Here is a 57,671-nt window from a genome sequence, read left to right on the forward strand (position 1 = left end):
TGCTACATCATAAAGCTTATTTCTTAAGTTCAACCTGGTGTTCCCTTTTATTTATATTTTACAAATCATATTCCTTAGCTTTATTTTTAAATTCTTCCTCTACTCAAACTCAATCTCTTCCTCTGCCTTACTATAAACATCAATCCTATTCTGTACATCAATTCTGTTAACTACCCAGTTTTTCATCATACATAGTTTTATAAACTCATCAATACGATTTACACCATTCATCTCTTTTAGTGTAACAACTACACCAAATTTTAATCCTCTGCCTGCCTTAGGAGCAAGTCGTTCCTTTGTCTTAATGCTCAAGCCCCACATTCCTGCCTCATAAACTTTGCGTGGTTTAGCTTTTTCCTTAATTTCCTCACTGATATGCTTTATATTATCCCATTTACGATAAAATTTTCTCGCATTTTCTTCATAAATGCTTTGAATCCCTTCATCTGCCTGCTTATTGTAATCTATGGCTTTAATTACGGCTTTTCCACCTTTTTCCATTATTCTGCCAAAATGTAAATCCATTTCCGTACCGGTGTAATCCACACCCTGATTCCTATCACCGGTTGGAAAATATGCCAAGGTTGCCTTTGCAAAAAAAGGGTGTGCTTTCATATTTTGCGGAACCGGAATATTATAAGTATATGTTTCATATTCATCTATAGTTCCATTCATTATAAATCTTATTTCATCATCTTTTGAATGTATAATATCCTCAATATTCTTTGGCACAATACCATAGCCCATTGAAAAATACCTGTTATCCTGGCGGTTCCAGCCTGCTGCCGAATCTATTATCAAAGCTTTTGCAACTTCTCTGCTTAATCCTACAATATGGATTAAATATGCCATTTTTCTTGTAATCCATGGTGCTGCAAAAGAAGTACCGCATACACTAGCCTGCCCTAAAGGTCCACAGGCTGTAATCATTTCATTCTTATCCCCACCATAGTAGCATATATCCGGCTTGTAAAAGAAAGATAATACCGGGCCTACTCTTGTATATGAAGCCGGTTTCCCCTGAAAATCAACAGCATTTACAATCAATGAGTTAAGCGAATCTGCCGGTGCACCTATTTTTACTGCCTCTGATATTTTCTTAGACTTATTTGTTCCGGCAACAATAAATATAACATCATATTCACACTGAATCTTATCTAATTCTGCCGCTTCCGGAGATATAAAATTAGGATCGATTTCAAATGCAGAACCTAAAGAAAAATTCCACACTTTAATATCTCTGTTATTTGCGACAATTTCCCTAATCAATTTCAATATTGTAAATGAACTAAATTTTCCTGCAGTCGCCACCCCAAAATGTCTGACTCTGAATCTACCGCAACCATCCTCCAGTTTAGGATTAAAACTCGGACCATCTACAATAATTGACGTTACTGCTGTTCCATGAAAACGATCTTCTGTGGTAACTGTTATATTCGGATCAAGCTTATTTTCTGAAACAACCCAGTCATGAAAATATACCCTATCATCAAATTGCGTATCGATAACACCAACGACAGGCTCATCCTTAGGCTTTGGAATTGATATTATTCCATTTGACATTTCACTTTTTACTTCTTCATCCCAAACAACCTCTCCCAAATCTCTCACTTGCATAGCAATTAAATATGGTGCATTGTTCTGTAAAATTTCTATTTCTCCGCCATCAAGTCTCAGAGTAGTATCATCAATCATTTTTGCTTTAATCATTTCTATGCCAAACTTGCTTAGCAGCTCTACTGTATCTATTCCCGTTTTATAAATTGTTATGATTGATCTGTCTTTTATGCTTTCATCCGCACAGTTTAACTTAAAATCCTCTACATAGTTTGCATCTACAATTACTCGTAAAAACTTGGACTTAGACATTATACTATCGTTATATTTACCATTATTTATTATTTCAGTTTCTTTATCTGTTATTTCTCCGTTATAATATTTTATTAAAACCGTTTCGCAGTCTTCTAAATGCCTTATAGATTTTTGTAATGCTTCAAGGGAAATAAAATAAGTAAAAATATGTTTCTTTGTTCTACTATGACCATCTGTAAATTTTGCTCCCCTAATTGACATATTGGGATGTGAATTCTTCTCTCCAAGTAAAACCTGTAGCCTATTGCTTTTTGCAACAATACACTTATAATACACGCTTATTAATGCTCCACCTATTGTTACTTCGCCTTGCCAATAATTCTCCAAGTTCTCTAACTGTCCCCTTATCTTTCTAATGTGTTCCGATGTGACTTTTGAACCTTTAGGAAGATTGACCGGCCCAAAACTGTTCTGATTTTTCCGTTGGTAAAACTGCCCTCTAAGTTGTAATATACTATTCATCAGCCTTCTCCTTAAGTTCTCTTGCTACTGTACTTTTAGGAATTTTTGATAAAATCTCTATTTCTCTTATTGTAAATTTTTGGTATTGTAACTCTTTTAAGTCATTAGGCTGTTTATTATTTACTGCATAATATAAACGCCTGAAATAATCCATCCCATCATCAGGATCGCTAAATGCAATGGCTGTTCGTATAAGGTTTTTTAAATCTCCGGGATATGGCATAGGTTCTAAAAGTCCTATAATTTTACGAAATAAACGAATATCCTTATTTGCCAATTTAAATTTCAGTAAGAATTTATTAAAAAATTCTTCTGCAATCGAAACTAAATCCTCCTTTGTATATCTGTTAAAATCTATTACAGAATCAAATCTTCTAATTAATGCTTTATCAAAATGTTCATATAGATTAGTTGTTGCAACCAAAATTACTCTTTCATCCATATAATCCAGACCTTTGAGCATAGACGATGTCACCCTTCCCATTTCCCTTAGGTCATTTGCATTAGTCCTATCAAGAGCAATTGCGTCTATCTCGTCAAACAGTATTATAAGCTTCTCCAAATGAGTAAAGTTATTAATTTCCTTAAATAGTGAGGATATATTCTTCTGTGTCTGCCCCAATTTACTATCAATGATAGCAGTAAAATCAACCATATAAATATCTCTGTTTAATATACGTGCCAGCTGCTTTACTGCCTCTGTTTTTCCTGTTCCGGGTGCTCCCTGAAACAAAAATTTATTTATACCCACCTTATGTGAAGTCGCATGTACTATCCCAAGAATATCCTGCATAACCGGTTCCGGAAGCCATAAACTATCTGCCGATAATTCTAGTTTTTCAAATAAAGCAGAATCACTTTCATTCATTTGCGGCACAAATACATTTGCATTAGACATTAAAGCAATAATGTACTCAGCCAGTTGATGGTCACCTGATTTATCAAATTCATTTGCAATTTCATATGCTTCATTTCTAAAACCTATATCATTTTCTTCTGAATAATACTTTATTAAATTAATAACACTTTTCTTTTTCATGGTATATCACTCCTATTCTTACTTAAGTATAGCTTCTTGGGACATTTTAGTCAATATTGGGACAATGTTTTATTTTTATTTAATTAACATCTTTATCTTGTCTAAGCATATTTATTTTAAACTAAAAAAATCCAAGAACCAAAAAATTATTCCGGTTCTCGGATTTTCTCTATTTTTAACATTCCACCTCCCCTACATAAGCCATACTCCCACAGGCTTCCGGTTCTAAATCAGGGAAATCGTCCACCGATACACCCCATATTACATTTCCCTCTAAAATCCCTTTCTCTTTACATTTTCTCTCAAATTCATCTAAGTCTGCAATATAATCTTTTGCCAGCTCTCGCGTATTACATAAAGAAGTCCTTACAGAAAACCAAAAATCTTTTTTATCAAATTCTTCTAAGCCCATTTCCTTGCAAAATCCACATTTTAAGTCCTCGCCCGGTTTAGCTCTCTGTCCCTTCTTCCATAGTTCCGTTTCATTTTCATAAGTCTCATTATCCCAGTATTCTTCAAAATCACACTCTTCAAACGTTCCAATCCATACATAATAAGTTTTCATATTGTCCCCTTCATTTTAATCCGCATCCACCCAAAGATGATATTTTCCACAATGCAGGCAACGAAACAAATAACCGCAAAGCGAACCGTCTTTTACAAGATATTCTCTAACATCTTCAAATTCATTTCTTGCAGCATACTCCTCAAATACCTCATCTGCAATATCCATAGCCTTTAGTTCTCTAGTACCAACCGTTCCTAAATATGCACAATAATCGTCACAGCAGGAGAGCCAGTATTCGCCCTGCCAGCTTATATACCCCGGTGTACGGCAGAAAAGCTCTTCATCCTTTTCTTTATCAGGTTCACCATTCCACTCCGCATCCTGAACAAAGGTAGCATCATATTTTTTTGCAGCTTCACCGTTTGATATACAAAGAGGGCAGAGATTTTCCACATTTTCAACGCAATATGGCATAGTAGAATAATAGACAGTACTCTTCTTACCGCAACAAGGGCAGGTCTTTGCCTCACCCTCTTCAAACGCACCCGTACCTACCGGATCCGGATAATAGCGAAACTGCGGTAAATCCTTCAGACGCTCTCTCCTTGCAGCTTCTTCTTTCTCAGTCAGAGGACGTGACAGAGCAAAATTATCAGCATGACTTTTGCTTAACTCTTGTAAGGTAGCTAATTTTTTTATTTGTTTCCTATCCTCTTTATTAACAATGGTTGAAAACAGAAGATATGCACTCTCCATCATTCCCAATAACCAGTAAACATCCACCAATACCTCTTTTGCCTCTTTTTCACCTGTTACAGCCAGCCTGTCCGCAAATTGATACAGAGCCAATACACTTGATTTGTTTCCATCTTGAAGTTTGTAATTCTCTTTTAGGCTTATAAATTCTTTTAGATATTCGTTCATTGCAACCTCCTGTTTTATTTCAAACATTTAATAGGTTTCATAAATAAGTTTTTTATCAACTCGTAACTGCTTATCAAATTTTACCAGTATATACAGTCTGCCTGCCGGAGATTCTCCCACATCATATCCTAAGGCAAACTCTCCATAACAACCGCTTTTATCAAATATAATCTCCGTTAAGTTTAATTCCGAAACATCTTCATTCGGATGGGCATCTTGTATAACCTGATGGGCTTCGTCATCTAGCTTCTCCAATTCTCTGAACAATCTTTGCATAAAATCATCTGACAGTAGAGACATATCCTTCTCACTATATCCGGTGAAGTTGAAATTTACTTCTTTCTCAAAATATTTACCGGTAAAATATATTCCTGCATTACTGTTCTCCCAGTCTTTTCCATTCCATAACGTGAGCAAATCTTCTTTATAAGTATTGGGGTTACTGTTATTTTCTTCATTTTCATTCATGGCTTTTGTTTTCCTTTAGTAGATTTATTAAATTAAACAGCTTATTTTTTTCCTTTTAGCCACATATTTCTGTAATCTGCTTTGCGGCTTTTCCGGTATAGTGTATTCAAGCTTCCCCATCTCTAACAATGGTTTAATGAAAGTTCTCGTCATATAAGTTAAGTTTTTGTACCCTATATACTCTGAAATTTCTTTTTTAGTTCTTGCTATTTCACAGAAACCAAGTATTTTTGTCATAACATCATTATTTCTGACTTGGTCACTGATACTTTGTCCCCCTACCTTCTTTGTAGCAATCCTTTTTAGTGGAATAATTGTTTTGAAAATATCTCCTTCTTCAAAAGCCGGATTTTTCCCGGAATAAAGTTTTGTGTATTTATAGGTATTACGCATACCCGAACCAAGCTCATCAGCAAGTCCAATTTATCCATCAATTGATACATCAAACTCTTCATACATCCCTATTACTTCAACATCAATAATATGATCTTCATCTAGTTCATGCTGGGCATAAGTAATAATTGTGTTTATGGGCAAAAATCTAAAAATTGGTCGTCCAAGCTTGCTTACAATACTTTCAACAGTTTCACCTTGAAACCAGTCGTTAAACCATTCCAGTCTTATACAGGCCTTAGCAATTTCTCTTACCTTAACAGTATAAAGTTCTACAAATTTATTCATAAACTCAATGACATTATCATCAAAATATTCCTCAGAAATTTCCACCTTGAATTCTTCTGTATTATATTCATAGCTTGATGAATATTTTGACTTTTTTAATATAAAATCTAAACGGCTTATCATATTACCCTTCCTCTCATCACTCACAATATGTTCTATCCCATTATGCTCTCTACTTAGATAATCTTTCATAAAGCTTGGAAATGCCCTATATTTATCCAAGTCTTTTATCGGCAGCCAATACATATTTTCTTTTACTCCCCTAGTTGTACTATTGCTATGAAGTTCCATAGTACCTCTTGGTTTCATCAAGAAATACAAACAAATCTCATGACATTTTAATCCTGCCGAAGTACCATTATTTTCATTAAAAAAATTCTCATGGATTACTGCCAGATGATCAATTTCATACGAAACACCCGTTTCCTCGTAAACCTCTCTTTTTACTGCATCCTCGGCAGTTTCTCCAATGTGAACTGCACCACCTATTGAATAATAATAGTCATCAAGTTCATTGCCGGCAAACAAAACGTGCTTATCTTCTACAATAATCGCTGCTGCACGATATCTAAAACGGTTATTTTCTCTTGTAAATCCACAATCAAAGTTTTTCATTATCACCTCTGTTTAATCTGCGTAAAAATCTCTCAGTCCTGGGATTTCTTGGAGGGCTTTTTATTTTAGCATTTTCTATGACCTCAGGTACACCGTTTAACCTCCGTCCTCTATTGCAGGACAGCGCATTAATCGGACACTGCCAGCCACAGCCCTTACAGACTTCGTTTGAGGTATTGGTTTTATTGTTATTTTCTTCATTTGCATTCATTATTTATTTTCCTTTAGTAGATTTAGTAACTCCCAATGTGGATTACTTTCTTTTATAATTCCAAGCTGTTTTCATCCAGCAGAAAATCATAAATGCTCATTGTGAGGATTCCATCATCATCATGCAATGGCTTTACAACATCCTTTACTATAACAATCTTCTTAAATGAATCACCCACATTTATAAGAGAAGCTTTTTCTTGTGCTCTCTTCTCATCATCAGGCAAACTAAAAGCTGACTGAATATAATACCTCTTACTTCCCAAGTTGGCAACAAAGTCTATTTCCAGTTGTTTCTTTTCCTGCACACCTTTTTCTATCCTGCAACGCTTTACAACTACACCTACATCGACTTGGTATCCTCTCACACGAAGTTCATTATATATAATATTTTCCATCAAATGTGTTTCCTCCACTTGTCGAAATCCCAGTCTGGCATTCCGCAAACCCACATCTTCAAAATAATATTTGAGTGGCGTCCCAATATATTTTCTACCTTTTACATCATATCTGTTTACTTCATTAATTATAAATGCATCCTTTAGATGCTCAATATATGCCCTTATGGTATTAAGACTTATATCCGACTTGATAATACTCTTAAATGTTGCTTCTATTTTCGAAGCATTAGTAAGCGAACCAATGCCGGACGCCAGAACATTTATCAAATCATTCATTTCCTGGATCTTTTCAATATGGTTGTGTTCAATAATATCTTTGACGTATGTTTCTTCAAATAGCCTTGTAAGATATTCCATTCTTTGTTCATCCGTAGCCATCGTAATAGTTAATGGCAAGCCTCCAAAACTAACATAAGAGCTCCATCCCTCATATTTATCCCCTCCAAATACTTCCATGTATTCGCTAAAACTAACCGGATAAACATGAACTTCATCACCACGTCCTCTAAATTCTGTAATAACATCTTTTGACAGGAACTTTGAATTGCTACCAGTCACATAAACATCCACATTACGCATATGAAGAAATGAATTTAACACTGATTCAAAGGACGGCAGCAGCTGTACTTCATCTAGAAAAATATAGTAGTCTCCTTCATCTGTCATCCGGCTTTTGGTATACTCTAATAACGTGTGTGGATCCCTATACTTCTCATTTTCAAACATATCTAACTCTATTGCGATAATATTGTCATCTGCCACGCCTTGTGACTTAAGGTAATTCCTAAAAATAGTAAACAGAAGATATGATTTCCCAGAACGTCTAATTCCTGTAATAACCTTTATCATCCCGTTATGCATACGGTTTATTAATTTCTGTAGGTATATGTCTCTTTTTATTTCCATAATTCCTCCAAATTGATAATTTAGGGATATTGTGCACCTATTTTTCAATATTATACTTTATTCTAGAATAATTCTCAAGCAAAACTTGACAATTTAGGGGTAATGCGCCCCTACTTTTCAATAGATATTCATTTTCAACATCTAAAATAGGTTTCATCAACTTTTTTGCGCAAATAATAAAATCAGGCTAAATTCGATTAAATTCAGTCTGATTTTATTGATATAATTTGATTATCTTATCTGGTAATAGTATTGTTTTTATCGTTTTTACAATATATGCTCTCACCATGAAAATCTATCCGATAAATTGTTCAGCATTCCACATGGCAGTATATTTACCTCCCAGAGCCAGAAGTTTTTCATGGGTTCCGGACTCCACTACTTTTCCATCAGCCACCACGAGAATCTGATTGGCATTTTTTATAATAGACAATGTGTGGGCAATCATCACAACGGTTTTGTTTTCTTGCAGAAGATTTGAAATTGCCTGTTTTACAGCGAATTCATTTTCAATATCCAAAGAGGATGTCGCCTCATCAAGAAGCAGAATCGGACTGTCTTTCAAGATAGCACGTGCTATAGAAAGACGCTGCCGTTCACCACCTGAAAGCAAATTTCCATTCTCGCCAATGTGAGTATCATAGCCTTTTTCCATTTTGCGGATAAAAGCATCACAGTTTGCCTTCTTGCAGGCGTTCTCTATTTCTTCATCTGTAGATGAAGGTTTTGCATAGCGTATGTTTTCCCGTACTGTGTCATTAAACAGGAAGGTATCCTGATCTACCATTGAGATTAGAGCCAGCACATCTTCTGCATTGACATAACGGATAGATTGCCCTCCGATGTCAATTTCTCCGCGCTTAGGTTCATAATACTTCGCAATCAGATTCAGAATTGTTGATTTGCCCGAACCTGAGTCCCCAACGATTGCTGTTAGCCCGCAATCCGGTATCGAAAAACTAATATTATTCAGAACAGGCTCCCCCTGCACATATGAGAACGACACATCGTGAAACGAGATGTCATACTCTTTTGGAGAAAAAACATCTGTACTTTTCGATTCTTCATTTTCTGTCAACACATTTTGAATGTTCGTCTTTGATATCAGAAGATTCCTGTAACTGAACATATCAACCGAAATCGAAGCGGTCAGCTTTGCTAAGACCATAGGCAGCATACATAGAAACAGGAAAGTGATTGTACTAATGCTTCCGGATTGCCATGGAATGTATCCAATCCACATAATTAGCGGAACTGTAAGCCAATTTACAATATTAAAAGCAAAATTAACAGGTATACCATGTGCCTCATATTGATAACTGACTGTGCTGAATTTTCGCAATGTTTCTGTTGTATTCCTGTTTTTAGCACCACCCATTCCATAGGAACGTAAGGTCTGGATTCCGTCAATGTACTCGACAATTTGTCCTACGGCTTCCGCTGTAACGGAATTCTTCTCCATACCGTACTTTTTCACAATTCTAAACGACAGCCACATTTCAGGTATTAGTAGAAAAAGTGAAACCATAAGAATGACTGCAGCCGGGAAATATAGTACACAGACAAAAGCAATCACTATAACGGACAGAACCCCGTTTTTTATAAGTGAAGCAAGCTTGTGCGTCAGAATCTGCTCATAACTGTTCACATCTGCCGTCATAATATTTATATATTGCCCTTCGCGTTTTTTGGTAAAGCCGGATAATGGAATCCTCCTTAGCTTATCTCCAAGTCCCAGACGAATATTTTTAGATACCTCAGCACCGCCTATCTGGCTCTGTGTAAACCCGATACTGTAAATGACAAGACGTATAACAAAAATTATTCCAACGATGCAGGATATACTGAAGATGCTCTTCATATCAGTAACTCTCTCATACAGCATTTTAAGCACCAGGTAAATGACAATATAGTTGCTTCCGGAAAGTACTCCTTCCAAAATGGTCAATATTATACCACTGTAAAACCGAGGGTTCTTATGGAAAAGTTTTTTGTCTGTCATCTTTTACTTCCTCTCATAGGTGATATTTCTTGATAATTCATAACTTTTCCAGCTTTTTTGATAATATCTGTTCCGTGAAAGCAGTTCGTCATGTGTACCAATATCTGAAATCGTATGATTCTCTACCACCAGGATCCTGTCGCACATTCTGACCACACTAAGCCGGTGTGCAATAATGATGGCGGTTTTTCCTTTGCAGAGGTTCTTGATTGCCTTGTCAATCTCCATCTGATTTTCCGGATCAGCGGCACTCGTTGCTTCGTCCAAAATAAGAATCGGCGCATTTTTTAATATTGCCCTTGCAATGGCAATCCGCTGCTTTTCTCCTCCCGAAAATCGGGAACCATAACTTCCGACCTTTGTATCATATCCATCAGGAAGTGACATAATAAAATCGTCAATCTGCGCTTCTCTTGCAGCCTCCCGCACCTGCGTGAGGGAAGCATTCATCCCCATGCAGATATTGTCAAAGACAGAGTCTTTAGTAAGAAAAGTCTTCTGAAAGACAATAGATATATTCTGAAGGAGAGTTTCATATCGGATGTTTTTGACATTTTTCCCTCCAATCAGAACCTCTCCCCGGTCCACGTCATAGAAGCGTGCAATAAGTGCTGCAATCGTGCTTTTACCAGCTCCGGATGGTCCCACAACAGCAATCTTTTCACCATCCCTGATGCATAGGTAGCAATTTTCAAGCACGTTTGTTTTCCCATCATAGGAAAAGCACACGCCTTTTAGCGCAATATCGTGGTTTTCAGGTAAAGTATCCCCACCTTCAAAGGTCGGAAGTTCCAATATCTCTTTTGCTTTTGTGATTCCGCCAAACGCCTGTGCAAAATTGCCTGAAAGCTGCTGAAGTGGAAGCAATTCTGTCAAATACAATGAACCAATATAGGCAAACAGGAGAAATGCGCCGGCTGTGATAGAACCCTGCATAAAAAGCCTCCCTCCAATGGGAACAATTAGCAAAAGCCCGGACTCTAGCAACAGGATGAATACAGCATACAAAGGGGCAGTCTTTTTCGAAATCTTGTTCCATGCCCTGTTGCCGTCAAGAATAGCTTCTCTGAATTTTTTAAATGATTTGCTGCCCATCCGGTATGCCTTAATCAGACGCATTCCGCGGACATATTCGACCATGACGGAATTGAAGTCTGCAAGCGATACGTTAGCCTCTGGCAACATATCAGACATTTTCTTAAACACTGCCATCATCACCGGAATATCCAAAAGAAGAGGAAGCAGAGAAATAATTGCCAATGTGGCATTCACCGTCATAAGATAAGCAAAAATTACGACAGGGCCGGTGAGATAGCTGACAAGCTCAGGAATGTTATGTGCAAGACATAACTCTAACTTCTCAATATTCTCATTCAATACGGTTTTGATTTCGCCGGTACTCCGCTCATTGACGTATCCAAGCGGAACCTTCGCCAGGTGTTCTATAATCATACAGCGCACCTTGAACAGGGTGTTATAAGCACCTTTATGCGAGAGTACACCTGACAGGCCAAGCAGTATCATGCGAAGAATTGTTGTGACTGTTACCAAAATAATACAGTCCGTCAATACTTTCTTTGTCAGCGTTCCAAAGAGTACTGCGTCCATCAGACGATAAATACCGACATATGCTCCGATTACAAACAATCCGCTAAAGAATGCACACAAGACAGAGGCTAACAAGTACCATTTATCATTGCCTGCCCATTTAAGAAGTAATTTCACCGGTTTTTCCTGACCTTTATTCAAAAAAATCACCTCCAATATTTTCACCCGTGGCACGAAAAAACAACTGCCTAACCTCCTCCTTATTATCTTCACGACATTTTAAATCTATGCTTATTTTACCTTCAGAAAAAACAAGCATACGGCTGCATGTCCTGCAAAAAAATTCATAATCATGTGTAACAACAAATATAATTTTCCCCTGTTCGGAGAGGCCACGTACAATTTTAGCTACCTTTGCCATGCTTTCATAATCCAGTCCACTGGTAGGCTCGTCAAAGATGATTAGTTCTTTTTTACAGACCTGACTCACAGCGACAGCCAGTCTTTGCTTTTGTCCTCCTGAAAGAGTGCCGGGATGCCTTTTAGCAAAATGTATCAGCTCCAGCACATCCATCGTATCTGCAACTACATCTAAATCCGGGTTCTTTATCCCGAAGGAACATTCTGCTTGTACACTCTCTGCAAAGAGCTCATAATTCACATCTTGCATGACCATATAGGAGATCTTCTGTCGTTTTTTCTTCGAGATGACTTTGCCATCCCAGTAAAAATCTCCTTTTGTCTCTCTATGCAATCCGCAAAGAGCCCGTGAAAATGTTGTTTTCCCTGTGCCATTTTTCCCAACAAGCGCTATCACCTCTCCCCGTGAAATTTTTACACTAATATTTTCTACCACGGATTTTTTCCTGTAGAACAGGGAGACATCTTTTAGTTCAAGTCTTGCTTCCGGTTCTTCCTCTGAGATTATCTCCGGAACCTCTTTTCGTAAGTCAGTCGTTCGAAGACCCATAAGGTTTCGTTCTTCATCTGTCAAAGTCAGGAATTCTTTGGCAGAGTAAACCTTTTTTATCTGACCCTCATCAAATACAACGATGCGGTCAGCGATGCCCATCAGATAGTATAGCCGATGTTCGACAATCAGAACTGTCTTTCCCTGAGCCTTAAGCCTTTTTAGATGTGTCCTTAACGCAGCTACTGTTTCCATGTCCAGATTGGATGATGGTTCATCCAACAGATAGACAGAAGGGTTCATGGCATATACGGAGGCAAAAGCAATCTTCTGCTTTTCTCCTCCTGAAAGAGAGAAAATATTTCTTCCGCGTAGATTTTCAATCTCCAAATCCTTTGTGGCAGCCTCAACTTTCTCTCCAATCTGTTCCCTTGGTAGCGCTTGATTTTCCACTCCAAAAGCAATCTCACTGTCTGTGTCTACATTAAAGAACTGTGTCCTTGGATTCTGAAATACCGAGCCGACAAAAGATGCAGTTTCATACATTGGCATTTTCGATATGTCTCTTCCGTCAAACAGAACTTCTCCTGTCAGCTTACCGGGATAAAAATGCGGGGCAAGCCCATTTACAAGGCGTGTCAACGTGGATTTTCCACATCCGCTTTTCCCACAAAGAAGGACGCATTCCCCGTCATTTACTGTCAAATTGATGCCGTGCAAATCATCCGTTTCCTTTGTATCTTCCTGCTCACTGTTTAAGTCATACGAGAAAGATACATGCTTAAACTCAATCATACACTATACTATCCTTTCCCAGACAAAACCCAAAACAAGTACACATATCGCAAGAGCTGTGGCGGCCACGTCTCTTCCCCGAAACCGTATCCGGAGAAGACAGGTGCGTGGTCTTGGATTCTCTATCCCTCGTGTGAGTGCTGCAGCAGAGAGTTCATCTGCTGTATTTGAAGCCGTCATCAGCAATGGAACATAAAGACATTCAACCGTCATTGCCGGTTTTTTAAGGAATCCAAGCAAGGAAGGAGTTATATCTCTAAGTCGCATAGCGTCTTTGATATATTCCCAGTCTTCACGGACCGTAGGAATATATCTAAGCATAACTGCCAAAGGAATAACCACCTTATTAGGAATATGTGCCTTATTCATGGCAGTCAGGAACTCACCCACCTTAGTTGTGGAAAGAATAATGCCTGCTAAGAAAGCACAGGGGTAAACTGTATAAAACAAGCCAAGCCAGGATGTAAAGACAGTGTAAAGCCCCCCTTTTTCAAGTGACATAATAAATAGCGTCAGCATATAAAAGACACCATAAAACGCCGCACATAAAAGTGACCTGAGAACTTTCCCACTTGCACATCCGAATACTGCAACCACAAAAATAAGCACACTCTCGTACAGAAGCGACGGAGCAATTGTTGCTGAAATTACGCATAGAATCAGCAAAATGATTTTTGTACGTGGGTCAAACTGCATCCCGGTACTGTTTCCCGTGTATTCTCTTAAAATCATGCCGTTATTCCCGCTTTTTCAAATTGTTTCTTCAATAGTTTACTTCCGACAAAACCGCTGAAAAGAGCCACTATAACCGTACCTGTAAACATAGTTATCAAAATAAAATTGTTAACTGAAGCCGCCATTGTATCCAGATATTCATGCGGCGTTCCTTTCTCCAACATTCGACTCACCCAAGCCCTTGGATTGATGAAATATGCAATATATGACCCGGTTCCGCCGAGGCAGAAAACAATGTAGGAAAGAATGTTGATTTTTATGCTCTTATAGCGCCTTGTCCATGCCACAAATTCCGCCAGTACGCTTCCGGCAAGATATCCGATAGTCATGCCGATATGCATACCGGTCACATAGCAGAAAATTGCCATCAACAGTCCTGCGGTAAAGATTGGTCCGGATTTTGGCACTTTCGCAATCAGTAAAAGATACACCGGTCCTGCAAGAAGTGCCCCTCCTACCGGATAATAAAAGGTTAATGCCGGGAACATTGCAAATGGCCCTCCACTCAAAGAGATGCATATAAAAATAATTGCAGAAAAAATACCGATTGTAATAAGTTCCTTGATCGTAAGTTTCTGTTTCTTGATGTTTGCTTCACTTGTCATAACTAATAACCTCCTTATGCGTATGTATTGAATTCCAATAGATGCTGTGTTAATATTCTGTTAGATGCAACTAATAGCAAAAATAGTATAGAATAACAAGGAAAGCAAAACAATACGACCGAGAGTTGTTTGACTGATATGTATGAAATAATGTCCGATATGTATGATTTTGAGGTGATTATATGGAAATAAACGAATTTTACAGAGAATGGCTTACCCGCAGCGGATTTGTTGAAGTAGAGTCATCCCCGGACTTTAGCCCTGCCGGAAAATTGTATCTTGCTCCAACGGGAGTTGGCTGTGGATATTACTGGGTCTATGGAGAAAAAGATTTGTTTGATATTAAAATCCATGATTTCTATTTTTTTGAAGATAGCTTTATATCTCTTAATACACCGGAGTGTTTAAGCATTACCTACTATGATTCTGTGTCCGGTGAGGAGTTAACTCCTTATCGCCGCTTAACTGCAGGATGTGTAAAAACCTTTTACGGAGGGCATGATGAATATAAATCCATTATGCATAAGAATATCCCGATTCGTTCCGTGGGGATAGAAGTATTTCCTGCATATTATGAAAAATATCTGAAAGAAAGCTACCCTGATGACTACCTGCCTCCGCATGAGGCTTTTATCCGCGTTGGACAGACACTCGACTTCCCGGAGATGTCACATCTTTTGCGTCAGGTTTGGGATTATAAGGGAGAAGGCATACCGGCCAAGTTGTTCTATGAGGCCAAGGTCGCAGAAGCTGTCTCTCTTGTTTATGAACACGGAAGGAGAAGCAAAGATAATCTTTGTGCACGAATTTCCAAGCAGGACATTGATGCCTTGAACAACGTTACCTCATATATAAATGACCATTTCAACTCGGAACTTCCACTTGATATGCTTGCACGAATAGCCTGTATGGGTACAACAAAGTTAAAGAACTCTTTTAAGCACATATATCGCTGCACAATTTCTGAATACATCAGGCAGCGTCGTATGAGCCACGCGGAAATGCTCTTAACATCTACAGACCTTGCAATTGATCAGGTTGCTTTGGCTGTTGGATATTCCAATGCAGGAAGATTTGCAGCAAATTTTAAAAACAATACAGGACTGTTTCCATCTGAATATCGTAAAATGGCACATAGGAAATAAAAAGTTGTAAAGTGGTGTTTCATACTCATAACAATGTTTTATACGAGGTGTTGCAACCGATTGTATTAAAAATCGGCCATCGTATTAAAGAAAAATTCTTAATACAACAGCCTCTTTTCTCTTAGTGTTCTATATAAGGAATGGCAGGAATACTTACGGTAACTGTAGTGCCTTTATTTTCTCTACTCTCAAAAATCAAACCATAATCAGCACCATAGTATAATTTAATTCTCTCATTAATATTTTTAACTCCGTAGCCTGAGCCTCTGTGTCTAACCTCATTTGTTTCTTTCAGTAAATTTTCTATCTGATTTAGAGACATTCCTACCCCATCATCCTCGATAGTTATATAAATTCTGTTATCTTTAAGTTCAGAACTTATTTTTATCTCACCTCTGCTATCTTCTTTTTCTAAAATCCCATGCATTATGCTGTTTTCCACTAACGGTTGTAGAATTATCTTTAGAATGGCATACTTCTTCATCCATGGCTCTTCTATTATTTCAAGTCTGATCTTCTTCTCAAATCGCATATTTTGTATACGTACATAAGTCTGTACATGGCGCAGTTCATCATACAAAGATAAAATTTCTTGCCCCCTATTCAAGCTCAGCTTATAAAATTCAACCAGGCTATTAATCATATCCGCAATTTCGGGAACATTATGTTGAATAGCCAAACAATTTACCAAATCAAGTGAGTTATAAAGAAAGTGAGGATTTATCTGTGCCTGTAGGGCTTTTAATTCGGCATTCTTTACTTCCTTACCCATTCTGTATTTTTCATCAATCATTTCTTCCATGCGAAGCGTCATTGCCTGAAAGCTACTCATCAGTTCTCCAATTTCATCTGAACCTTCCGGTTTGATTTTATGGCTTAAATCCCCGGACTCTACCCTCTTCATTTCTTTATTTAAAATAAATATTCGTTTCAGACTTGATTTGATAGTTGAATACGCAAGTCCATAGGAAATGAGTGCAATTCCAAAAAGTGTTATCAAAAGTGTAAGATAAAGAATCTGTTGTTTCTGTAATATTGATGATTGAGGTACAAGGGAAGTCAAATACCAATCATTAGCATTCAGCATTTCAGTCCTAAAAATATATTTTAAGCTATTGTACTTAACAAACGTCCAATTACTTTCATCCTGTTCTTCCTGTAGTTTACTTAATTCATCTACCGAGATTTTTTCTCCATTTCCACTGAAGCCGTAAACAATATTTTCTCCACCTGTTAATAATACCGATGTTTCTGAATTAAATTTAATTCTTTGCAAAAGTTCCTCAATTTTTTCTTTATCTATATCAATTCTTAACACAGCCAAAGGTTCACTTAAAGCATCCGGTCTGTAAATAACTCCCAAATAAGAAAAAAATCTTGAGCCCTCTCCATCCGGTTCTTTTATATAATTGGGAATTATCCAATGTCTGCTATTCTTTTCAGTTCTTAAATTTTTGTACCAATCAGAGTTTTCGACAGCGTTCAATGAAAAAATTTCCTCATCATTTATTATATATGGTCTGTCACTTTTTACATACAGCCTTATACCATCAATGGGTGATGACTGACGTATATACCCTATTCTTTTTATAAATGAGTTGTAATAGGCTTTTTGCCTGAATACAGTATCCCCCTCAACACTTCCTACCGCTACCTTATAAACTTCTTCATTGGACAGAATATTTCTCATAGCGGCTTCCATTGAATCAAAATATCTGTCAAGCATTGATATTGCTTCGTTATAAGTATATGACATTGTATTTGTTGTCTGTGTTATAATAAGCTGATTCGTCAGAAAATATGAAACTGCCGTAAAAAGCAAGAGGGGAAGTACCAGAAAGAATACAAAAACCAGATTAATTTTAGTGCTCAAAGCCGTATGAGCCAACAGCCCCGTCCACTTTCTTCTAATGGAATTCATCCTTCTCACCTTTCCAGCCTCCAGCTACATACTTTCCCTAAATGCTTTTGGCGTCATTCCCGTTTCTTTCTTAAATGCCTTTGAAAAATAATTAGCATCATGATACCCTATCTTCTCAGCAATTGAAGTTAAAGGAGTTCTATCCTTTCTTAATAATGCTTTTGCCTTCTCTATTCTTACCTCAGTTATAAACTGGTTTATGGTTTTACCTGTATCTTTCTTAAATAATAATGACAAGTAATTCGGCGATAGGTATATTTTACCTGCAATCTGCGAAATACTCAATCTCTCATCCGAATAATTATCAATAATGTACTTTGTAACCTTATCAGCAATTTGAGAATATTGTGATTTACTGTCTTTACTGTTAAAATAAAATTTTGCTGCATCCTTCAAACACTCACTCATTTCTTCCAAACAGCAAGCCTCACCGATTGCAGATAAAGATGCCGCACTAATATCCGCAAAGTCAATGCTGTCCTGACTTTTTGCTCTTTGTGTCAAGGTAAGCAAAAGTGTTAAGTAATAACCGCGGACACTGTCTACCGAGGTTTCCGAAAACTGTGAGATCTCATTATAAAGTGTTTTTAATGATTTCTCCAATTCATTATAATCTGCGTATTTCCACAAATTTAAAATTTCCTTGGGCAGATTTCCCGAAAAATTATACCGTCCCGTTTCAGGTAGTTTGGCATCATAAATCACACCGCCCAGGAAACATTTTCTCCTTGCCGCCTTAGCCTGTACGGCCGAATCCTTTAGCCCCAAAATATCTCTTGCAGGCCTTCCCATCCCTGCAAAAACCCTACGTAACTGCGGTAATTTTTGCAATAGTTCCATCCTCAGCTTTTCAGTAATATGATAAATCTTTTCTTTCTGTAAATCCTTATCCATATTGAATAATATAACAATATGATTTAGGTCTTTTACTGTGAACAGACAATATTTTCTGAGTAGAATTTCATTCGATTCGTACACTTCAGGTAGCCGAATCTTTATTAATGAAGCAAGAATTTCTTCCAAAAGTGAAGATAAACTGTTCTCGTCATATTCCACATCCGCGGAAGGGTCTTGCGGATAAAGTCTCAGTTCTGATGCAATATATTCAGTTGCAAGCAAAAACGGATATTCCGTTGTATCTGCCGTAAGTCTTTCTCCTCCCAAAATTTCTGTGCATATCTTTTTCTGCTCTATATAATAATTTTTACTTTCCAACCTATGCTGTTTCTTAATTTCATTTACCGCAGATTTAACCGCCTCTTTGACCTCATCAGGTTTTATGGGTTTCTCAACATAACTGACTGCTCTTAACTGTATCGCTTCCTTTAGATATTCCCTGTCAGAGTACGCACTTAAAAAAATAAATCTGCAATCCTCCTGCTCTGATTTTAAATTTCTGGCAAGCTCTAAACCATTCATTTTAGGCATTCGAATATCACTCAGCACTATATGCGGTTTAAAACTTTTGGCTATCTCAAGAGCTTCTCTTCCATCACCTGCTGCTTCAATCTTAGTTATTCCTATTTCTGACCATGGAATATAATTTAACAATACATTTCTCGTAATTTTCTCATCATCTACAATCAAAAGCCGCATACCTGCTCCCCCCTTCCGGTTTACCCGAATGTTCGAAAATCACGGGACTTAAAAGCAGCCCCGTGAAATATCCCCTTATATAAGTTCAAATGAAATCTTATTTTCTGTAGCACTACTGTTGCCAATAAATAAATTAAAATGTCCTTTTTCGCTGCCTACCGTATAGTCCTCTCTTACAAAGCGTAGCATAGGTTCTGTTATTCTGAAAGTAATCTTACCTTCTTCTCCCGCTTCCAAGGTAACCTTTTTAAAGTCCTTAAGCTGTTTGATTGGTCTGGCTACACTGGCTGCTATATCATGAATATAAAGCTGAACTGTCTCCGTTCCCTTTACACTGCCTAAGTTTTTCACCACAACTTCAGCCAGAATTTCTCCTTCTTCACTCAGTTTATCAGAGGACAAGCTAACAGGTGAAATACTGAAATCTGTATATGTAAGACCATATCCAAAAGGATATAATGCCTCATTTGGAGCATCCAGATACTTTGATACGAAGCGTTCTCCTGCATCTTCCGGAGTAAGCGGACGTCCTGTCTGTAGTATATCATAATGAATAGGAACCTGCCCTACATTATATGGGAAACTCATAGGCAATTTACCTGAAGGCGAATACTCTCCGGTAAGCACATCCCAGATTGCAGCTGCTCCCATAGTTCCCGGCATCCATACTACAAGAATTGATTTTACCTTGTCACAAATATCAGTTAGTGCAAGAGGTCTTCCGGTAAACAACACAAGGTTTACATTTTCATTTACTGCACAAATTTTCTCAAGAAGTTTCATCTGATTTTTCGGAATTGTAATATCTGTCCTGCTTGCAGCCTCACCGCTCTGTAAGAAATGTTCTCCCATAAACAGTAAAACTTCGTCAGACTCTTTAGCCGCAGCAAGGGCTTCTTCCTCCATAGCCAGTGTTTTATCTACATTATAATCTATCTCCTCCAACTGTACAAAGCCCGGCATCTTTGTTCCTTCAGGAAGTATCTGACAGCCTTCACAGAATGAAAGTTCATAACCTTCAAGTTTCTTGCTGACTTCTTTTACAGTCTCTACAGGACCTTCTTCACCCATTATTGCCCAAGAGCTTAAAAGTTTTTTGCGATTTGTATAAGGTCCTATGCAGGCAATTTTCTTTCCTTTTTTAATAGGAAGATTTCCTTCATTTTTAAGCAAAACAAACGACTCACGGGCAGCTTTTTTAGCGAGTTCTTTATGCGAATTACAGAGGCATAACTCCTTTTCCTTGACTAAATCTAATCCTTTATACGGATTCTCAAACAGACCCAGCTCATTTTTCAGCTGCAGGATTCTCATAACACTTTCATCAAGCAGTTCTTCGCTGATCCTTCCTTCTTCTATAAGCTCATCCAAATGTCTTGAATAATCGCCCGCCATCATATCAATATCACAACCTGCTTTTAGTGACATCTCAGCAGACTCCTTGCGGTCAGCACATACTCCGTGCATAACAGTCTCCCTGATAGCGGCAAAATCCGATATGAGAACTCCGTCAAATCCCATCTTCTCTCTTAAAATGTCCCTCATAAGCCTTTTATTTACTGTAGCAGGGATACCGTCTATTGTATTAAATGATGTCATTACCATTGCCGCTCCTGCATCAATGGCGGCTTTGTAAGCCGGAAGATAATATTCCTGTAAGGTATGTTCCGAAAGCTCTACCGTATTGTAATCTCTGCCTGCTTCAACACCGCCATAACCCGCAAAATGTTTAACGCAGGCTGCAAGTGTATCCTCTGCCTTAAGATCTTCTCCCTGATAACCATGAACTATGCTTTCAGCCATCACTTTATTCAGATAAACATCCTCACCGGTAGATTCTACAACTCTTCCCCATCTTGCATCTCTGACCAGGTCAACCATAGGGGAAAATGTAACATGCAATCCTGCAGCTGCCGCCTCTCTTGCCGCCATTTTACTGCATTCCTTAAGCAGTTCAGGTGAAAATGTTGCTCCCATTGCCAAAGGCATAGGATAAATGGTTTTATAGCCATGGATAACATCAACCATAAATATCAGCGGAATATGATGAGGATGTTTCTCCATGTATTTTTCCTGAATTTCTTTTAACTGTGCTCCGCCACTGCTGCCAAGTCCCAAAACTGTTCCGGCCAGGGCTATATCCTCATCTGACAGCCCGAGATCTTTCAAAGGTCCGGTTAATACTGCATCACTTGACAACATATGCCCCATAATCTGAAATAACTGTCCTATCTTTTCTTTTCTGCTCATTGAACCAAGCAGCTCTTTTAATTTGCTCTGTTCCATTTTATATCCTTTCTTAAATAAAATTTGGATGTTTTATGTCAGATTATGCAGCCATTTATCTGACAAAACTCGAGGAATTCCCCATATAGGTTTTATCATATCCTCAGCATTTACAATCAAAAATACAATCCACAGCGGAAGCCCCAGCTTTACCCCTATGAAGCCAAACGGCACGCTAAACAGCCATACCGGGAGTATATCTAAAAAGCAGGCAAAAGTCGTGTCGCCACCGCTCCTTAAAATACCTACAACCATAACTACGCTGAAGGCCTTTGGCACAAATAAAAAGGCGTGTAAAAATAAAAGCAGATTAACGCTGTCCATCGTTTCCGGACTCACTTCATATATAGATAACAGCAGAGGTCTGCATATAATGAGAATTACACCTACAACTGCCGCAAGCATGGGAAGTAAAACCAGAAAACGCCTGCTGTCTCTTTTTGCGTCTTCTTCCCTACCCTCTCCTATTGTATTTCCGAGCATTACCGCAGTAGCGTTACCTGCTCCTCTGACAAAAACAAAGAGGATTTGTGCAACAGCCGAGGCAATCTGTACTGCCGCCACAGTAGAAGTTCCCATCAATCCAAAGGCTACCATATAGAGAGAAGTCCCGACAGACCATGCTATTTCATTAAATAATACCGGTGCCACCTTATTAAAATACTCTTTTACAAAGCCCCGTTTCCATCCGGTAAGCTCTGAAAATCCTGCAGCACCAATCATATTTTTCCTATAAACCGCAATTAAAATTATAAGCATTTCTATAAGCCTTGCAAGTACCGTAGCTATTGCCGCACCTGTAAGTCCCAATGCAGGAGCTCCCCATAAGCCAAAAATAAGTATGGCATTCCCGATAACATTGGCTGCCATAGAAACAAAACCCGCAACCGTGGGAAGCCCCACATTGCCTGTACATCTGCACACTGTTGCAAGGGAAGTACTTATTGCTGTGATAACATAGCTTATGCTGACTACAAACAGATAACCTGTTCCATATTTTACAGCATCAGTATCGTGAATATAAAAACGTATAACCTGCTCAGGTAAAAACAAACCCAAGCAGGTAAAAAGTGATGATACTCCTCCGCTTAATACATAGATTAGACCAAGCACCTTTTTTATGTTTTTTGTTTCTCCTGCCCCCCAATACTGGGCAATGAATACCGATGCTCCCGAACTTATACCAAACTGTATTATAGTCAGCAGAAAAAATATCTGATTAGCCGCCCCTGCCGCAGCTATATTGGCATCACCCAGCTTACCTATCATCATTACATCAATTAAATTAACCGTAGATGATATTAAAAGCTGGAGTGAAAAAGGCAGGGTCAGTCTAATAAATTTCCTTAAAAATTCTTTATCCTTTAGCACAAAATATCTCCTTAGGACAGATAGTGTACTGATTCAGTAAACACCTTACAATTCTTGTCCGAATAAACTTCTGTCCTGAATTCCTTAAGTACCTTTTCAGGTCGTGGGTTTGCAATAAGACACTTATACACTGTCTCTTCACCCTTTCTTATAGGCAAGGTGGTAAGAGACATTTCAAGAAGATGATCTTCAAGTTTAAATCCGTGATTATATCCCGGATCTCCATCCTTGGTACGTGCCCAGTTCACGTTTTTATTACCTATATTATATCCGTAAGTCAAAGGCACTTTCTCTGTTGAACCATCTTCATAATCAAATACTAACTCACCGATTTCATATACTTCTTTTTCAGGAAACACTCCATCTACAAAAAACTTAAATTTAACGTGATAATCGGTAGTGTGAATCAATTCAACGTAAGCCGGATGTCCGTCATGGCTCTCTTTAATTTCCAGTCCTTCTGCATCTGTATATTTATAATGATACAAATACTCAAATGTTTTATCCCTGATTGCTTCATAGTCGCCATCTTCATAATTATGATTCCAGAACATCTCATAAGCATAGGAAATACCGAAGAATATTGTATTTCTCTGTAAAATCACCTCATTTAATGAACTCCAATTTGATATGAAAGCTCCATGACGTCCACTTTTTTCAATATGTTCTTTCCAGTTTGAGAAGAAATAACCCTCAAAGTTACCATAACGAATATTGAAGTTTTTATCCAAAAATTCATCTTCAAGATATTCCCCGAGATTCCAGTTCCAGTGCAGAATCAGAAGATCTTCAGGCACCATATCAATAGCCTGATGTGTAGCAGGCATAATTCCTATTTTTTTACCGTCTTTCCTATGGAACTGAGGCATATACATCTGTATCTCCGCTCCGCCAAACGGACCTGCATCCGGCACCACAGCATTCTTCAGAAGCTTATCACCCCAAAGCATGGTTTTTACACCCTTTGATTTCAGATAATCATATATCTTATTTACGTCACCCGCAAATATATCTGCTCCGCTCTTTCCCCGGCACTTTTCACAAACTCCTATAGTATAATACTCATCATGTCCTATATTTATAACTTCAGGATTAAACACCTCTATAACTTCATCAAGTACATCAAATAAAAGTTCATATGATGCAGGGTTTGAAGGGCAATAGGTATCTGCATACGGATCTTCCGGTCTTTCCGCTATATCCATATGCCCCATCATAAGATAATCGCAATGACCGAGCGAAGGTACTTCCGGAATAACTTCCAGCATTCTTCCCCTACAATAATCAGCCAGTTCTTTGACCTCTTTCTGGGTTAGGAAATTACCTCCTCCGTTTTCCATATGTATGGCATTCTTGTACCAAGGATAGGTATAATCCTGTATCTTGGTTGTTTTCCCGGAGTATTCGCTCATTTCGTCACAATACTTAATCCAGCCTTCGTTAATTTCGGGATGCCTCTTGTATTCCATTGCACCACCGATTTCTATCATGATACTGTTAAACTTAAAATAACATATCATATCAACGAATTTTTTGAAAAACTCTATATCTTTTGATGCAGGAAGAAATACTTTCATGCCTCTTTCGTCACACACAGGGTAGTCATAAGCAATCAACTCATCAATACAGCCTTTTTCCAGCAGATGGATGACAGATATTGCACCATAAAATAAACCTCTTTCGCTTAAAGCATAGACATGTATTTCATCTCCCTTAGCTTCAATAATATGGCATTCACTGTGTTCCGGCCTTGGAACATTAAACTCACTGCTTACACGATTACTTACAGCATCCGGTATTTCCTTGTGAAAGCAAATAGCCTTATAGCCTTCATCCTGTCCGCCACTCTTAAGCTTTTCCTTCAATATTTCCTTTATAACCGGAATATCTGTCTGTATTTTAGTTTGTTCATTTATATGTTTAGCGACACCTGTTCTTTTTATATACTGTGGAATAATTCCTCTGCTCATCAGAACCCCCTTTTAGTTATTTAATGATATAAGTGTCAAAAGTATAAAAATTCTGTGCAAGCTTGCTTGCAAAAGAATTTATTATCTTTTAACACGCAAAAAATATGAGTAAGTAGCCATTTTTTGCAAAAAAATGAGCGGATTACGAATATTTTTGCAAGGATTGCAAGAAGCGAAGCTGTAGCAATCCTGTATCAATGGGTGTCAAATACTTTTGACACCCAAATCATTTAATATCTTCAATATAAAACAGACTTATTTTTTAGCCGCATCAAAAACTTCCTGCGCCTGCCTGGTAATTTCCTGATTAAACTTCTCCTCGCCTGCCGCTTTAAGTTTCTCCTTAAATTCTTTCAGGGTTGCCATAGGGTCTTCTGCAAAACCTAAGTACAAAATAGGTGTATACTCTGTTCTTACATTATATACATTTGCCTGCTCTGTATTTACAGAATCGAGTACAAATGACATTCCGTCTACAGGATTGAACACAAGCTGCTTGAAGTAATATGATGCCTGAATTTCACCATAGTTAGGGAAAGAATCTATAGGAAGACTTGGCGCATTTGCAAAGCACCAGGTACTGATTCCGCCATAAGCATCAGGTTTAAGGACTTCTACCTGCTGGAAATCATGTCCGTCAATTGAAACAGTGCCAAGAAGCTTGCTGTGTACTCCCGGTATACCATTATTAATGAGGAAGTTAAGATCCTTATCATAGTTAAGAAGATCGGTTGCCATTAACGCTCTTTCTATATTCTTGCTTCTTGCATTAAATCCAACACCGTTGCCGGTAAAGCCTGCCGAGCCAAGTGGCTTATTTTCAAGAAGATTAATATATTCCACTTCCCAGTCAGGATGGTTCTGTTTAGCATTCTGCCAAGCTGTATTTGCATCACCGATATTTCCAAACTTAACCGCACTCTTACCTGCATCAAAACGATTTGTATTAGATGAGGTCAGGTCACTCTTTGAAATATACCCCTTCTGATTCCAGTCTTTCATACGTTTAATATGCTCTTCAAATCCCGGAAGGTCATAAAAAGGTACAAGATCAAGTTTATCAGAATTGGTGTAATCATAGCTCAGTGTATGTGAAAGATAGTAACGTCCCTGAGGATACATTACAAGCGCACGCATGATAATTTCAGCATTATTACTGGAAACATCGAGAGGAATCATTCCGGACTCATTCTCTTTAACCTTCTGCATGAACTTCTCTATATCTTCAACTGTCTTAAGAGGTTCCATGCCATATTTTTTACGAAGGTCGCCGCGCACAAACGCACCATAATGATTTGCCCAGTAATTGTTCTGAGGTATCATATAGTTCTTTCCCGCAACCTGAGTATTCTTCCAAGCTGCTTCAGGTAAAGCAGCTTTTGCAAGAGGACAATACTTTTCTACCATTTCAGGTGTTATCTCATAGAAACCACCCTTTGATGCTGTCTCTGCATAGAAAGCCCAAGCCGCTGTATAAATCATATCAAAGTCTTCACCCGAGGAGAATAAGAGCGGATATCTCTGTTGATAATCTCCCCAAGATAAATAATGAGGCTCAATTTTAGCATTGATTTTTTCTGTCAATAATTTGTTGATTTCTTCAAAAACCATATCATTATCAGACTGTGGCTCTCCTAAGAAATACATTTTAAGTGTAACAGGTTCAAGTGTACTTGCCTTACTTTCTGTTCCCGCACTTGATGTCTTAGACTGAACCGAAGCCTGCTTGACTGTGCTTCCGCCTGCACTGCTTTTAGTTTCATTTTTTGTTCCGCCTCCGCAGGCAACTAAGGCTAATGCCATAGTCATTGATAATCCTGCAGCCAACCATTTTCTTAACTTTCTCATAATGCTCCTCCTTTTATTTTAACCTTTTACTGCTCCGATCATAATTCCGCTTACAAAAAATCTCTGTACAAACGGATACAGTAATAAGATCGGTCCAATTGTTACCAGTGTCATCGCCATCTTAAACGATTCTTCCGGTGGGGTTACAGCTGCCAGTTGCGGCACCTTTGCAATCAGATTCCTAAGCATTGATATCTGTGACAGCATTCTATACAGATAATACTGCAACGGAATCAGTTTCTGTGCATCTACAAACAACATAGCATTGAACCAGTCATTCCAGTAGTTAAGAGCTGTAAACAGTCCCATTGTAGCTAAAATCGGTTTTGAAAGCGGAAGAATCATTTTAACAAAGATATGAAATTCTCCTGCTCCGTCTATCTTAGCCGACTCTGTAATTGAGTCAGGAATACTGTTGCTTATAAAGCTTCTTATGATAATGATATAAAACACGTTGAAAAGATTTGGCAGGATGAGAGCCATAATATTATTCTTCATGTTAAAATATCTAATCATCAGTATGTACCAAGGAACGATTCCTCCGTTAAAAATGGTAGTAAAGTAAAAGAAGAATGAGAAAAATGTCCTTGGTCTGAATTCTTTTCTCTGTAGTACATAGGCCGCCATTGAAGAGAAAAATATACCTACTACTGTTCCGACTATTGTAATAAAAATCGTGACTCCGTAAGCATTGAAAATATTCTCCGGAACCGCAAATACAGCCCTAAATGCTTCAAGTGAATACTCAATCGGAATTAATGAAAAACCATGTTCTAAAATCGATTGCTCCGACGAGAACGCACCTGATATGATGAACAGGAAAGGAATGAGGCAGCAAAGCGACAAAAATATAAGTATCGAATATGCAAATATCCCAAATCCTACATCTGCTTTTGATATTTTTTTAATTGGCATTGATGTTTACTCCCCTTTCTCAGAATAATGCGTAATCTTTCTGGAATCTCTTCACCAGACTGTTTACTCCCAGAAGAATTACCAAACTGATTAATGACTGTATCAGACCGGCCGCAGATGTCATTCCTACATCCTGAATCTGTAAAAGAGACCTGACTACATAGGTATCAATTACGTCTGTGCTGTCATATAAGAGCGGATTGTTTGCCGTAACCTGATAGAACATATCAAAGTCGCCCCTGAATATCCTGCCCACATTAAGTAAAGTCATTATTATAATCTGAGGTGTTATGAGCGGAAGTGTTATTGAAAATATCTTACGCATCCTTCCTGCACCGTCTATAGCGGCGGCTTCATACATCTCACTGTCTAAGCCCGTAATAGCCGCAAGATAGATAACGGAACCATAACCTACCCATTTCCAGGCATTAGCAATTACAAGTACATATTTCCATATTCCCACATCATTATACATATCTACCGGAGTAGCACCGACTGCCTTAAGCATAGTATTTAATGAGCCGTATTCATAATTAAACAGGTTATAAAGGAATCCCCCCACAATTACCCAGGAAATAAAATATGGTAAAAATATAACCGACTGCGAAGCTTTTTTAAAAAACTTAGATTTTATCTCTGTAAGTAAAATGGCAACACCTACCTGTAAAATAAGGTTTACCACTATAAACACAGCATTATACGCTATTGTATTAAAGGCAACCTTGAAAATCTTACCTCCGCTGAACAGAAATTCAAAATTTTTGAATCCCGACCATGGGGATGCAATAATTCCATCTGCGTAGTTAAACTGCTTGAACGCCAGTATGGTACCTCCCATAGGAAGGTAAGCGAAAATCAGATAGTAGATAACCGCCGGAAGTATCATCAGGTATAGTGTAAGATTTAATTTTTTAAACCCCTTTTTGGCAGTTTTTTTATTTCTGGCCATAAAACTACTCCCTTCTCAAACTTTCTTTTGTATAACTTGCTTTATATCTCATATATCAAGCTTACACTTTTAGTATATTTGACGCAAAGCACTATTTCAATGGTAAGAATCTATGATTAGGGTAATTTTCTACTTACACTGATCAAATTCTCAAAAATACAATAAAGCTGCCACATGATACATAAAATGTGACAGCTTTGATAAACAAATTTCAGATAAATTACTTTGTTAACAGCCATACGGCTATTTCTTTCTTCTTATCTTTTCCCGCCGAAGCATAGTCCTTCAAATGTAAATTTCCTGTCGATGTTTTTACCTCAGCTTCAAGAATTGAATCTGCATCTTCTTTTTCTGTAAGAACATTTACTAATAACTTCTCTTTAGTTTCGAGATCTATTTCTTTACAGCCATTTGATTCAGGCAATTCTTCCGTTGCCAGCATGAGAGGACCTCGCTCCAGCGCAATATGTCTCTTTGCTAACTTATCTTCGATATCATGTGTAGGAACAAGATAGTCATATTCAAAAAGCATATTGTTGATAAGCATATCTTCACCATATGCAATCGGATATAATGCAAAGGTGCGCATATCAAACGTAAGTAAAATCTCATCACCTTTTTTCCATTTTCTTTTAATTCTCAAATATCCGCTTCCTTTTGTGAGGTCAGAAGCAGAAATCACAGGCTTTTCGTTCAACGCCTCATCTCGTATTTCTTCACCGTTAAGCCTTGCAGTTGTAACCCTGCTCCAGGCAGGTATACGGAAATTTACAGTAAATTCGTCCGCTTCATTTTCTTCTACCCTAATCTTTACATCCCCTTCAACCGGATATTTTGTTTCTATATTAATACTAAACTTTGAACCCGAAGAATTTTTTGTCTCAATTCTTCCGTTTTCATAAAAATTCAGACTGAATCCGTCATCTGACTTAATAAACATTATTTTAGGTATGGTACCGATTCCCGCAGAAGCAATACTTGCACAACAACCATAGGTATTTCCTCCTTCAAGAATCATAAATCCGCCGGCCTGTCTGCCTCTTCTTCCTCTGGTTAACGGTGCATAACTGTCGTACGGAAATCCTTTTTTAATAATTCCCTGCATTCCCTCCGCTCTGTCATCCATAAAGCCATTCGGATTTTCTGCTCCAAGATAAGCATTATAAAAAGAACGCTCAATTGCATCCGCAAATCTGCTGTCTCCGGTTAATTTTAATATTCTTCCGAAAAACTTCATAAGTGTAACAGTTACACAGGTCTCCTGCATAATAAAACCGTTAGTGGTATTTGCCTGTCTCACCGTAGAATGGTCAAATAGCTCATGTGTGCATCCTGCGCTTCCTATAACGGTAAAATCTGTCTCAATAACTTTATACGCATAATTTATTACAGCCTGTTTCCATTTTTCATTACCTGTTACCTCAGCATACTCTAAAAGTCCTTCAAAACATGAAGTCATTTCATATGCTTTTGTAACCGGAAATTGATATGGCATAGTGCTGTTTTCCCAGGCAAGCTCAAAGATATCGGCAATTGAAGTTCCTCCATGACCTACTATATGTTCGGCAAAATCCAGATATTTTTTTTCTTCCGTCAATTTATATAACCGTACAATAGGCTCCAATATTGAACTGGAGTTTAGCCCCCTCCAACAACCCGAAGCAAATACTATCGGAGTTTTTCCTTCCTCATCGCCGATAAAGGCCATGATATAATCTGCCTGTTTTTTGATACAATCAATAATTTTTATCTTAAGAGCTTCATCCTTACATATCTCCAGAAAGTACTCCATGCCTAAAATCACATATTTTCTGCACCACATATCCCAGCCGTTAAATTCAGTTTCCACAGAATAACTGCTTATACGGCCATTTGATGCTGTGACAGAAATCATATCCCTTACAGTGTCTTCAAGAATATTATATAGTTCTTCATTTCCGGTATATCCGTAGACAAGCGATGCCCCACGCATCATCTTACCCCAGAATTCTCCTCTCCAGCCTCTGTCATTTTTGTCTGTTTCACCTTTAAACTGGTTAACAAAACATCTCCATAATCCGGCATCTAAAAGCTGTTTATTTTCGGCAAAATGCATTGCTCTGTCAGCCGGTCCATTTAACGAATATTTTATTTCCATTTGCACACCCCTTTTAACTATATGATTACAGGGGACTGTACTTAACACAAATCCCCTGTTCTTTAGATTTTACCAATTTTCTGTTGTAATCTTATCTATTTCCTTAAGCTCTTCCTCAGAGAAAGCAGCACTGTTTATTGCACGAATATTGGTGAGCAACTGCTCAGCTCTTGACGCACCTACAAGTACAGACGTTATCCTTGGATCCTTTAACAGCCAAGCCAATGCCATTTCCGCAAGACTCTGCCCCCTCCTATCTGCAATTATCTTTAACTCCCTTGCCTTGGAGATATAATACTCTACATCACCCTCCTTTAAGAATCTTCCATCAGTCCTTACACGGCTGTCCTCAGGTATTCCGTTTAGATAGCGGTCAGTAAGTACACCCTGTTCAAGCGGACAATAACAAATTATTCCTTTTCCCAGTTCACCGGCAGTATCTTTAAGTCCGTTTCTTTCGATTGTTCTGTCAAAGAGATTGTATCTGTTCTGGTTTATAATAAACGGAACATGGCGTTCTTTAAGAATAGCGGAAGCCTCAGCCATTCTTTTTCCATCATAGCTTGAAAGTCCGACATAGAGAGCCTTTCCGCTCTTTACTATCTGTGCAAGTGCCTCCATAGTCTCCTCAAGCGGGGTATCCGGATCCGGTCTGTGATGATAGAAAATATCAACATAATCAAGCCCCATACGCTTAAGGCTCTGATCTAAAGATGCAATTAAATACTTTCTGCTGCCAAAATCCCCGTAAGGTCCCGGCCACATATCATAGCCTGCTTTTGTGCTTATAATAAGCTCATCACGATATGCACTGAAATGTTCTTTAAGAATTTTCCCAAAATTTATCTCCGCCGCACCGGCTTTGGGGCCATAGTTATTGGCTAAGTCAAAATGTGTTATTCCGTTATCAAATGCCGCAAAACATATTTCTTCCATATTGGAGTATGATGAAGTGTCCCCGAAATTATGCCACAATCCCAGCGATACTGCCGGGAGCTTAAGTCCGCTGTCTCCCGAACGATTATACTGCATATTCTCATATCTTGATTCCTTTGCCTGATACATATTTACCTCCTATAAAAAACTAAACTCCGATTTCTTTGTCTGTACTGAAAATATTCGTAATCCGCACATTTTTATAAAAAAACGGCTGCTTACTCACACTGTATCCGTGCCCTCTTCCAATGCCACTAATGCCCACAGGACAGCCGCAACCGCCTCTTTAGCGTTTACACATCTTGTATAATCCACATATTGATCATAGTTATTCTGCACACACACACCGTCACAGGCATCTATTATATTGTATCCGCCATCAAGTCCTGCAAAACATTTTGAAAGAATTGCACGATAGCCTTTCTCTATAACCTCCTTGGCGTATTCATTCTCTATAAGAGAAAGATCGTATGCTTTTTTTAGGATATATACAAACATTGCACTCCCTGAGGTGTCGTGGAAATTCCTTGGAAAACCCTGTTTATCAACTACTTGATACCATAATCCACAGTTCCAGTCCTGAGTTTTTAAAAGATCCTCACAAAGTAAAAGCAGTTGATTTTCAATCTCCTGTCGTCCTTCAAAGCTGTCAGGGATTATTCCAAGAGTTTCTACCAAAGCCATACCATACCAGCCCAATCCTTCACTCCAGACCTCAGGTGAGCAACCGTTTAACGGACTTGCCCATCTTGTTCCCGGATTTTCACTATAGGCATGGTAAACAAAGCCTGTTTTATCTTTTCCTGCCTTTTCAAAAAACAATCTTAATTGTTTTATCGCCTCTTTATAGCTGCCTTCTTCATCTCCGATATATTTCCCATATCTTACCAAAAACATTAGTTCCATAAACAAACCGTCTGCCCACATTTCTCCCTGAAGATGCTTGCCATGCAACCATCCTCCCGAAGAATTTCTTGGATATAAGTCCAGGGATTTTCGCACCTTTTCTACAGCAAGCTTAAATTTTTCTTCCTTTGTTCTTGTATATAGCCATATAAGGATTGATGCCGGCATAATATCATCAAGACAATCTCCAACAAACTTAGTAATTGTTCCGTCCTCTTCTACGTGGGTATTCCCGTAAGCAAGCACATACTCATAATACCTTTCGTCTCCGGTTTTTTCAAACAACCTGATAATTGCCCAAAGGTAAAAGCCTTGCGGATAACTCCAGCTTTTGTAGGGATAGCTGTCAGCCAGAGGATATTTTTGCATTAAATACTCTGCTAATTTAATAGCATTACATCCCATAATCATCCCCCTATCTCAATATTTTTAATGTTAACAGACATAACTGTTGCCGGTACTTTCACATAATTTTAGTATATTAATCTATCTCATATTTTTCAACAGTAATTATCTACAAAAATGGCATTATTCTACTTTTATCTCATTGATTTAATCAGATTTTTTATTGAAAATAACGTAAATGTTTACGTTTAAAAACGTACAATCCTAATTTAAATAGTAATTTTCAACAAACATTTTAGATATTTTATCATTATTATTGACAATATTAATCATGAACATTATAATGGTCAAAAATTATCATGGTAATTATGTAATGTCAAAAACAAACTTAATATCTTGGGTACAAACTAACAGAAAGGGGTGTTATTCTATTGAAAAGAAGAACAGGTAGTATGAAAAAAAGCACTTTGGGACTATTATTATCCACTGCTTTATTAACATCTGCAATCTTTCCGACAAATGCTTCAGCAGGTGAAATGTCAAAAAGTCTCAATATTTTTAAGACTGCTAATGATGCCGTTCCACTCGGATCTTCGCTTGCAGACAATACATCGACAACTGCCCAAATGTCTAAGGCAGAAAAAAAGCGTGCCATTGAGCAAATGGGAAAAAATCAAGGTAATGTATGGGTTTGGTCAAAAGAAAATGTAGTAAAAGATCAGGAGCGCGGTCCAAACGGCGGCCCCGGACAATTTAACGGAGGCTCAGTAGTATTAGGCGGCAGAGCATCTTACGATCCGCCTGCTGACTGGTACTATTTAGGCTATAAGCGCGATGGAATGACAGATGAACAGGCCAAAGAACTCTTTGACAGCCAGCGGGGAAAATACTTAGACCGTATGGATCCTTGGGGTGTTGTCATGGAAATGCAGGACAATAAGGCCAAGAATGCCTGGTTTGATGTACGAAATATGCAGGCTTTTGTATTGCGTGAAAATGAAACAACCTGGGAAAACCTTATCAACGATCCTGTAGCTGTTGACTGGATTGATTATTTTGAAGGAAACATGTACGGTTGGATAAAACCGGCCAAACGCGAGAAAGTATACGGCTTTGGTACCTCTGTAAAAATGCAGCCAAAAGAAGATAAGGTTGCACATTGGGGCTCTAAGCAGATTCTAAGTGTTCCAAGTCCTGAAAGCATCCGCGCAGTATTGATTTCAGTTGAAGCTCGTATTTCCGAAAAATCTGATCCTAATGCGAAATTAGGCATACAGGTAGGAGCGGATTGGAAATTCTCAGATGAAAGTCCTGCGGAACATCCATTATGGTATCCGGGAGCAGGTCTTTCGGGTGTTCAACGTCTTACTAAAGATTGGGCAAGATATTACTTTGTAAGCGTTGAAGGTATTCAGGATGCGATGCCTGAACGTGCAATATCTGTAGAGAAATTCTATTCAACTGTTGTTCCTTTAGCAGATATTAGTACAGACGATAATACTACTACAGTTGCGGTAAGCAAAGATGAGCTGAAAAGTGCTTTAGATAATAAAGAAAAAAATATAGCTTTGGCGACTTCTGTTGCTAAGTTTGAGCTTGATAAAAAGGCCTTTGAACCTCTTTCCAAAAAAGGTGATGTTACCCTTTCCCTAACACCTGCAAATAAGCTTAATAAACTTGTTCAAAAAGCTGTAGGAAGCAGACCGGTATATGATATCATCTTAAAAGCAGACAACAAGAAGGTTACAACACTTAAAGGAAATCTTAAGATAAGTCTCGTATACAAGAAAGATTCCAAAGAAAATGCAAACGGTCTCTATGTTGCTTATGTAAATAATAATGGTAAAATTGTTCGTGTAAAGGGTTCTTCATACAATAACAAAACCGGCAGAATAACCTTTACTACAAAGTCATTAAAGAGGTTTGCCGTTATGTACGAAGCTTTGAAAAAGGCTAAATAATAAGCCGAAGTCCCGATATACAGTAAAACTTGAGCTGTGTAGCCTCAAAAGCTGCACAGCTCTTTTTATAAAATTATTGATTTGTTTATCAGCTATTTTCATTGGCTAAAGCCTGATTATCACGTCTGTTTAATCTGCGCAGAAATCTTTCAGTCCTTGGATTTATTGGAGTTTTTTTAGTTTTAGTGCTTTCTATGACCTCAGGTACACCGTTTAATCTCCTGCCTCTGTTGCAGGACAGCTTATCAATCGGGCACTGCCAGCCACAGCCCTTACAGACTTCATTTGAGATGTTGGTTTTATTGTTATTTTCTTCATTTGTGTTCATGGCTTTTGCTTTCCTTTAGTAGATTTATATGTAGTAATTTTGGGATTAATGATATCTTGAAAAGATTTGATTAAGGGAACTACCTTATAGTTGACTGCAAGTTTGAACTCTTCCTCATACTCCCCTTCTTTTTCAATAATCCAACCTGTATCTTTAAGCCTTCTGATAAAACTGCCTGCTATGTTGCGGGCATCTGCCATATTGCCCTCTATTTCTTCCTCTATATCCAGTTCTACCTGCTCATCTAAGCCATTAAAATACTCCTCTGCCATATCGAAAATAGTACTTTTTTCTATGGCAAAATTAGGCTGCCTTTTGCACCTTTCCCAAATCAAAGTAAGAATATCCACATATTTTCTTTTATTAATTCCTGTTAATGGACGAAACAGGTTCTCGTCCACTTCGTCAAAAATGTTCATGTTTAGTTCCTTCCATGAGGTTTACTACTTCATTACGATAATAATATATTACTGTATTACTTTTCTTCCGTTTTTGGCATTCCATAGCGTTAGCAAAAATACGAACAAATCTCAGGACATTTCAATATATCGCAAATTACTTGTTGCTCCTTTCTTCTTTAAGTAATTCTTATTACACATCTCTGATAATATTTCCCTAGCCCTTCGTTCCTTTATATTCAATAATTTACAAGCTATAGCAGTTGTTATCATTTCATGCTCTCGAACATATTCAAATATTGTCTTTTCTTGTTCCGTCATATTTTCAACTTCGGTACTCTTCGGCACTTCTTCGGCGCTCTTCGGCACTGCCGAAGCTTCTTGAACAGCACTTTCTGTCTTTACCATATCAAGTTTCAATGTAACCTGATTTAATATGGTATCTTCAATCAGCTTCGGTTTCACCCACCCTTCTGCATCCCAAGCTGCAACAATTGTAGGGAAACCGGAACCTGCATTATCACCAAAACCAACCATTCTAAGCATTGTCTGCATATGTGAATTACGAGGTTTGGAATTACCCCCACGGAAAATATCTTCAACCGGCAATTTAAGTATTCCGGGGTTAGTAAACTCAAATGACTTATTCTTCTTAATTACTTTCAATGTACCGGCATCCATCAAATAATCTGCATGGATTATAAGGTTAACAAACGCCTCCCTAACTGCCTTATGAAGCGGAGTTTCATCAATTCGCTGTATACCTTCAAGCTTAAATGGTTTTGGTAAGTCTTCTGTAAGCTTTGGTGTTACCTTAGAAAAGAAATTAAATAAATTATTCTCCCAAGTACCATCATAAGTAATTCTATCATTCCAGCGTACATCAATCGTAACTTCTGTTTCCTCACGGTAATCCATAAATATATTTGAAAATCTTTCTCTAATCGCACGTCCTGTTCCAAACATCATAAGTCCGGCTATTGTAAGGCCTTCTACACCGGTTCTGCGATCACGACTGTATCCTCCAAGTTGTTCAAGAAATGCTTTATCATCAAGAGAATTCCATACATGACCATCATTTCTAATTTCAAAAATCTGACGATATTTTCTAAGAGTTTCTTTATCAATATCATCCATAATGTAGTATTCCAGAATAGTTCCATCATTACCCTCCAGATTTTGGTCACGAATCATGCCCCTAACCTCATGCTCTGTTGCATGATAATCACCTTCATGATTTCTCTTATAAGTTCCCTTATATGGATTCTCACCTACATACACAGGACGCATATTAAAGTCTGCCCTAGGCACATGAATAACAAGAAGTTTAATATCTCCCTCTTCAACAACAAAAACATCTTCATCTTTTAAAACATTAACATTTACTTTATTTCCATTGATGGTATTCCAAAAGTCCTCTTTTTGAGCTCCAGGATCCTGAACTCCTTTAATGATATAACGTTATTCCGACAACGATTTTGATTTATCTTCCAGTATTCCCAAAATAATATATCCACCTTTTGTATTTGCAAATGCCGAATATGATTCATATACAGATTTAGGAATATTGCCTTCTGCCTTTTTACACTCTATATCCACTTTTTCGCCTTGGTAGATAAGGCTTTTCAATTTCTGCATATCCATTGCGACACCTTCTTTCATATAACAATATCTTTATAACTCTACAATTGACTCATTAAGTAAAAAGTCTTCCACTCCGATATCCATGTTATATCATAAGGTTGCAGCCTAATCAACAACCAACAAAGAATTTAGGCGGATTTACACCTTTTTATTTCGAGTTTAGCTGGTTGAGAATAAAACATAATAAACCCCAATTATTCACGCCATAGGTCACAGACCTCTTATTTCACATAGTAAAGTAAGATAAAATGTTTCCGGTCTGTGACTATGGGGTGATATTACCAAACATCTTGTGAAATATCCTAATTTCAAACCTGCGGCTTGATTACGATATTTCGCAAGATGTTTCGTGAATAATTGGGGATAAATTAAAAAACCGACCTCTAATCGCTAGATTTTTTAGTCTAACTTTTGTAGGTCGGTAGATTATTTAAATATTTTACTTGTTAGAGAAAAACTTGGCATCCCAAAATTTATCTTCTGATTCTTGCTGTTCTGAAAATGTCCACACTTCCTGGATTTTTCCATTCTCTATTCTAAACAAATCAATACCCGGATTATTAAGCTTTTCTTCTCCTCTTTCAGCTAAAGAAACTACACTTGCAGCAACAAAACAATCATTACTTGCAGCCCAATTTGTAATAACTCTAAATGTTCCATTGCTTCTCTTTGTAAATTCTCCCAAACGCTCGCCCAATGCCTGTTTTCCTTTAATTATACCAGAAAGCGAACTCTCTCCACCCATATGCCAAACAATATTATCTGATATTGTTTCAAATACAGCTTCAAAATCTCCCTTTGATAATGCTTCTGTGTAGGCGTTAAATACCTCAATCACTTCGTTTTTCATAACGATCCTCCTTGAAAATTTATAAACAACATTCTTTTGCCATTATTATAATCTTATAGTCTTGATTTTAGAAGTACGAACATTTATAATACATAGTATCTAATCAGATACTATAATGTTTCAGGAGGTTTTTATGTCGAATATATATGATAAATGCCCATATATCACCACGCAAAGAGTATTGCAGGGAAAATGGGCAATTGTGATACTGTACCATCTAAGTACAGGTACTAAAAGATCTAATGAGCTTGAAAAACTTATTCCAGATGTTACACGAACGGTTTTAACAAGGCAGCTCCGCCAACTGGAGCATGACAAACTGATAAACAGAAAAGTGTTCCCCGAAGTTCCTCCTCATGTAGAATATTCTTTAAGTAATGTAGGTGCTAAATTCCAAAGAGTGTTAGATGAAATAGAGGTTTTTGGATTGGATTATATTGCTGAACTTGAGAAATTAGAGTAGTTTTAGTCCGATTTTTATTATGGTTTTATTTAGTCCTCATCAGCTAAGCGGTATTTTCTATTGGTATTTGTACCTTCATACTCAACATCTGACATTTCTTTTAAAAGAACTCTGGTTCGTGCAGCTCTTAGCCCTATAGCTGTGGCTATATCATTTGTTTTTGATAATCCATTTTTGCTTAAATAGTCGCGAATCAGTTTGCAGTTATCTTCAGTTTTTCTTCGTCTATTATCTTCGCTTGTTTTCTTTGCTTGTTTTCTTCGCTTGTTTTTTAGCAAATTCAAGCGATAAACGTGTTCTATCAGGATTATAGCTTTCCTCTACAACAGGTGTATCCCATCCTTCATTTTCCCATACATTGTATATATCCGGGATACCGCTTCCTGCTCTTTCGCCAATACCAATCATATTGAACATTTTCATCAATGTTTTATTTCTGGGATCCGAAATACCCCCACGAAGCATCTGCTTCTTGCCGGTACGTATACTTCCCGGATTCTCCATTACCAGCTTATCATCTTCCTTTTTAATCACTACTCCACAAGGCAAGAAATAGTCTGTATTAACCAAACAATTAACCAAAGCCTCTCGAACAGCCTTATGAACCGGTGTATCGTCAACCCTTGTAATGCCCTCAAGCTTAAAAGTTTTTTTGATGTCTTTTGCAATTTTGCTATTTACTCTAAAGAAGAAATCAAATAAATTGCCACTCCAATCACCTGAACTAGACATTATTAATGTAAACAGGCTTTTGCTCACGCTTAGCTCTTGGCACATTGATGACCAAAACCATGTCATCGTTAACCTCATAAGACTCTATGTTTTTATCAGATAAAAGATTTATGCTTACTTTCCCCATATCATGGATTGTATTCCAAAAATTTCTCTTTAACTTGTCCACATTCTTCAAACCCGTTGTTTACCAACTTCCATCTTGGTGCTCTCCAACACCAAGTATAATTACTCCGCCATTAGAATTAGCAAATGAAGAATACGACTCCCATAATGATATAGGTAGTCCACCTTCTGCCTTCTTCTCTTCAAGGCAGTTATCTTCTTTATATTTATCAAAGTTAGATAAATCAAATAATTTTGACATATGAGAATCTTAGCTCCTTTCCATCAAATACAAAACACATTTTTTAATATCTGCTCCATATATTACTTTTCCTTTATGTATTTTCCACTTTTTACACGCTCATCGCTTGGCTTTTCTGCATCTGCTGGTATCGCCCAGTAAAAGCCTATCTTCGTCGCTCCTGAGATACGTCCTTCTGAGCATAAAACTTGAATTCTCCTTATGGATATTCCCCACTTCTCAGATATTTGTTTTATAGATAAATATTCCACACAATCCTTTCTTAAACTATAAAAAGTCATTTATAAAATCTAATAATAATTATATGCTAAACCACGAATAAAATCAATATTCATCTAGCGTTGTATCAAGTGCTAATTAAATATTTTCTTTGACAATTTTAATACAGGTCGGATCAGCCATCCATTTCTTTTGTCATTTTACTCTATTAAGGCTTGTTAATTACGGCGATAAACACTGGTACGCAGGAGAGTGGTCAAGACCAGTGCAAAAATGGTAAAAAGCGCAGTTACAGCTGCAACCACTGCTTTGCAAAGATTGTTGTCTGTGGTGACTGCGGTGAAATGTTCCGCAGAATTCACTGGAACAATCGCGGCTACAAATCCATCGTCTGGTGCTACCTCAGCAGGCTGGAACCTACCGGGCAGGAATGCCATGCAAGAACCGTTAATGAAACGGTATTAGAGAATATGGTAGTTCAAGCCATTAACACTCTCCTTGGCGGTAAGTCAACCTATCAGGCACAGCTACAACGGAACATTGCTAAGGTCATCAGAGATGCTCAGAAAACCACTGCTGATGGCATTGACGAACAGCTTATGCAACTCCAGAAGGAGCTTCTCAAAAAGGCTAATAACAAGGAAGCCTACGATGAAATTGCCGACCAGATTTTCAAGCTCCGTGAGCAACGCGAAAAATACACCGTTGACACTGCTGACAGAGATGCTCAGATTGCAAGAATTAATGACCTGCAAGATTACATTAAAAAACAGCGTATCGACCTTGCTGAATTCGACGAGGCTTTGGTAAAACGTTGGCTAAAGCAAATAATAATCTGGGAAGACTATTTCACAGTAGAGCTCAAGTCCAGACTGAAAATTAATATTGAAGGATAATACTATAGACTCAAAAAGACTCCTGACCACTGGAATACAACCGGTGATGAGGAGCTTTGCTTAATTATTATGCGAATAAAAATCTATGATAGCTACATTTTTTTCAATAAGATAATTTCCAATTCCCAATTCCAAGTCTCCAACTGAACGATTTCCAAGTATATCTGATGTCATTGGAAATATCATTACAAAAGATTTATCCCATGATTCGCCAACCTCTTTAACCAATACATCCGAACTTATCGGCTTTCCATCATCATTCTTACTATCAAAGTTAATGTCAAAGCTTTTTGCTACAACACCCACATGACCTTTTTGTGTAAACTTTAGCCATATAAGGTTCTTGGGTTCCCCCGTATGAAAAACAGAGCTTATAACATCATACTTATAATCCCATTTCACATAGCCTCTTTTTTCTTTATCGTATATTGGCGCTTTCCAATTAAGCTGGTTACAGATAATTCCATTGTCAATAATTGAGTGTATAGAATTATCAAGAACCATAGTATTGAATCTTACATTTTTTTCGTAATATCCATTTGATGTCCTTAGTAATTCAATGAATTCATTCACATATGAAAAAACGGTGCTAATTGGAGTAGGCGGAAGTTTTGACTGTTCACTTGCCTTATCGTTTCTTAATGTATCCCCATAGTATTTAAGTACACCTCGAAACTTTTTTTCACCTTTGCCGTTAGTATAAAACGCATCTTCTTTTTTTGAAAAATATTTTTCTAAATCCATCATTTAAAAGTCACCTCTTCTTTTTTTTCATATTTCGTTGTCTGAAAATACCCTCACATAAAGTTGTCGCATTTATACCATTTTTTCTAAATTAGCTTCCATAAAATTTATAAAGTCAGTTGCGCAATTCAACAAATTTGAAAATGTTTCTGCATAATTTTCATTTTTCATATCAAGTGTTTTAGTTATTTTTTGATAGCCTTTTCCTTTACGATGCCCTGTTCCGCTTGAACGTAACTCTTGCAAATTCCTTAAGAATTTTATATATTCATCACTATTTTCAATATTTTTTTCAACTAGCCAAGCTTCTAATTTAGATATACTTCCCACCAATTTTTCATAACTTACAGTCAACTGACTGGTAATTTTCTTTTCATTCATAGAATCAATTAGTATTTTTACTAAAGATAGAACAAGCATATCCATCTCTGCAATTGAATTATTAACTGGTATTCGCAAAGTTTCAAAGTTATACGCATCTTGCTCTGTTAATGGCAAAAATAATGACCAACCTAATTTATCTTCATAAGCTTGGTTTACTCTCCTATATGTTCTTTTAAACACGAAATCTGGAGACTCAGAATCAGCTGCAATGCACATAAAATCTCTTTTTACTTTTGTAAGACTTAATTTACCGCCAACTGCTTTATTAAACCCTCTCCAGTAATGCTGCTCTGATTCACTTGGTAAATCTCTTCCTAAATCTCCTAAATATGTCGATACGTAATCAGGGTTACTATTATCAACATATATAGCCCACAGTACGCCGCATCGTATAATGCCATCCTCAATTTTATAAATCTCCGGCTTAGAATAATACTTATTTAAAACTGCAGTATCGAAATAAACTGGTGTTAGATAATGAGGGGCCGTTGGATTAGCACCGTAATAGTTACTCAAGCAATTTGGATTACAAGTATGACGTATTTCTCTTCCATTTTCATCTATTCCAATAATGAAATCAACATAGGCTTTTTCTTCATTGTATGGCCATATATTACTATCACATAAACTACAACCCAAAATTACATTTTTACCAAAAATGTATGAATAATTTTCTCTTTTGGTTCCAGTAGATGTATTTCCAATGTTCAGTGTATAAAATATTGAATTCTCATCATTTCTGTACACTAATCCATCCTCTTCAACTTTTTTTGTTGCATCAAGAGCTACACATCTGCTGTCAATATGAATAATCAATGCTTTTTCTTTTACAGCTAAATATGTCTTTAAATATCTTTTATGTATAGTAATGTATCCATTATCATTCATTTTAACAACAGTAAGTCCTTCACCATCAGAAACGTCAACATATTCATTTTTTTGTGAATTAAAATATAGATTAAACAACAGTCTAAATTCTTCTGCAACTTCAATCGAAGCTGCTGCTACCCCATTGAAATTTCTTCTAATGATAAGAGGTTCAAAACCATCACCATTTCCCCAGCGATGATACACTTTTTCATCATTTTCCCACGAACCATATACTGTTATTCCCGGCTCCATTGAATGAGCATTATACGTGTCGTTCTCCATATCTGCTTCAACAGCATCAATAGGGAGCAAAAAACTTTGAATATACACATCATATTTTTTATCAACTCTGTTTCCCGAAACTGGAACCATAATTTCAGCATCTAATCCATCTTCTATCCATTCACGTATATCCACTTGATACAAATAATTTTTATCCATAAAAAACATTCCTCCCATAACATCTAATCTACTCCCCGAAAATACCTTTATCATCGAGTTGCCGGATTTGTTGTTAGTTTTCAGCACTTAATCAAAAGTCACTGACATCTAATCCACTAACTCAATTTGCGTAATCTAAGCCGAGGTTACAACCTAGCACACATTTTCGCAGTAGATATGTTTCCATATAATAAAACCGAGCCTTTTCGTGAGTTAGGCTTTTAATCCCAACTTTCGAAAAAGCCGGGAATACGCCACTTTCTGGTACTTATTTTTCTTTTCTTGTCATCAAACACACACTCTCCACATGCACCCCCCTAGAAAACTGATCCACCGCCTGTACTTCCTCAAGTTTATACCCCCCATCCCCGCAAAGCACCTTCAAGTCCCTAGCAAGTGTAGCAGGATCACAGGACACATATACTACTCTTTCCGGCTTATAATTCATTATTGTTTCAAGAAGCTTCTCGTCACAGCCCTTCCTTGGCGGGTCTACCACAATCACATCAGGTTTTGGCAGCTTCTTAGCCTCATCCTCTGCCTTGCCTACTGTAAAATATGCATTCTCTATTCCGTTTAATTTGGCATTCTCCTTCGCATTCTCTACTGCCGCCGGAACTATTTCTACTCCGTAAACTTCCTTAGCCTTCTTAGCTAAAAACAGGCTGATGGTTCCGATGCCGCAGTACAAATCCCAAACTACTTCCTCTCCTGTAAGCCCTGCAAACTCCAAAGCCTTACCATAGAGCTTTCTTGTCTGTGCAGGGTTTACCTGATAAAATGAAAAAGGAGAAATCTTAAATTTTATATCCTCTATCATATCCACTATGTAAGGCTCTCCGTATATGCATTTTAACTCATCACCAAAAATCACATTAGTAATCTTCTTATTTATATTCACGCAAATGCTTGTTATCCTTACATCATTTCTGCCTTCAAATGCCTTTAACATCATATCCGTAAACTCAGCCGCATTGGGCAGAGTATTTCCGTTTATCACCACACAGATACCTATTTCACCTGTGGCAAAACCCTTTCTGGTCATTATATGGCGGACTAAGCCCTTTGCTTTTTCAGGCTTTCTCGTTTTAGGGTTTATTTTCTCCTCATAGGCAGATATTTTATATTTTTTCATAAATGCCTTGAGTGTCTCTAAAATAAGCTCATTTTCCTCTACATGAATACAACACTTGGTTGTATCAACTATCTCATGGCTTCTCTCAGCATAAAACCCTGTAACTGTTTCACCGTTTTTATCTACTCCAACCGGAAACTGTGCCTTATTCCTATAATGCATAATTTCCTCACAGCCGATTATAGGAAGCATAGGTATTTCTTCATCCTTAAATCCGCCAATACGTTTTATGCAGTTAAACACCTTTTCCTGCTTAAATTTCAGCTCTACCTCATAAGAGAGATGCTGGAACTGACAGCCTCCGCATCTCTTAGAAATAGGACAGACAGGCTCTATTCTATCCGGTGACGGTTCTATTATGCGCTCACATCTTGCATAACCGAAGTTTTTTCCGGTCTTTACCACCTTTGCCTCTATCCTGTCTCCCGGAACCGTATCCTTTACAAAGAGGGTATAACCATTTACATGAGCTATACCCTCTCCTTCACTGCCTATTGCTTCAATTTGAAGTTCTAAAATTTCATTTTTCTCAAACATATTATTCCTTATTTTTCGTAGCTATTCTTATATTTGACTCAAAAAGTTTATTGTAACCAAGCCAGTCGGTTCTGCCCTCATTTACTTCCAAAAGCTCTGTAAATGTCTCCATCTTGGCATCCATATTGTCAGCCAGACTGAGCGCAAAAGCTTCCATAAGTGACGGCATTTTAGGGGAGCCAAATTCCAACGAGCCATGATGCGATAAAATACAGTGAATAAGCTCATCTGCCTGTCTTCTTGGAAAATCCTCTATTTTGTTGATTTTTTCACTTACCATATTTGCACCGATGTAAATATGTCCTAAAAGCTGACCTGAGTCTGTATATTCATTGGTCGGAAAACCGCTTAATTCAACCATCTTACCTATGTCATGAAGAGGTGCCGCCGTTATAAGCAAATCCCTGTTAAGCATAGGATACTGCCTGGACATAAAATCACAAACCTTTATTACTCCGAGAGAATGCTCCAAAAGTCCGCCTACAAAGCTGTGATGAACTGTTTTTGCAGCCGAATGATTTTTGAATTTATTTGCAAATTCCTTATCCCTGAAAAATGAATCAAGAAGCTTTTTATAATACGGTATTTTCACTGTATCAATTATTGATAAAAGTTCTGCATACATCTCATCCCTACTGTATCTTGAAGTAGGGATATAGTCCGCCAAATCATACTCACCTTCATTACATCTTCTGGCTCTGATAATCTTACCCTGCAAGGCTCCCATAAATATGCTTATCTGTCCCTGCACACAGATAAAATCTCCGCCTGCAAAATCTTCTATTCCGTTTGAATTGGTATCCCAGACCTTACCGTCAAGGCTTCCTGTCTTATCCTGTAAAATCAGCGAATAATAGGGTTTATCATTTTTACTTCTAAGCTCCTTTTTTTCCTTGCAATAATAAATCCCGTTCAGCTGGTCTCCGTCTTTAATATCCTTTATATATCTCATTTTATTCCTCGACTGTCTCCTATTTCTATCTCTAATTCGAGTTTTTTTCCTTCATTTCTGGTCACCCTGTATATAAGTGCTTTCACCTTGTCCTTAGGTTTTTTACTCTCAAGCTGAGTTTCATAATCATCCATAGTCTCTATATGTTCGCCGTCCAGCTCGTATATTATGTCTCCCTCTTTAAATCCTGCATCATCTGCAGGCGAACCCTTGGTCACACTGTCTATGAGTACACCTCCGGAAATGCCTGTCTTTTCCTCCGCTCCTTCAAAATCTTTCGACTTAATCCCTATATAAGGCAAAGCCTCGTCATTTATTATTTTTTCAAGGAAGGTCATTATCTTTGATATGCTTACAATCTGAGTAGAGTCGGAGCTGCCTTTAAAATACATACCTATAACATTTCCGTCAAAATCTACAAAAAGCGCATCTCCGTTTTTTGAAATAGTAATATCTGTAAACTGTGAGTCAAGGCAATAATCATCTACGCGCAGCATAGTCTCGGTGCTTGTTATAACTCCCGGTAATACTGAATAGATATTTCCATTCGGATTGCCTATAGCCATAATAGGCTCACCTATGTTTTTATAGCTTATTTTGTCTAATTCAAGCGGCTCTATCTCATCCTTTTTTGCAATACCTTTCAGGTTGACAACTATAAGGGCGAGCTCCAAATTCACACTGTAATTTTTTACAGTTCCGTCAGTAAGAAAGCCCTGTTTGAATTTCACCTTTATCTTATCTGCCTCTTTAATACCCTTATAGCTTGTTAAAATATAGGCCTCATCATTCTGCAAAGCAATAATATATCCTGCTGCCTTATTTACCGCCTCATAAGGATTCTCAAACCAGTCCTTGCTCTTAACTACAGACTGCACCTCTACCACAGACTGATTCTGCTTGTCGGCAAGCTCTCCAAACTGCTTAAGCGCCTGCTTATAATCCGATAAATCAGCTGAAATCCTTTTTTCGATTATTTTCACCTGTTTTTTATTAGTTGCAGGTTCAGGCTCTTTTTTCTCCTCAACCGCACCTTCTGAGGCTATAGCAGTTCCTGTCGCAGCTTCTTCTTTTTTCCCGAGTTCAATAGAATTATTTTTCTTAAATATTTGAAAATGCGGAAGAACCTCTCCCGTTACTTCAAATACAACTCTTTCTACAGCTCCGAATATCAGTCCAAGCACTATAACCGCTATCAAACCAAGTAAAAACTTTTTCACAGGATGCATCTTCTTTGGAACTATTTTCTCATTTATGAACTTATAATCCTTGTCATCACTCATAATTATACCCCTGACTTACTAAGTGTGAATACAAACTCCGTTCCTGCATTTTCAGTACTGATTACATCTATTTCTTCTCCATGTGACTGAATAATTTCCTTCACTATCGCCAGCCCCAAGCCACTTCCCTTCTTATCCTTCCCCCTTGAAGAATCTGTCTTGTAGAAGCGCTCCCATATTTTTTTAAGGCTTTCCTTAGGTATTCCCACACCATAGTCTTTCACAGACACTATAACTTTATTCCCCTTAGACTTTGTGGTTATAGTTATATCTGAATCATTATGGCTGAATTTTATGGCATTATCTATAAGGTTGTAAAATACCTGTTCAATCTTTCCCTTATCTGCCATTACGGGAGATTCATCACCTTCAAATATAAGATTGAGTGAAATGTATTTCTCCCTGCATTTTCCTTCAAAAGCCTCAACAGTCTGCTTTATCATGCTGTGTAAATCAAATTCCTTTATATCTAAAAGAGCCTGGTGACTGTCAAATTTTCCAAGCTCAATCAGACCGCTTGTCAGCTTTGTCAGTCTGTCGGTTTCAAAGCAGATTGTATTCAGATACTTATTATACAGCTCAGGCGGTATGGTGCCGTCTATCATTGCTGTTGCAAAGCCCTTTATGGAAGTTAACGGAGAACGGAAATCATGTGAAATATTGGAAATAAATTTTCTCTGATAATCCTCCATAAGACTGAGCTCTTTTGCCATATACTCAATAGTATCCATCAAATCCTTGAACTCGTCATGTCTGTTTGGCTGTATTGTCAGCTTGTATTCAAAGTTTCCCTTTGCATACTCCCTTGCAGCCTTAATTACAGCTCTTAGCGGAACTATTGATATCCTGTACAGGAACAATAATGCTATTAAAAATGTCACTCCAAGTATCAGAAAACATATATTTAATGTATCTATGCTATAGGCGGCATCCTTATTCACCTCTGACATTTCCATGGAAAGTACAACATAGCCTTTTAGCACAAAATCTATATCAATGGGGGAAACTACAACAACTACAGTATTATTTGAAAGTTCGTTTATATTACCGCCTACATAAGAATCTTTTGCCAACAGCCAGTCCGGCAACTTCCTTCTTTCTTTATTTTTATCAAAAGAAGCTCCTCTTGTATCAGAAATCACCTCTCCCAATGTATTTACAATCATTATTCTTGCATCGGCAAAAGTATCTATAGTTTTTAAGCCGTTATCCACGTCAAAGAGCGACATATTACCGGAGTAATACCCCTTCATATAATCGCTTGTAATCGTTTCTGCTTCTACCTTCATTGACCTTATGCTGTCTTCAACAATTCCGTTTCTGATTCGCCCCGCTCCCACTGTATTTAGTATAATCAGAGAACTAATAACTATGAGGAGATAGCAAATCAGATATTTAAAAAAAAGATTTGCTTTCATAATATTACTCTTTCACCGGTTTGTTAATTCATACGACTACAGTATACCGAAATTTGAAGAGTTTTACAAGAATTATGTGGTTTTATTTAAAAAGTTGATAACCACCCGGTTCAGCAGTTACCAACTTAATTGAAATAATATCCGTTTTTTATAAATCCTTAGTTGCCCCATATACCTTTTTATAACTCTCATAAGCCTCATTATACTTTAATACATTCTCTTTGACAGGGCTTATTCCTGATTTATAGTGTACAAAAGTTTTCGCACATTCTTTAAGATCCGCAAACCATCCTGTACCTACCGCTGCCATCATAGCGGCTCCTAGCCCCGGTCCCTGTTCTGTGGTAAGGGTAATTATCTCTGTATCAAAAATATCTGCCTGCATCTGAAGCCAGTCTTTATTTTTGCTGCCTCCGCCTACTGAAAGTATCTTGTCAAATTTTTTCGCTGTAAACTCAGACATAAGCTCCATAGAATCTCTTAGAGAGAATGTTATTCCCTCTAAAACAGCCCTTGCAAAATGTGCTCTTGTATGAGTGGTATCAATTCTTGTAAAACTTCCTCTCACCTTACTGTCTGCATAAGGAGTACGTTCACCCACTATATAAGGGGCAAAAAGCAAGCCATCAGAACCGGCAGGGATTTTATCTATATTGGAAAGCAGTTCTTCAAAACTCTCCTTAGGCGCAAAAGTTTCCTTGAACCAATTCAGGCTGTGTCCCGCTGCCAGGGTTACTCCCATAGAATAATAAGCATCAGGTATTCCATGGTTAAACAGATGCAAACGTCCCGAATAATTGCTGTGAGCCTCGTCTTCGTAAGATAAAAATACTCCCGAAGTTCCTATGCTTACCATTCCGATTCCGTTTGATACTATTCCCGAACCGACTGCGGCACAGGCATTGTCGGCTCCTCCGCCCATTACTTTTACTTCTTTTTCAAAGCCAAAGTCCTTCTGATATTCAGCCTTGATTTTGCCTACACAGTCTATCGAATTGTAGAGTTTCGGTAAAATTTTCTCATCTATATTATATTTTGCAAGTATTTCATCCGACCATTTTTTAGCTGCAACATCCAAAAGCAAAGTGCCTGCAGCATCTGAATAATCAGTAGCAAACTCTCTGGTAAGCCTGAATATAAGGTAATCCTTAGGCAGCATAATATGAGCTGTCTTCGACCAAAGCTCCCTCTCTTCTTCCTGCATCCAAAGTATCTTAGGCAGGGTGAAGCCCTCTAAAGCCTTATTCTTAGTTATGCTAATAAGCCTGTCTCCAAAGTCTTCCATAATCTCAATACACTGTTTTGTAGTACGGGTATCGTTCCAAAGAATTGCAGGTCTTACAACTTTATTTTCTGCATCTAAAGTCACAAGCCCATGCATCTGTCCCGATATCGCAATTCCTTCAAGTTCAGCCTTAAAGTCCTCAACCTTTTCAGAAAGTGATTTAAATACATTTTCACAGGCTTTCACCCATTCTTCCGGGTTTTGCTCGCTATAACCCTTCTTTGGATGTAACAAAGGGTAGTCATATCCCGCAAAAGCCACCACTTCTCCCGACTTATTCATAAGTAAGCCTTTTAATGAACTTGTTCCAAGATCAATTCCCAATACATATCCCATAACTCGTCCTCCCGGTTAGGTTATTTTTATATGATACAGTATAACTCAAAAACCATAAAATTACACCTGTGAATATTATTCACCGACAATCTTATCTAATACCTTAAAATAATCCTTAAATGTCTTTGCTGAACAGCCCGGGTTTTTAATCACTACACCTTCCCTTCTAAGACCGATAAGTGCAAAAGCCATAGCTACCCGGTGATCCTCATAGGTTTCTATTTCTACCTCGGAAGAGTCCATTGACATCGGAAATATAGTTATTTCACCTTCTCCAATTTCCGTTTTTATTCCAAGTCTTTCAAGCTCTGTCTTTATGGCAAGCAGCCTGTCTGACTCCTGCAAACGTATGTGGGCTACACCTGTTATCTTTGTAGGACTTTTGGCAAATGCACCGACAGCCGCCAAAGTGAGGCTTTGGTCTGAAAAACTGTTAAGATTTGCCTCCAAACCCTCATAGTTTCCGTCCTTAGCCCCTTGGAGTACAATTCCCTCCGAATTTTCAGAGAGTTTAGCTCTCATCTTGGTTAAAAGTTTAACAAACTCTATATCCCCCTGAATACTGTCTAAGTGAACTCTTTCTACTTGTGCCTTACAGCCAAGTATTTCTGCCATAGCGTAGAAATAGCAGGCTGCGGAAACATCAGGCTCTATATTATATTCTCTTGCAGTATAGCCATTTCCTTCTTTTAAAATGTATGAAGCCAAGCCATTTTCATGGACTGTATCCACCTTAACTCCAAAGCCTTCCATTACTTTAACTGTCATATCCACATAAGGAAGGCTCTCTCTTTCCCCGCCTATGTCCACCTTCAGACCGTTTTTAAGTAAGAAACCTGTCATTATAACAGCACTTAAAAACTGACTGCTAATACCGGTATCCAGGCAGATTCTTCCGCCTTTTACCTCTCTGGAATCGAGTGTGAACGGAAAATGCCCCTCTTTTTCATCATAGCTTATAACAACTCCCAGACTTATTAAGGCATCTAACAAAGGTTTCATAGGGCGTTTTTTCATTTGCTCGGAAGCATCCAAATGATAAACTCCTCCGCTAAAAGCGAGCAGAGCTGTTATAAATCTTGCGGCAGTACCGGCACTTCCCACATTTATACCTGCTTCCCTTACCGGAAGTCTGCCTCCGCAGCCCTGTACAACTATGGTTTCATTTTCTTCGTCTATATCTGTTTTTATACCAAGAGAATTGAGACAGGCTATCATGTTCTTTGCATCATTTGAAAAAAGTGCCCCACTAAGCCCGCTTTCTCCTTCTGCCAAAGCCGCAATAAGCAGAGCCCGATTGGTTATACTCTTAGAGCCTGGAACTTTAACTTTGATTAGTTTTTCACTGCTTATCTTACCAAAAATACATTTAACCCTATATTTATCCATTTTTTCTCCTGAAATTTTTTAAAAGGGGGTTGTCGCATTAAGAATAAGATATACAAAATACAGTGATAATTTGATGATAAATTTACTATATTTTGCTGCACTTTTGCTTGTTGCGACAGCTCCGGTTTGCGCACGAGCGGTGTATCTCTCGGAGAGATTTTTTATTTAACAGGAAATTTCTTCGAAGTTTCCTATTAAACGAAAAACCCACCAGGCTTTCACATGATGGGTTATATTTTATCTGAAGCTAATTTTTATTTCTCGTCTCTCTGACTTTGTATTTTTCTGTTCGGTCTTTCCCGCACCTTCTGCTGCATCTATTGTATCCAGTCTTGTAACTGCATCAAAGGTCTTTGAAGCAGATTCCGAAAAGGCTGCTTTCAGATTATTGCCAAATCTTTCAAACTTTTTAGCTTTGCTGTTTCCCTCAGAAGAAACATTTATAAAATCATTATCCTTCTTTTCCGCTTGAGCACGCAGTTTTTGCCTGCTTGACATCTCAGAATCATAATCAATCTTTGTAATTTCACCTTCAAGATAAAGTCTGGTTATATCTGAGTCGGACTTTCCGGTAAAAGAAACAGCCTGTTTTTCCTCTGTATGAACTACCTTTTTCTGCTCATTCTTTACTGCTTCCTTTAGTATCTCTGTTCTTCTCGCAGCCTTTAACCTTGCTTCCTTGCGGGCATTTTCCGCTGCCTCAGCCTTAACCTCAGCTTCATCTGCCACATTTCCTGTTACTTCTGTACCGGTATTATCAGAGTCATCCTTTACTTTAATCTCTTTAATAGCCGCATCAAGCTTAGCTACGGCCTTTGGACTAAGTTGTAAGGTGTCTCCGTCCGTTGAGACAGCCACCTGATTCTCAAGCGGTTTTCTCTCTGTAACCACACTCTTTTCAGCTTCAACTGCATTTTGTCTGCCGGATTCTGTATTTCCTGAAGTTCTGTTTATTGTTTCCCGCCCTAAGGCACCTATACCGCCTCCGCCGGTATAGCCGCTATATCCACTTCCTGTGTTTATACCTGCTATTGCCATAGTCACTCTCCCTCCTTGAATGGTGACGCATTTTATATCATCTTTATATAAAGACATCAATCAATTTTCATAATAGCACAAATTTCTTATAATAGCAAAGATTTTCTTTATAATATTTTAAAAAAATCAAAAATGTAACCAAAATTCCCTTTCAAGCTTGAAATATGTCTGTTTTGGGTATATTTACTAAATATTATGATGTGGGTGTCAAAAGTATTTGACAGCCATTGATACAGGATTGCTACAGCTTCGCTTCTCAGGGTCCTTGCAAAAATATTCGTAATCCGCTCATTTTTTTACAAAAAATGGTTGCTTACTCATATTTTTTGCGTGTCAAAAGATAATAAATTCTTTTGCAAGCAAGCTTGCACAGAATTTTTATACTTTTGACACTTGTATCATATTATATTTGAAAAATTGGGCTAACCGCTATATAATTGTACATATAGACTAGGCTTAACTTTTATGGGGAGAGTGAATAATGACTGATAATAATAGTTTTATACAAACAGTGAAATCGGCGGAGATACCGTGGCACAGGCTTACTACAGCCTATGGAAGAGCCACCGGTTTCCCAGAATATTTTGATGTTTTATCTAAAATGGAAGACCTTGAAGCAATAAATAATGCAGGCGAAGAAGTAGCCATTAATATAGAACATCAGTCTACTTTGTGGCATTCAACACCTTTTGCCCTCATTTTCCTTTGCCGGATATTTAAGCAGGCTTTGGACAGAAGGAAGCAGAACAATATAGCCGACTATCTTGTAAATGAGCTGCTTGAGCTTTTTATAGAAATTGCAGAAGCAATAAATGGGGTAGAGAAGTTTGAACACGCAGACCGGCTGCCGTATTTTTCAGATTTGCTTAAAGAAGAATATCTGTGGTCTGAAGAATATGACGAAGAGGCAGATGAACTTCGTTATGAAAGCGATGAGGTATTTCCCGATGACTTATTTTACAGCTTTTATTATTACTCTCATCAGGTTCTTCTGTTATGTAAGCCTATGCTGCTAGGCTTGGATTATGAAAGAGCTAAAAAACTGTATGAGTTACTGTAAAATCGGAGCTTTATAATTTATCCCAAATTATTCACGAAGCATCTTAGGAAACACATAATCAAGCCGAAGGTTTGAAATTATGTGTTTTAGAAGATGTTTGGTAATATCACCCCATAGTCACAGACCGAAATCTGTTTATCCTACTGTACTAAAAAGAATAAGAGTTCTGTGATCTATGGCGTGAATAATTGGGGTTTATAGTACAAGTGTCAACAGAATTTATTATCTTTTGGAACCTATATCATTTTATATACATAAAAAGGGGGTATTATATGAGAAAATTATGTAGTAAAATTTTAGTTTTTACATTGGTAGCAGGAAGCCTTTTGCCGGTGATGCAGCCAAAGGCGGCTGAGAGCAGAGTCCAAAATGACAAGGCTTTTGCTCCGACTGTGTGTCATTCACACAAATACTTAGCAAGTAAGAAATCACAATCCGGTCTCAAGCTTAACAAGCTGTTTATTGAAGACCTTTCTCTTAACTATGGTGAAATAAGGGATAAATGTGATGAGGAATTAACTCCTGAGCATGTCGGTCATGGTGAGTATTGTACTGAAATCCCATATTCTTACAACGTCAGATATTATTTTGATACCTACGATCCTGATTTAAACTACGAACTTAAGGATACTTCGCCTTGTATAAGAGTTGAAGGTGCACTTAACGAAATCCTTTCCGGATTTAAGGCAGGTTCAACTAAAAGAATGTCGGTAAAGAGCTTTATAAAATTACTTAAGAAAAACAACTATAATGTTAAGTACAAATACCGCAAGGGTGAGCTCAACAGTTATTATGTGGCTGAAGAGTTTGAAGAAGTCACATTTAAAACAAAGAAGTCGAGCAAAGTTACCTATTGCCTGCATATAGGAGTCAGCAGCAAGGATAAGAGTGTATCTCCATATAGCATTACCTGGCTGTTTGTTAAAAAATAATCAAAGCATATTATAGCAAATTGAAGTTAAGCAGGTATAAGGAAGTGTGTACTATAAGATAAATATTGTATAGTACGAGGCTGTCGCAATAAGTAAAAGTACAGCAAGATATAGGAAATTTGTCATCAAATTATATCTGTATTTTGTGTATCTCATTCTTAATGCGACAGCCTTTTTTTAGTTAAAAGGGGAGCATTGGCAATTACTATCGTGTACTTGTACCCGGGTGCGAGTTTAATTTGTGGGGGTTAAAATTATAAGTTTAATAAAAGTAGTAAATACGCATTTATTTTAAAAGTGATTCTTGAATACATAGATTCATAATACTATAGTGGAAGCAATCGGAGTTGAGGATTTTTTACTGGATGAAACGGTGATGGCTATGTAGAAATATCGGTATTAAATTTAATTTAAATGCGTATTTATGAGATATTTTTAAATGCATTTCGGTTTTAAACATAAAGCTGAGGAGGAAAAACTCTTGAAAATAAAATGTGTATGGGAGCATAACGGAAATGATAGCTTGATTTATTCCTGTAATTTAATCGGTGCGTTTACCAGAGGAGTGTCAAAAGAAGATGCTTTGAAAAAAATGGAGAGCGAAATTATTTCATACTGTGCATGGGCAGGGCAGTCTGTTACGCTTCCGTTGGATATTATAATTACGCAAGAAAAGGTGTCTGAACTAAATATTCGGGATGCTGACAGCGATGTGATTTTTGATTCAGAACGAACCGGATTAACAATCAGTGAATATAATAGGTTAAAAGAGCTTGCACTAAAATCAGCGGCTGATTTCTATAGGTTATATGATTCATTTCCTGATAAAAACAAGTCCTGTTTACCGGAGAGAGATACATTTTATGGCAAGATACCCCGCACAGCTGAGGCGATGTATCAGCATACAAAAAATGTCAACTCTTACTATTGGGGAGAAATTGGAGTAGAGGTAGGTAACGAAGGAACAATTTTAGAAAACCGAACACAAGGCTTTGAAATATTAGAAAAAAACGTAAACTTCCTTGAAGCGAATGTCCTTGAAGGAAGTTATGGAGAACTATGGTCATTATCTAAGGTATTGAGAAGATTTATCTGGCATGACAGAATCCATGCCAAAGCTATGTATAGAATGGGAATAAAAACATTCGGCATAGAGCAAATTCCTAATATCTTTAATTTTGAAATATAAAAGCATAATATTATTTTGGTTACTTAGTCATTTAAAGTTTTTAATTAAATGTATTTTTACTGCATGCTGAAAAATATAATATACCGAAATGAAACTAAAGAATTACCTAACTACGGGAAAAATAATAATTACCACTAAAAACCCGGCTGTCACATTAAGGAAATTTATCGGGAAATATAGAGTTATTCTCCTAACAGATCTCTATATTTATACTTTTTTAATGTGACAGCCATTATATTTTTAACAAATCAGAATTTCAAATGCAGAATTTTTACCTGTTTCTTACTCTCCGCCACCTTCATGGAAATTGTTGTAATCAACTTCAGTTTATTCTTCAAGATTTTAAGTGCATCCGGGAAAAATGTCCTTTCTTCCAGTAAAACGGCTCCGCATTTATCCGCAAACTCCCTGCTATCATCTATACCAAAATACATTAGGGCAGTTTTATTGCCGGTACGCTTAATAAACCAGTTGGTAAATATCAGCCCGCTTTTACTGGTTGCATCAAATATCATTTCTCCCTTTGCAAATTTTTCCTTACAGCCTTTTATAAACGTTATAACATCTTCTTCGTGAAAATATTGAAATACACCTGATACAATTAACAAGGTCGGCAATCCGGTATCTATTTCATTTACCCATAGGAACTTAAACATATCGCCCCCAATCAGGGTTTCCTGCTCACGCTCACCGAATACCTTTTTACGAGCCTCTATAACCTCAGGTAAATCCACCTCATACCAGTTTACTTTTTTATCAATGAATTTACTATGCATACGGTCATAGGCAGTTTCAAGCCCCGCCCCAAGATATACAATATTGCAGGTATCATGGGTATTTACAAAGTTTTTAACCATTTCATCCATATTGTAATATCTGGCTACTGATGCCATATTGCTATACTGCGAGGCCCCTTTGGCGGCATTTTCAGGCAGATAAGCTTCAAGCTCAAGTGCTTTTTCATCCTTAAAATACTCCGGAAATTCCTTTGATACGGCTATTCTTGCCACCAGCGGAACAAATAAGGTATTGGCTACTCCTTCAAATTTTTTCATACACTGCCACCCCCTGTATTAAAAGGTAGTGTCAAAAGACACCCCTTGTTTTCTTATAAAACCTTTATTTTCAGGGGTTTTGCAAATAAAAAAGCAATTCCCCCCTTTTTAAGGTATAATGTTAATCGCCAAACCAACATAACCACAAAGGAGTTAATTGCTCATGAACATTATACTTTATTTACTTCAAATCATTCAATACCAATATAAAATAATTTGCCAACTTTTTAATTTCATCTGTAGATATATTCCACTCAAGCAGTGGGCTTTCGATGATTCTCACTCTCCGAAGTACCAAAAATTTAAGGTTGATGAACTCCCTAGAATCATATCCTACGAACAGGACTGGAAGTGGAATGATCTTATTCCTTACTACGAAAAACGCTATGGTAAAACCATTAAACCTACATTTCGTAGAGTTGAATGTGACATCCCTGAGGAGTGCACATGCCCTATCTGTAATGCACCACAACCTTATCTCACTTGGAATGATGGCAAGAAAAAATCACAGATTCGTTGCAAGGTCTGTCTTAATCTCCACTCTCCATCTGAAGATAACCGATTCTCTAAGACTCATAAGCTTCGTTGCCCTCATTGTTCTCATATCCTTGAGCCTTTAAAGAATCGTAAACACTTTATCATTCATAAATGTAAGAATCCCAAGTGTTCTTACTACCTCCACAATCTCAGAAAGGTAAAAAAAGAACATCTACAAGAAGACAAGTATAAATATAAGCTCCACTACATCTATCGTGAATT

The 57,671-nt window shown here is 37.6% G+C and carries 51 protein-coding genes (1 of these 51 cut by a window edge); 8 read left to right on the plus strand and 43 right to left on the minus strand.

From position 1 onward, the window contains the following. Positions 1-99 precede the first annotated feature (99 nt). From GCWU000282_RS10185 to GCWU000282_RS10250, 14 genes are all read right to left on the minus strand, one after another. Positions 100-2,334 carry a S8 family peptidase gene (locus GCWU000282_RS10185; protein WP_023355034.1) on the minus strand — a complete coding sequence of 745 codons (2,235 nt, stop codon included), beginning with the start codon at positions 2,332-2,334 and terminating at the stop codon, positions 100-102. Then, entirely contained in the window at positions 2,327-3,373 is a 1,047-nt protein-coding gene (locus GCWU000282_RS10190) for an ATP-binding protein (RefSeq protein ID WP_023355035.1), read from the minus strand. The genes GCWU000282_RS10185 and GCWU000282_RS10190 overlap by 8 nt, the downstream gene beginning before the upstream one ends. Positions 3,374-3,548: 175 nt before the next feature. Next, positions 3,549-3,938: an immunity 22 family protein gene (locus GCWU000282_RS10195; protein ID WP_023355036.1), complete on the minus strand. Its 390-nt coding sequence runs from the start codon at positions 3,936-3,938 to the stop codon at positions 3,549-3,551. 15 nt (positions 3,939-3,953) lie between these two features. Next, complete coding sequence (locus GCWU000282_RS10200) at positions 3,954-4,805, minus strand: CbrC family protein (RefSeq protein WP_035040242.1); 852 nt, start codon at positions 4,803-4,805, stop codon at positions 3,954-3,956. 27 nt (positions 4,806-4,832) lie between these two features. Next, complete coding sequence (locus tag GCWU000282_RS10205; protein WP_023355038.1) at positions 4,833-5,273, minus strand: hypothetical protein; 441 nt, start codon at positions 5,271-5,273, stop codon at positions 4,833-4,835. 27 nt (positions 5,274-5,300) lie between these two features. Further along, a complete protein-coding gene (locus tag GCWU000282_RS17695; protein WP_023355039.1) occupies positions 5,301-5,666 on the minus strand; it encodes a Fic family protein in 366 nt (121 codons plus the stop codon). Positions 5,667-5,696: 30 nt separating this feature from the next. After that, the gene (locus tag GCWU000282_RS17395; RefSeq protein ID WP_023355040.1) at positions 5,697-6,569 is read right to left on the minus strand and encodes an NUDIX hydrolase; all 873 of its coding nucleotides are present in this window, start codon (positions 6,567-6,569) and stop codon (positions 5,697-5,699) included. Next, on the minus strand, positions 6,556-6,780 hold the full coding sequence (locus GCWU000282_RS10220; protein WP_023355041.1) for a hypothetical protein: 225 nt from the start codon (positions 6,778-6,780) through the stop codon (positions 6,556-6,558). Before GCWU000282_RS10220 ends, GCWU000282_RS17395 begins: the two co-directional genes overlap by 14 nt. 52 nt (positions 6,781-6,832) lie before the next feature. Next, positions 6,833-8,086, minus strand: a complete 1,254-nt coding sequence (locus tag GCWU000282_RS10225; RefSeq protein WP_023355042.1) for an ATP-binding protein — start codon at positions 8,084-8,086, stop codon at positions 6,833-6,835. Between the two features lie 295 nt (positions 8,087-8,381). After that, positions 8,382-10,088, minus strand: a complete 1,707-nt coding sequence (locus GCWU000282_RS10230; RefSeq protein ID WP_023355043.1) for an ABC transporter ATP-binding protein — start codon at positions 10,086-10,088, stop codon at positions 8,382-8,384. 3 nt (positions 10,089-10,091) lie between these two features. Then, positions 10,092-11,837, minus strand: a complete 1,746-nt coding sequence (locus tag GCWU000282_RS10235) for an ABC transporter ATP-binding protein (protein ID WP_035040486.1) — start codon at positions 11,835-11,837, stop codon at positions 10,092-10,094. Then, the gene (locus GCWU000282_RS10240) at positions 11,830-13,341 is read right to left on the minus strand and encodes an ABC transporter ATP-binding protein (protein ID WP_023355045.1); all 1,512 of its coding nucleotides are present in this window, start codon (positions 13,339-13,341) and stop codon (positions 11,830-11,832) included. Before GCWU000282_RS10240 ends, GCWU000282_RS10235 begins: the two co-directional genes overlap by 8 nt. 3 nt (positions 13,342-13,344) lie before the next feature. Beyond that, positions 13,345-14,073, minus strand: a complete 729-nt coding sequence (locus tag GCWU000282_RS10245; protein WP_023355046.1) for an energy-coupling factor transporter transmembrane component T — start codon at positions 14,071-14,073, stop codon at positions 13,345-13,347. Next, a complete protein-coding gene (locus GCWU000282_RS10250; RefSeq protein WP_023355047.1) occupies positions 14,070-14,681 on the minus strand; it encodes an MptD family putative ECF transporter S component in 612 nt (203 codons plus the stop codon). The genes GCWU000282_RS10245 and GCWU000282_RS10250 overlap by 4 nt, the downstream gene beginning before the upstream one ends. A 182-nt stretch (positions 14,682-14,863) precedes the next feature. Between GCWU000282_RS10250 and GCWU000282_RS10255 the strand changes: the two genes are divergently transcribed. Next, on the plus strand, positions 14,864-15,826 hold the full coding sequence (locus GCWU000282_RS10255; RefSeq protein WP_023355048.1) for an AraC family transcriptional regulator: 963 nt from the start codon (positions 14,864-14,866) through the stop codon (positions 15,824-15,826). Between the two features lie 121 nt (positions 15,827-15,947). Here the strand turns inward: GCWU000282_RS10255 and GCWU000282_RS15960 are convergent, their stop codons facing one another. From GCWU000282_RS15960 to GCWU000282_RS10310, 11 genes are all read right to left on the minus strand, one after another. Further along, positions 15,948-17,747 carry a sensor histidine kinase gene (locus GCWU000282_RS15960; RefSeq protein ID WP_023355049.1) on the minus strand — a complete coding sequence of 600 codons (1,800 nt, stop codon included), beginning with the start codon at positions 17,745-17,747 and terminating at the stop codon, positions 15,948-15,950. A gap of 24 nt (positions 17,748-17,771) precedes the next feature. Next, positions 17,772-19,343 carry a response regulator gene (locus GCWU000282_RS10265; RefSeq protein ID WP_023355050.1) on the minus strand — a complete coding sequence of 524 codons (1,572 nt, stop codon included), beginning with the start codon at positions 19,341-19,343 and terminating at the stop codon, positions 17,772-17,774. A 75-nt stretch (positions 19,344-19,418) separates the two neighbouring features. After that, complete coding sequence (locus GCWU000282_RS10270) at positions 19,419-21,629, minus strand: glycoside hydrolase family 3 N-terminal domain-containing protein (RefSeq protein WP_023355051.1); 2,211 nt, start codon at positions 21,627-21,629, stop codon at positions 19,419-19,421. Positions 21,630-21,662: 33 nt separating this feature from the next. Further along, positions 21,663-23,000, minus strand: a complete 1,338-nt coding sequence (locus GCWU000282_RS10275) for an MATE family efflux transporter (protein ID WP_023355052.1) — start codon at positions 22,998-23,000, stop codon at positions 21,663-21,665. Positions 23,001-23,011: 11 nt separating this feature from the next. After that, positions 23,012-24,970: a family 20 glycosylhydrolase gene (locus tag GCWU000282_RS10280; protein ID WP_023355053.1), complete on the minus strand. Its 1,959-nt coding sequence runs from the start codon at positions 24,968-24,970 to the stop codon at positions 23,012-23,014. 255 nt (positions 24,971-25,225) lie between these two features. Next, positions 25,226-26,818 carry an extracellular solute-binding protein gene (locus tag GCWU000282_RS10285; protein WP_023355054.1) on the minus strand — a complete coding sequence of 531 codons (1,593 nt, stop codon included), beginning with the start codon at positions 26,816-26,818 and terminating at the stop codon, positions 25,226-25,228. Between the two features lie 18 nt (positions 26,819-26,836). After that, positions 26,837-27,733 (minus strand): carbohydrate ABC transporter permease, encoded by an 897-nt coding sequence (locus tag GCWU000282_RS10290; RefSeq protein ID WP_023355055.1) that lies wholly within the window; start codon positions 27,731-27,733, stop codon positions 26,837-26,839. A 19-nt stretch (positions 27,734-27,752) separates the two neighbouring features. Further along, the gene (locus GCWU000282_RS10295; RefSeq protein WP_023355056.1) at positions 27,753-28,682 is read right to left on the minus strand and encodes an ABC transporter permease; all 930 of its coding nucleotides are present in this window, start codon (positions 28,680-28,682) and stop codon (positions 27,753-27,755) included. A 220-nt stretch (positions 28,683-28,902) separates the two neighbouring features. Next, positions 28,903-30,819: a beta-L-arabinofuranosidase domain-containing protein gene (locus tag GCWU000282_RS10300; RefSeq protein WP_023355057.1), complete on the minus strand. Its 1,917-nt coding sequence runs from the start codon at positions 30,817-30,819 to the stop codon at positions 28,903-28,905. Positions 30,820-30,888: 69 nt separating this feature from the next. Then, positions 30,889-31,884: an aldo/keto reductase gene (locus GCWU000282_RS10305; protein WP_023355058.1), complete on the minus strand. Its 996-nt coding sequence runs from the start codon at positions 31,882-31,884 to the stop codon at positions 30,889-30,891. 93 nt (positions 31,885-31,977) lie between these two features. Beyond that, positions 31,978-33,066 carry a glycoside hydrolase family 88/105 protein gene (locus tag GCWU000282_RS10310; protein ID WP_051384174.1) on the minus strand — a complete coding sequence of 363 codons (1,089 nt, stop codon included), beginning with the start codon at positions 33,064-33,066 and terminating at the stop codon, positions 31,978-31,980. Positions 33,067-33,458: 392 nt separating this feature from the next. Here GCWU000282_RS10310 and GCWU000282_RS15965 point away from each other — a divergent pair, with 392 nt between their 5' ends. Then, the gene (locus GCWU000282_RS15965) at positions 33,459-34,967 is read left to right on the plus strand and encodes a hypothetical protein (RefSeq protein WP_023355060.1); all 1,509 of its coding nucleotides are present in this window, start codon (positions 33,459-33,461) and stop codon (positions 34,965-34,967) included. An 88-nt stretch (positions 34,968-35,055) separates the two neighbouring features. On the opposite strand, the gene GCWU000282_RS10320 is transcribed toward GCWU000282_RS15965, so the two are convergent. From GCWU000282_RS10320 to GCWU000282_RS10340, 5 genes are all read right to left on the minus strand, one after another. Beyond that, complete coding sequence (locus GCWU000282_RS10320) at positions 35,056-35,295, minus strand: hypothetical protein (RefSeq protein ID WP_023355061.1); 240 nt, start codon at positions 35,293-35,295, stop codon at positions 35,056-35,058. Then, a complete protein-coding gene (locus tag GCWU000282_RS10325; protein WP_023355062.1) occupies positions 35,292-35,714 on the minus strand; it encodes a Wadjet anti-phage system protein JetA family protein in 423 nt (140 codons plus the stop codon). The genes GCWU000282_RS10320 and GCWU000282_RS10325 overlap by 4 nt, the downstream gene beginning before the upstream one ends. Positions 35,715-35,825: 111 nt before the next feature. Beyond that, a complete protein-coding gene (locus GCWU000282_RS10330; RefSeq protein WP_023355063.1) occupies positions 35,826-36,983 on the minus strand; it encodes an ATP-binding protein in 1,158 nt (385 codons plus the stop codon). Between the two features lie 171 nt (positions 36,984-37,154). Beyond that, positions 37,155-37,337, minus strand: a complete 183-nt coding sequence (locus GCWU000282_RS10335; protein ID WP_035040247.1) for an AlbA family DNA-binding domain-containing protein — start codon at positions 37,335-37,337, stop codon at positions 37,155-37,157. Positions 37,338-37,776: 439 nt separating this feature from the next. Beyond that, entirely contained in the window at positions 37,777-38,187 is a 411-nt protein-coding gene (locus GCWU000282_RS10340; protein ID WP_023355065.1) for a nuclear transport factor 2 family protein, read from the minus strand. A gap of 133 nt (positions 38,188-38,320) precedes the next feature. Between GCWU000282_RS10340 and GCWU000282_RS10345 the strand changes: the two genes are divergently transcribed. Further along, entirely contained in the window at positions 38,321-38,650 is a 330-nt protein-coding gene (locus GCWU000282_RS10345; protein WP_035040250.1) for a winged helix-turn-helix transcriptional regulator, read from the plus strand. A 228-nt stretch (positions 38,651-38,878) separates the two neighbouring features. Here the strand turns inward: GCWU000282_RS10345 and GCWU000282_RS16915 are convergent, their stop codons facing one another. The 3 genes from GCWU000282_RS16915 to GCWU000282_RS10360 all read right to left on the minus strand — a co-directional run bounded on the left by GCWU000282_RS16915 (position 38,879) and on the right by GCWU000282_RS10360 (position 40,030). Next, positions 38,879-39,448, minus strand: coding sequence for an ATP-binding protein (locus GCWU000282_RS16915; RefSeq protein WP_242828945.1), 570 nt, complete (start codon positions 39,446-39,448; stop codon positions 38,879-38,881). 121 nt (positions 39,449-39,569) lie between these two features. After that, the gene (locus GCWU000282_RS16920; protein ID WP_023355069.1) at positions 39,570-39,749 is read right to left on the minus strand and encodes an AlbA family DNA-binding domain-containing protein; all 180 of its coding nucleotides are present in this window, start codon (positions 39,747-39,749) and stop codon (positions 39,570-39,572) included. 62 nt (positions 39,750-39,811) lie between these two features. Beyond that, a complete protein-coding gene (locus tag GCWU000282_RS10360) occupies positions 39,812-40,030 on the minus strand; it encodes a MerR family transcriptional regulator (RefSeq protein WP_023355070.1) in 219 nt (72 codons plus the stop codon). Between the two features lie 282 nt (positions 40,031-40,312). Here GCWU000282_RS10360 and GCWU000282_RS10365 point away from each other — a divergent pair, with 282 nt between their 5' ends. After that, entirely contained in the window at positions 40,313-40,864 is a 552-nt protein-coding gene (locus tag GCWU000282_RS10365; protein WP_242828946.1) for a hypothetical protein, read from the plus strand. Positions 40,865-40,924: 60 nt separating this feature from the next. Here the strand turns inward: GCWU000282_RS10365 and GCWU000282_RS10370 are convergent, their stop codons facing one another. The 9 genes from GCWU000282_RS10370 to GCWU000282_RS10410 form a co-directional block, all read right to left on the minus strand. Beyond that, positions 40,925-41,611 (minus strand): hypothetical protein, encoded by a 687-nt coding sequence (locus tag GCWU000282_RS10370; RefSeq protein ID WP_023355073.1) that lies wholly within the window; start codon positions 41,609-41,611, stop codon positions 40,925-40,927. Between the two features lie 69 nt (positions 41,612-41,680). Further along, positions 41,681-43,303, minus strand: coding sequence for a hypothetical protein (locus GCWU000282_RS10375; RefSeq protein ID WP_035040254.1), 1,623 nt, complete (start codon positions 43,301-43,303; stop codon positions 41,681-41,683). 268 nt (positions 43,304-43,571) lie between these two features. After that, positions 43,572-44,975, minus strand: a complete 1,404-nt coding sequence (rlmD, locus tag GCWU000282_RS10380) for a 23S rRNA (uracil(1939)-C(5))-methyltransferase RlmD (RefSeq protein ID WP_023355075.1) — start codon at positions 44,973-44,975, stop codon at positions 43,572-43,574. A 1-nt stretch (position 44,976) separates the two neighbouring features. Continuing rightward, positions 44,977-45,927, minus strand: coding sequence for a 3'-5' exoribonuclease YhaM family protein (locus tag GCWU000282_RS10385; protein WP_023355076.1), 951 nt, complete (start codon positions 45,925-45,927; stop codon positions 44,977-44,979). After that, complete coding sequence (locus GCWU000282_RS10390; RefSeq protein WP_023355077.1) at positions 45,924-47,210, minus strand: S1C family serine protease; 1,287 nt, start codon at positions 47,208-47,210, stop codon at positions 45,924-45,926. Before GCWU000282_RS10390 ends, GCWU000282_RS10385 begins: the two co-directional genes overlap by 4 nt. Positions 47,211-47,212: 2 nt before the next feature. After that, positions 47,213-48,628 carry a sensor histidine kinase gene (locus GCWU000282_RS10395; RefSeq protein ID WP_023355078.1) on the minus strand — a complete coding sequence of 472 codons (1,416 nt, stop codon included), beginning with the start codon at positions 48,626-48,628 and terminating at the stop codon, positions 47,213-47,215. A gap of 148 nt (positions 48,629-48,776) precedes the next feature. Continuing rightward, positions 48,777-50,249, minus strand: a complete 1,473-nt coding sequence (xylB, locus tag GCWU000282_RS10400) for a xylulokinase (RefSeq protein ID WP_023355079.1) — start codon at positions 50,247-50,249, stop codon at positions 48,777-48,779. A gap of 75 nt (positions 50,250-50,324) precedes the next feature. Beyond that, positions 50,325-51,638, minus strand: coding sequence for a 3-phosphoshikimate 1-carboxyvinyltransferase (aroA, locus tag GCWU000282_RS10405; RefSeq protein WP_023355080.1), 1,314 nt, complete (start codon positions 51,636-51,638; stop codon positions 50,325-50,327). A gap of 237 nt (positions 51,639-51,875) precedes the next feature. Then, complete coding sequence (locus tag GCWU000282_RS10410) at positions 51,876-52,676, minus strand: hypothetical protein (RefSeq protein ID WP_035040257.1); 801 nt, start codon at positions 52,674-52,676, stop codon at positions 51,876-51,878. A 481-nt stretch (positions 52,677-53,157) separates the two neighbouring features. Here GCWU000282_RS10410 and GCWU000282_RS10415 point away from each other — a divergent pair, with 481 nt between their 5' ends. The 3 genes from GCWU000282_RS10415 to GCWU000282_RS10425 all read left to right on the plus strand — a co-directional run bounded on the left by GCWU000282_RS10415 (position 53,158) and on the right by GCWU000282_RS10425 (position 55,857). After that, positions 53,158-53,736 carry a hypothetical protein gene (locus tag GCWU000282_RS10415; RefSeq protein WP_023355082.1) on the plus strand — a complete coding sequence of 193 codons (579 nt, stop codon included), beginning with the start codon at positions 53,158-53,160 and terminating at the stop codon, positions 53,734-53,736. Between the two features lie 272 nt (positions 53,737-54,008). Then, entirely contained in the window at positions 54,009-54,668 is a 660-nt protein-coding gene (locus tag GCWU000282_RS10420; protein WP_023355083.1) for a hypothetical protein, read from the plus strand. Positions 54,669-55,149: 481 nt separating this feature from the next. Next, positions 55,150-55,857, plus strand: coding sequence for a hypothetical protein (locus tag GCWU000282_RS10425; RefSeq protein ID WP_035040500.1), 708 nt, complete (start codon positions 55,150-55,152; stop codon positions 55,855-55,857). Between the two features lie 248 nt (positions 55,858-56,105). Here GCWU000282_RS10425 and GCWU000282_RS10430 read toward each other — a convergent pair whose 3' ends face one another. Then, the gene (locus GCWU000282_RS10430; RefSeq protein ID WP_023355085.1) at positions 56,106-56,912 is read right to left on the minus strand and encodes a class I SAM-dependent methyltransferase; all 807 of its coding nucleotides are present in this window, start codon (positions 56,910-56,912) and stop codon (positions 56,106-56,108) included. Positions 56,913-57,075: 163 nt separating this feature from the next. On the opposite strand from GCWU000282_RS10430, the gene GCWU000282_RS10435 reads away from it, so the two are divergent. Continuing rightward, a protein-coding gene (locus GCWU000282_RS10435) for a DDE-type integrase/transposase/recombinase (RefSeq protein ID WP_023355086.1) crosses the window boundary here: on the plus strand, positions 57,076-57,671 show its 5' portion. It continues 865 nt past the right edge of the window; the window shows 596 of its 1,461 coding nt (coding positions 1-596); its start codon is at positions 57,076-57,078; the stop codon falls past the right edge of the window.

This window comes from Catonella morbi ATCC 51271 (genome assembly GCF_000160035.2).
In the GTDB taxonomy this organism is placed as follows: Bacteria; Bacillota; Clostridia; order Lachnospirales; family Lachnospiraceae; genus Catonella; species Catonella morbi.

Bases quoted from the DNA above. Each gene is read 5' to 3' on its own strand.
- GCWU000282_RS10245 (WP_023355046.1), bottom strand. From the start codon at position 14,073: ATGATTTTAAGAGAATACACGGGAAACAGTACCGGGATGCAGTTTGAC.
- GCWU000282_RS10325 (WP_023355062.1), bottom strand. From the start codon at position 35,714: ATGAACATTTTTGACGAAGTGGACGAGAACCTGTTTCGTCCATTAACA.
- GCWU000282_RS10230 (WP_023355043.1), bottom strand. From the start codon at position 10,088: ATGACAGACAAAAAACTTTTCCATAAGAACCCTCGGTTTTACAGTGGT.
- GCWU000282_RS10195 (WP_023355036.1), bottom strand. From the start codon at position 3,938: ATGAAAACTTATTATGTATGGATTGGAACGTTTGAAGAGTGTGATTTT.
- GCWU000282_RS10290 (WP_023355055.1), bottom strand. From the start codon at position 27,733: ATGCCAATTAAAAAAATATCAAAAGCAGATGTAGGATTTGGGATATTT.
- GCWU000282_RS10185 (WP_023355034.1), bottom strand. From the start codon at position 2,334: ATGAATAGTATATTACAACTTAGAGGGCAGTTTTACCAACGGAAAAAT.
- GCWU000282_RS17395 (WP_023355040.1), bottom strand. From the start codon at position 6,569: ATGAAAAACTTTGATTGTGGATTTACAAGAGAAAATAACCGTTTTAGA.
- GCWU000282_RS10340 (WP_023355065.1), bottom strand. From the start codon at position 38,187: ATGAAAAACGAAGTGATTGAGGTATTTAACGCCTACACAGAAGCATTA.
- GCWU000282_RS16920 (WP_023355069.1), bottom strand. From the start codon at position 39,749: ATGTCAAAATTATTTGATTTATCTAACTTTGATAAATATAAAGAAGAT.
- GCWU000282_RS10360 (WP_023355070.1), bottom strand. From the start codon at position 40,030: ATGACTTTTTATAGTTTAAGAAAGGATTGTGTGGAATATTTATCTATA.
- GCWU000282_RS10190 (WP_023355035.1), bottom strand. From the start codon at position 3,373: ATGAAAAAGAAAAGTGTTATTAATTTAATAAAGTATTATTCAGAAGAA.
- rlmD (WP_023355075.1), bottom strand. From the start codon at position 44,975: ATGTTTGAGAAAAATGAAATTTTAGAACTTCAAATTGAAGCAATAGGC.
- GCWU000282_RS10255 (WP_023355048.1), top strand. From the start codon at position 14,864: ATGGAAATAAACGAATTTTACAGAGAATGGCTTACCCGCAGCGGATTT.
- GCWU000282_RS10345 (WP_035040250.1), top strand. From the start codon at position 38,321: ATGTCGAATATATATGATAAATGCCCATATATCACCACGCAAAGAGTA.
- GCWU000282_RS10395 (WP_023355078.1), bottom strand. From the start codon at position 48,628: ATGAAAGCAAATCTTTTTTTTAAATATCTGATTTGCTATCTCCTCATA.
- GCWU000282_RS10295 (WP_023355056.1), bottom strand. From the start codon at position 28,682: ATGGCCAGAAATAAAAAAACTGCCAAAAAGGGGTTTAAAAAATTAAAT.
- GCWU000282_RS10365 (WP_242828946.1), top strand. From the start codon at position 40,313: ATGTTCCGCAGAATTCACTGGAACAATCGCGGCTACAAATCCATCGTC.
- GCWU000282_RS10205 (WP_023355038.1), bottom strand. From the start codon at position 5,273: ATGAATGAAAATGAAGAAAATAACAGTAACCCCAATACTTATAAAGAA.
- aroA (WP_023355080.1), bottom strand. From the start codon at position 51,638: ATGGATAAATATAGGGTTAAATGTATTTTTGGTAAGATAAGCAGTGAA.
- GCWU000282_RS10420 (WP_023355083.1), top strand. From the start codon at position 54,009: ATGAGAAAATTATGTAGTAAAATTTTAGTTTTTACATTGGTAGCAGGA.
- GCWU000282_RS10375 (WP_035040254.1), bottom strand. From the start codon at position 43,303: ATGGATAAAAATTATTTGTATCAAGTGGATATACGTGAATGGATAGAA.
- GCWU000282_RS15965 (WP_023355060.1), top strand. From the start codon at position 33,459: ATGAAAAAAAGCACTTTGGGACTATTATTATCCACTGCTTTATTAACA.
- GCWU000282_RS10320 (WP_023355061.1), bottom strand. From the start codon at position 35,295: ATGAACACAAATGAAGAAAATAACAATAAAACCAACATCTCAAATGAA.
- GCWU000282_RS10225 (WP_023355042.1), bottom strand. From the start codon at position 8,086: ATGGAAATAAAAAGAGACATATACCTACAGAAATTAATAAACCGTATG.
- GCWU000282_RS17695 (WP_023355039.1), bottom strand. From the start codon at position 5,666: ATGCGTAATACCTATAAATACACAAAACTTTATTCCGGGAAAAATCCG.
- GCWU000282_RS10415 (WP_023355082.1), top strand. From the start codon at position 53,158: ATGACTGATAATAATAGTTTTATACAAACAGTGAAATCGGCGGAGATA.
- GCWU000282_RS10330 (WP_023355063.1), bottom strand. From the start codon at position 36,983: ATGCGTCCTGTGTATGTAGGTGAGAATCCATATAAGGGAACTTATAAG.
- GCWU000282_RS16915 (WP_242828945.1), bottom strand. From the start codon at position 39,448: ATGACATGGTTTTGGTCATCAATGTGCCAAGAGCTAAGCGTGAGCAAA.
- GCWU000282_RS10370 (WP_023355073.1), bottom strand. From the start codon at position 41,611: ATGATGGATTTAGAAAAATATTTTTCAAAAAAAGAAGATGCGTTTTAT.
- GCWU000282_RS10220 (WP_023355041.1), bottom strand. From the start codon at position 6,780: ATGAATGCAAATGAAGAAAATAACAATAAAACCAATACCTCAAACGAA.
- GCWU000282_RS15960 (WP_023355049.1), bottom strand. From the start codon at position 17,747: ATGAATTCCATTAGAAGAAAGTGGACGGGGCTGTTGGCTCATACGGCT.
- GCWU000282_RS10390 (WP_023355077.1), bottom strand. From the start codon at position 47,210: ATGAGTGATGACAAGGATTATAAGTTCATAAATGAGAAAATAGTTCCA.
- GCWU000282_RS10280 (WP_023355053.1), bottom strand. From the start codon at position 24,970: ATGAGCAGAGGAATTATTCCACAGTATATAAAAAGAACAGGTGTCGCT.
- GCWU000282_RS10285 (WP_023355054.1), bottom strand. From the start codon at position 26,818: ATGAGAAAGTTAAGAAAATGGTTGGCTGCAGGATTATCAATGACTATG.
- GCWU000282_RS10305 (WP_023355058.1), bottom strand. From the start codon at position 31,884: ATGTATCAGGCAAAGGAATCAAGATATGAGAATATGCAGTATAATCGT.
- GCWU000282_RS10240 (WP_023355045.1), bottom strand. From the start codon at position 13,341: ATGATTGAGTTTAAGCATGTATCTTTCTCGTATGACTTAAACAGTGAG.
- xylB (WP_023355079.1), bottom strand. From the start codon at position 50,249: ATGGGATATGTATTGGGAATTGATCTTGGAACAAGTTCATTAAAAGGC.
- GCWU000282_RS10200 (WP_035040242.1), bottom strand. From the start codon at position 4,805: ATGAACGAATATCTAAAAGAATTTATAAGCCTAAAAGAGAATTACAAA.
- GCWU000282_RS10270 (WP_023355051.1), bottom strand. From the start codon at position 21,629: ATGGAACAGAGCAAATTAAAAGAGCTGCTTGGTTCAATGAGCAGAAAA.
- GCWU000282_RS10300 (WP_023355057.1), bottom strand. From the start codon at position 30,819: ATGGAAATAAAATATTCGTTAAATGGACCGGCTGACAGAGCAATGCAT.
- GCWU000282_RS10385 (WP_023355076.1), bottom strand. From the start codon at position 45,927: ATGAGATATATAAAGGATATTAAAGACGGAGACCAGCTGAACGGGATT.
- GCWU000282_RS10250 (WP_023355047.1), bottom strand. From the start codon at position 14,681: ATGACAAGTGAAGCAAACATCAAGAAACAGAAACTTACGATCAAGGAA.
- GCWU000282_RS10430 (WP_023355085.1), bottom strand. From the start codon at position 56,912: ATGAAAAAATTTGAAGGAGTAGCCAATACCTTATTTGTTCCGCTGGTG.
- GCWU000282_RS10410 (WP_035040257.1), bottom strand. From the start codon at position 52,676: ATGGCAATAGCAGGTATAAACACAGGAAGTGGATATAGCGGCTATACC.
- GCWU000282_RS10265 (WP_023355050.1), bottom strand. From the start codon at position 19,343: ATGCGGCTTTTGATTGTAGATGATGAGAAAATTACGAGAAATGTATTG.
- GCWU000282_RS10335 (WP_035040247.1), bottom strand. From the start codon at position 37,337: ATGGATATGCAGAAATTGAAAAGCCTTATCTACCAAGGCGAAAAAGTG.
- GCWU000282_RS10310 (WP_051384174.1), bottom strand. From the start codon at position 33,066: ATGGGATGTAATGCTATTAAATTAGCAGAGTATTTAATGCAAAAATAT.